This is a genomic window from Novosphingobium sp. 9U (assembly GCF_902506425.1).
GTDB lineage: Bacteria > Pseudomonadota > Alphaproteobacteria > Sphingomonadales > Sphingomonadaceae > Novosphingobium.
The window spans coordinates 334,006-387,592 of the sequence record NZ_LR732504.1; the positions used below are offsets into that span (position 1 = coordinate 334,006).

Below are 53,587 nucleotides of genomic sequence, written 5' to 3' on the forward strand. Positions count from 1 at the left end.
CTGCCTCGTTGCGCGATCTGCTGCATGATTGCATCGGCAGCGAGGCCACCCATCAGGGTGATCGCCTGCGCGAGGCTATGGAACTGCTCGGACTTGGCGATCGCCGCACTACGGTGCAGGCCATGCTCGCCTGCGAGGCGTACGAAAGTGCGGCGATGGCCGTATTAGGACAGCGCGGGTTCCTCGTCTCGCGCGGGAGCACGGGAACATGCCTGGCCTCGGTCCAGCTTGACGATGGCGACGACATTACCGCCGAGGCGGCAACACCGGCGCTGGCGTTGCTGGCGGCGCACATTGCGGCTCTGCTGGCCGAAGCCGTCGCAGCCAAGCCAGACGCCCCGCTGCAAAGCGACGCCTCCGCTCGCCTGCATTGAGACTGTCTCCCTGCTCCTCTCCCCGCCGGGGAGAGGTAGCGCAGCTTACCGAAGGGCGGTAGCGTAGCTGGGAGAGGGCTTGATCCGTCGAGAGGGCAGAGAGCCCTCTCCAACTTCGGCTAGGCGCTTCCAGCACCAAGCCTTCGTATCCTCTCCCCGGCGGGGAGAGGACAGGTAGCATTACTCCGCTGCGACGCTTTCGCCGAACAGGCCGGGGACCATCTCGACCGCATCGTTGGCTTCGTCGCCGCGGCGAGCCTGACGGCGCGAATCGAAGTTGCTCCAGACGTCTTGCCAGTTGCCGCGGGTCGCGCCCTTGGAATACTCGGTTGCGCGCGTCTCGAAGAAGTTGGCATGCTCGACGCCGTTGAGCAGCGGCTGCAGCCAGGGCAGCGGGTGGTCCTCGATCATGTAGATCTCGGGCAGGCCCAGCTGGCCCAGGCGCCAATCGGCGATGTAGCGGATGTAGCGCTTGATCTCCTTGGCGCTCATGCCGGGCACCGGACCCTGCTCGAACGCGAGGTCGATGAAGGCATCCTCCAGCCGCACGGTCTTCTGGCAGCAGTCGATGATGTCTTCCTTCACCGCCTTGGTTAGGCAGCCGCGCTCCTTGGTGAATGTGTGGAACAGCTTGGTAATGCCTTCGCAATGGAGGCTCTCGTCGCGGACCGACCAGCTGACGATCTGGCCCATGCCCTTCATCTTGTTGAAGCGCGGGAAGTTCATCAGCATCGCGAAGCTGGCGAACAACTGCAGGCCTTCCGTGAAGCCGCCGAACATGGCGAGCGTCCGCGCGATGTCCTCATCGGTATCGACGCCGAAGGTGTGCAGGTAGTCGTGCTTGGCCTTCAGCTCCTCGTATTCCAGGAACATGCCATACTCGCTCTCGGGCATACCGATGGTGTCGAGCAGGTGGCTGTAGGCGGCGATGTGCACCGTCTCCATGTTGGAGAAGGCGGCGAGCATCATCTTGATCTCGGTCGGCTTGAAGACGCGCGCGTACTTCTCGTGGTAGCAGTCCTGCACCTCGACATCGGCCTGCGTGAAGAAGCGGAAGATCTGCGTGAGCAGGTTGCGCTCATGGTCCGAGATCTTCTGCGCCCAGTCTCGGCAATCCTCACCCAGCGGCACTTCCTCGGGCATCCAGTGGATCTGCTGCTGGCGCTTCCACATGTCGTAGGCCCAAGGATACTCGAAGGGCTTGTAGGTCTTGCGGGCTTCGAGAAGGGGCATCGCGGGTACTCCGGAAAACGATAGGCGGCGTGAAGGCGCTGTCACGCGGCCGGCGGTGCATCACCGCGGCGTTTGCCTAGAGATAAGCATTTCGGAGCAAATTGGGAGGGGGTCCGGAGGGCACTCGCGGCTTGTCCACAGGCGCGTCGGCAGCACATTTAGCGTGCCGGGGCTATGACATACCCTAGAGATTGTGCCTCAAGAACCTTCGCGAACATCACGCAGGCACTTGCGCTCGGCCTTCCCCCGCGAGTCGCACCAGCATGGATGTTCGTCACATGTTCCTGACGATCGAGAAGTCTTTTTTCGGCACCTGATCGGTACGATTGAAGAATCGATCGAGGTCGGCCCCGCTCGCGGCCTTGCGGCTGAGCGTCGCGACGTCGGTGAAAGCGGCGTCGGCACGCTCGTTGGCGCGCTGCACGGCAGGGCGAGCCGCAATCCGCTCGCGCCACTCCAACAGATGCGGGTGTTCGCGTGTGTCGAAGCCGTGGCGTTCGAGGTAGTAGGTCCAGGGCTGCGTGGCGATGTCCACGATCGAGTACTGCCCACCCGCCAGCCACTCCTGGCGCGCAAGCCGATCGTCGAGATCGCGATAGAGCTTGGCCGCGATCGCGCCGTAGCGGCCGTGTGCATAAGGCTCGCTGCCCGGCGGGACGAGATTGAAGTGGGTGAACTGGCCCAGCATCGGACCGACATTGGCCATCTGGATCATCAGCCACTGCATGACTTCGGCACGCGCGGGCTGCTGCTCGGGCAAGAACCGCCCCTCGCGCTCCGCCAGCCAGTGCAGGATTGCGCCCGACTCGGCCAGCGGCATGCCCAGCCGCGGGTCCTCCAGCACCGGGACTTTGCCTAGCGGACTGAGCGCCAGGAACGCCGGGTCGAACTGCTCCTGCGCGAACACCGCGACGTGCCGCAGCTCGTAGGCGAGATCGAGCTCCTCCAGCATGATCACCACCTTGATCACGTTGGGGCTGCCCATGCCGTGCAGGACGAGAGTTTCGCTCATGACGCCACCGCCGGTGTCGCCGGCAGGACGAAGGTGATGACGCGCGCGGTCGCCTCCGTGTCGTTGCGCCAGCCATGGACCACGCCGCGCACGACGCCCACGTCACCGGCCCGCAGGACCACCTCGCCCGTCTGCAGCACCAGCACGACGTCGCCCTCGATCACGTAGAAGTGATCGGCTGTATCGGTAAAGTGAATGCCGGGATCGTCGCGGCCCAGCCCCGGACCGTACTCGGCCACCATCATCGAATAAGCCGGATCGGCCATCTGCTCGAAGCGGAACGGCGCAGTCGTGTTTTCGAGCGGCGCATGGCTGTCCGCCTTCGCGCCAAGCGCTCCGGACCATAGCTGGGTGATCTGCATGTTGCCGAGGCCCAGTGCGGCAACGAAGCCGTCTGCGACGATCGCGCTGCGCCCCTCCGCGTCCAGCCCCGCAACGATCCTTCGACACCCTGACGTGTTCGGCTGTTGCGCCATCGTTCCGCCCTCTTCCCTTCCGGTCGCAAGCCGCTCGACCGACCGGCGCCGCACACAATGGAGCCGCCGTCGGGGGAACCGTGCGCATGCGCCGGACATTTGTTTCGCAAGAGCCGCACAAGGCGCGGCGCCCTCACGAGTGGAGTATTCCCGTGACGCAGCAGCAAAGGCAATCCCAGTTTTCGTCTTCATCGCAGGACCGATCCAGCGGCAATGCGCAGGATGCGTCACTCTCCCGTCCCGAAAAACCGGACGCCACTTCGCCCTACGAGGGACCGGGTGACGATCAGCCGGCGCAGAAGCGGCCGGCGCAAGTGGCCGATCCGGATGGTCCGGAGGCGATGGAGCATCCCTACTTCTCCGAGGCGCAGTCGACCCTGGGCGCCTTCGAGCCAACCGAAAGGCCGGGCGATCCTTTCGCGCAGCCCGAGGACGCGCAAGGCGGCCTCGCCCGTCCGACCGAGCAGAGCGACAGCGCAGCCGACGTCGCGCAGGAAGGCCAGTCCTTTGCCACTGCCGCAGGCACGCTCTACGAAGGCATGACGGTGGTCGACAGCTATGGCCACACGATCGGCCTGGTCTCGAGCGTCGATGGCGAGCGCATGCGCCTCGCCTCCAGCGATCCGCACGACGATGGCGTGGCCTTCCTGCCAGTCAGCCTGATCGACGGGATCGACGGCAATCGCGTGCTGCTGGCGGGCCGAGGCGACGCTTCGTTCGGCCTCGCCGCGCAGAACTGACGGAGCCGCCCGCCGTCCATATGGATCGGCGGGCGCTTCGCCTCAGCGCCAGAACCAGCGAGGCCTCAGGGCCCGCGAGCGGCGATTACGCCACATCTGGATGTAGAGCCACAGGCCCGAGAACGCGAAGAACAGCAAGGCGAGGCCCGACAGCACCGAGATCGCGGTGCCGAGCGGGCCGAAGCTTTCGCCCGAATGCAAGTGGTGGAACGTGCCGACAAGCCCGCGCATGCCGCCATTCGGCCGCGGCGGCATGCAGTGCCAGCGTTCGGGGCAGGTGAAACCGGGTGGCGGCGTGGCAGCTGCTGCCTCCGCTGCCGGAGCAGACGAAGGCCACAGCACCGCGACCTGGCTGAGCACCCCGGTCACCGCGATCCAGATCAGGAAGATGCCGAAGAAAACAGAGAGCCAGCGGTGCCACTTGCGCATTCGTCATGGGTCCTCGTTGCCGATGTCGACGGCTAACAAGCAGCACCGCAGCTCTGTTTCAATCGTCCTGTTGTCGCAATTGGTAATCGATCACGCGTCAGCCGGGTCGGCGACGATCACGCCCAAGGGTGTCTGCTGGTGCTGCACCACGTCCCATTCCTCATGGGCAAGGCGGCGCAAGGTGCTGGTGCACACGGCGTGATAGCTCTTCTCCGCGCGCTTGGCCTGGACGCGATAGGCGATCACGATCAGGCCCTCCTGCGGACGACTGACCTGCGTGTCGAGGAACTCTACCTCGTCCCACTTGGGTGTGTCCTGAACTGCCTTGGTCGCCTGCTCTCCGCCAAAGACGTATGGCTCTGCCGGCAGCGCCATCAAGCAATCGTCGCTGACCCGTTCGCTGTAGACCTCGTCGCCGCCGGTCCACAGCTCCTTTTCGTAACGCCAGATCCGTTCGTCTTCCATGGGGTCTCTCCGCGTGCGAGGTTGGTGCGTCCGGACAGAACGTGCCGCGTGTGGCAAACGGTTCCCTGCCCCGGAGGCCATGCCGCCAAGCGTTTCGCAGATGCGGCAAGCCCATGGAACGGGTGGGTGAGCCGAACCGTTCTTCCGATGTAGTTGGCAACAACGAAAAGGAGTTCCAGCGATGTTCGAGAAACTCCGCATCAAAGAGCACATGGAAGTGGCAGACAATGCCGGTCAGCACGTCGGGATCGTCGACGAAGTCGTGGACGACCGGATCAAGCTGACCAAGACGGATAGTGCCGACAGCGCACATCACTTCATCGCGATCGATCAGGTCGATCGGATCGACGACAATCGTATCTACCTTAAGCAGGGCACCCCCATCCCCCTGGGTGTCGGTTCGGCCTGAGCCACCGGATCGTTCCTCTGTAGACGTCACCGAGTTTCCTCGCGGCGGTTCCTCCCCCTCCCTGCCGCCGCGCGATGGCCCCGGTATCCTCACGGATGCCGGGGTTTTCGCATTCGCTCGCTCGCGGCCATTGTCCGTCAACTATGTTATTGCTGCAGGAGCGATATGATACACAAAGGCGCGTAAATTTCTTGCCTTGAGCGTGCGCGTCTTTACCGATCAGTCCACGAGTAAGAGTCTCAGGGACGGTGAAGATGGGTGGGGTCACACGCAAGGTCTGGATCACGCTGGCGTGCTTGCTGCCGGTGCTGGGCACGGCATCGTGCAACAAGCCCGCGCAGACGATCGAGACCGCCATGGTCGCCGATCCGGATGAGTGGCCCAGCTGGGGCCGCAACGGGTTGGAGACGCACTACAGCCCCGTCGACGAGATCACGACCGACAACGTTAGCGACCTGAAGCTTGCCTGGCACTACGATCTGGAGCCCGGGTTCTCCGCCTCGACCCCGCTGATGGCGGAGGGCAAGGTCTTCATCACCACCGGGCATTCGCATATCCGCGCCTTCGATGCGGTCACCGGCAAGCCGCTGTGGGAGTACGATGGCGGGACGCGCGAGCGCGCCAAGTCGGCGCTGCAGATGTCATGGGGCAGCAAGGGCATCGCCTACGATGCCGGCAAGGTGTTCCTGGTCACCACCGACGGGTACGTCGTGGCGCTGGACGCGAAGACCGGCAAGGAAGCCTGGAAGGTTTACGACTACCCCGACCAGGCCCCGCGCAACTCGAACGGTGCGCCGCGCGTGTACGGCGGCAAGGTGATCGTCGGCTACGGCGGCGCCGATATCAGCCCGGCGCGCGGCTTCGTCACCGCGTACGACGCAGCCACCGGTAAGCGCGCCTGGCGCTTCTACACCACGCCCGGCGACGAGGTGACCCCGATCAACGCCCACGCCGAAGAGATCATGCGCAAAACCTGGCCGAGTGGATGGAAGAACCCGGACGGCACCCAGCGCGGCGGCGGCGGTTCGGCCTGGAACGCGTTCAGCTACGACCCTGAGCTGCACCTGGTCTATCTCGGCATCGGCAACGGCTATCCCTACAACCAGACGCTGCGCAGTCCGGGTGGCGGCGACAACCTGTTCCTCTCCTCGATCGTTGCGGTCGACGTGAACACCGGCGCATACAAGTGGCACTACCAGCTGTGCCCCGCCGAGCAGTGGGACTGCACCGCCACTACAGACATGACGCTCGCCGCGATCAAGATCGATGGCAAGGACCGCAAGGTCCTGATGCAGGCGCCCAAGAACGGGTTCTTCTACGTCATCGACCGGGCCACCGGCCAATTCATCTCGGCCGAAAAGATCGCCAAGGTGACCTGGGCCGACCACATCGACAAGAAGACCGGCCGCCCGGTCGAGAACCCCGGCATCCGCTACAACGGCAAGCCCGGCTTGTTCGAGCTGTGGCCTGGGCCGACCGGCGCGCACTCGTGGATGCCGCAGGCCTACAGCCCGCAGACCGGCCTCGTCTACATCCCTGTGCAGGAGCTGCCCGCCCTGATCGGCGAAGGCCAGAAAGGCGGCGGTGAACTAGCGGCCGGCATGGGCGTGACCATGATCCCCGAGGTCGAGCTGCCCGGCGGGCACAAGAGCTACCTCAAAGCCTGGAACCCGGCAACGCAGAGCGAGGCCTGGAAGGTCGAGCTGCCGGGCACCTGGCCGGGCGGTGTCATGGCGACGGCCGGAGGGCTGGTCTTCCAGGGCCAGATCGATGGCAAGTTCGTCGCCCGCGATGCCAGGACCGGCAAGGAGCTGTGGTCCTACAAGGCGCAGAGCCCCATCGTCGGCGCGCCGATCTCCTATCGGGTGAACGGCAAGCAGTACGTCACGGTGATCACCGGTGCCGGTGGCCAGGGCGCGGGCATGCAGACGCTGGGGAACCAGGCGTACCGCACCGACTATCGCTTCCCCCGCCACGTGCTGACGTTCGCGATCGGCGGCACGGACTCGCTCCCGGCGTTCACGCCGCCGGTGCTGACGCCGCCGGCGGATCCGGACTACAAGCCCGATCCCAAGCGCACCCAGGTCGGCTTCATGCTGTTCGCGGGCCGCGCCTGCCTCGTCTGCCACGGCTGGAACGCGGTCGGCGGCGGCGCGGCGCCCGACTTACGCTACTCGCCGGCGATCACCGACGCGGCGACCTTCCGCACGATCGTCAAGGAAGGCGGGTTGAAGCTCAACGGCATGCCGCCCTTCCCGCAGTTCACCGACACGGAGCTGGAGGACTTGCGCTTCTACCTGCGCACCCGCGCGCAGCAGGCCCCGGGCGAGCAGAAGGCCTACATGGACCGGCTGAAGGCCGCCAAGGCCAGCAACGCCAAGCCACAGGACTTCGCGGGGAAGTGGAACATCGTGATTCAGTCACCCGTGGGTCCTCAAAAGGCGGTGATGGACCTGAAGGTGCAAGGCAACGTCGTGACCGGCAAGGTGACGGCGGAGCAAGGCTCGGTCGATGTCGCCGGCGCCTTCGCCAACGGCCGCGCCAAGTTCAAGGGCAAGGCCAGCATGCCGATGCCGATCACCATCGAGTACGACGTGACGGTGAAGGACGGCGAACTGACCGGCGAGAACACCAATGGCCCGTTCGGCACCTTCCCGGTAAGCGGCACGCGCTAAATAGACCAAACTGGCCCTCTCCCCAATTGGGGAGAGGGCCAACCACACAATGAACGTTTCAGCGGCGCCAGAACGCCAGGCGATCGCGGACCTTGCGCCAGTGGAACACCGCGAACCCGCTTCCGAATACGCCGCCCGCCATCAGCAGCAGCTTGGCAATCGCACCAACCGTGCCGGTGAGCGCACCGATGGTGACTCCCCAGAACAGCTGCGACAGAATGGCGACCAGGGTTCCCATCCCCGCAACATCGCGGACGGGCCCTGAACAATCAAGGCGTTATGCTGCGATCGGCAGGTCCTGGCGGGTCTGTCGCTGGTTCTCACGTAGGGCGGCATAGCCGGCCAGCGCCGCCGAACCGAGCAGCGACAACGCGTCCTCGGCAAAGGCCACCGGCGCATCGCGACCGATCGCCTTGGCCAAGGCCGCCCGGGCCTTGTAGCTGATGTAGGCGCCCGCCAGCGCACCGGCCGCGCCGATGCCGGCCGCCAGCAAGGCACGTCCGGGTCGAGCCGCCGCCGCGCCCGACAAGGCGCCACCGATGGCACGCCCGGCCAGCGCCGAGGGGGCGATGCGCGCCGGGATGCCGGGCTGCTTGTCGGCGATGTACTCGCCGATCGCCGCCGCGCTCATGATCGCGCCGGTCCACTTGGAAGCCAGGAACGAGAGCGGCGTGCCTGCTAGGCCGAGCCCACTGCTGGCGGCGGCGACCGTCACCGCGGCCGGCGGAGTGAAGGTGCGCTGGCCGTTGGCAAGGCCGAGGAACAGCGGGACCGACACGTCCTCCATCGTCACGCCAGAGCGTTCGCCCTTGCTGTCGAGCACGGCGATAGGCGGACGACGACGTAGGCCCTTGCGGACGGCTTCGGTAACGAGGCCGAATACCGCATGCGAGGCCAGGCCATAGAGGTGCGTGCGCAAGGTATAGCGCAGCGGCTGGCGCGCGAAGCCGGCGAGCGGCACGGCGATCTGGTCGATCAAGGTGGCGCAGGCAAGACCGAACGCCAGGCCGCGCCAGCGCGTCACGCCCGGCGCCGTTTCGGCAAGCGCGCCGTAAGCCGCACCCGCGAGCGTGCCGGTGACGTAATGGACGGCCTGCCCGCCCGCTTGGCGGTCCGCCCGCCGGAGCCGCGCCGCACCTGCAAGACGCGCCGCGCTGAGCGCAGCCTGCTCGGTTGCCGGCGGCTTCGATCCCGAGGGCTGGAACAGAGCGGCGGAATAGGTCTGGAACACTTCCATGACCGCAGCCCCCGCCAGTCCGGCAAGCGCGCCCGCCGCGGCGCCATCGGCGATCTCCACGGCCGTATCGACCGCCGGCCGCGGTTGCGTGAGGGTCTCGCCGGTGCTGGTCTCAAGAAGCATGCGCAGTCGTCCTGTCCTGTTATGCCGGAGGGGCATTCAGGAGAGGAGCGTTCGGGAACAGCGGCGAGTTCCCGCGGATCGCCGCACAGGCCATAAGGGCAAGCGCGTGACTGGCTCGTTCTTGAGACTTGATACGTCGGAGCGCCGCAGATCCGCAACGCTCCGATCGCACGTTCAAGTCCCGTCGGTGTTCACGCTGACGATGCCGGGACGCTCGGCGCCCATGCCGGAGAAACCGATCGAGTAGCCGCCATCCACGGGCAGGATCGTGCCGGTGACATAGGCGGACTCGTCACTGGCGAAGAACAGCGCGGCATTGGCGATGTCCTGTGCCAGGCCCCAGCGGCCCATCGGAATGCCGGCGAGCGTCGGGAAGTCGGCAGGCGGGCGGTCGTGGGTCTTGGATGCCTCCACCAGGCCGGTCCACATCGTGCCGGGCGCGATGGCGTTCACGCGGATGTTCTTGTCCGAATAGTCGAGCGCGGCGGTCTTGGTCAGCTGGTTCACGCCGGCCTTGGCCGCGCCGTAGACGCTATGGTGCTTCCACCCGACCACGCCAGAGGCCGAAGTGGTGTTCACGATCGAGCCGCCGCCGGTCTTGAGCATTGAGAGAATGCCGTACTTCATGCCCAAGAACGCGCCGCGGATGTTGGTTGCATGGACCTTGTCCCAGATCTCGACGGTTTGGTCGGCCAGCGGCGCCATCGGGCCGCCGAAGCCGGCGTTGTTGCACAGCACGTCGAGCTTGCCGAACGTCTCTTCGGCCTTGGCGATCATCGCCTGGACGTCCGCCTCGTTCGAGACGTCGCAGCGGATGCCCACCGCGCCGTTGCCGACAGCGGCGGCGACCTCGTCCTGCTTGCCTGAGATATCGGCGAGCACCAGCTTCGCACCGTGCGCGCTGAACAGCTGCGCCATTGCCTTGCCCATGCCAGAACCTGCGCCGGTGATCACGGCGACTTTGCCTTCCAGCCTTCCGGCCATTGGTCTTCTCCCTTGTTGCGTTTCTAAGCCGACGTATCGATCGTGGGACGGACCGAAATCTCCGAGATGTTGGTCCGGCGCGGCATGGCCATCATGAAGACGATGGTCTCACCAATGTCGCGCGGCTTGACCGCCCCTTCCTTGCTGACGTGCGCGGCGATCGCCGTGCGCCAGTTCGGGTCCTTGATGCCGCCGGCGACTTCGGTCTCGGTGGCGCCGGGCATCAGCGTGGCGACGCGGATGTTCTTGCCGCCCAGTTCTTGGCGCATGCCGTCGGTCATCATGTTCACGGCATGCTTGCTGGCCGAGTAGGCGCTGGTCATCGGCCCGCCCTTGCGCCCCGCAAGCGAGGAAATCGTGACAATGTCGCCGATACCCTGCGCCAGCATGTGCGGCACCGCCTCGGCGCTGGTGTAGACCGTGCCCATCAGGTTGATGTCAATTACCTGGCGGTAGGTCTCGGTGTCGCAGTTCTCGATGCCGCCCGCCTGCATCACGCCGGCCGAGTTGATCAGGATGTCGATGCGCCCGAACGCCGCCACCGTCTGCGCGATGGCGTTGCGGGCATCGGCCTCAACCGCCATGTCACCCGGGATCGCCAAGGCCTTGCCGCCCAGCGCCTCGATCTGCTCGACCAGCCCGGCCAGCCGCTCGGCCCGGCGCGCGGACATCGCGACGGTCGCCCCTGCCTCGGCCAGGCACAGCGCAGTCGCCTCGCCGATCCCGGAGCTGGCGCCGGTGACGAGCGCGACTTTGCCTTCGAGCAGCTTCGACATAGGTGGTGGCATCCTCTCCGTTTCGGGTCCGCCGATCGGCGGCCTCTATAAAGTATCCAATCGATGGCCTGACCGATGATCGCTGTCAATGCTGAACAGGTGTTCAGCGGGTAGGCGGTCACCTTCGGCTAAGTCGCAAACGGAGCCTGGCAGGCCTCGATAGGCTCAGCCTAGGCAGCGTTGAGCCAGCGTGCGTTTGCATCTTGTGCATTAGCCACGACGTTCATCCGAACACCGCCGGAGCTGAGCTTGTCGAAGCCAGCCAGCTGGCCTTTGCCCAACCGCCACTCCATCGCCTACCGAAACCTGTATACCATTACGCAATCGCCAGCACGCTGCGGTGGATGAAGCGCACCAAGTCCGCCTGCCCCCGAGCGCCCGTCTTGGCGTAGATCCGCTTGGAATAGGTGCGGGCCGACTCGACCGTCAGCCCCAGTTCGCCCGCCGCCTCGGTAATCGACATCCCCCGGCTGAGGGCCAGCGCCAACCGTGCCTCGCTCGGCGCCAAATCGAACAGCTGACCGAGCTGGTCGCAACGATCGGCCGAGGACCAGTTGTCGGCATGCACGTAGGCGACGATCGCGGGCGCGGCCTGCATCGTCCCCATGCGTTGCGCCGAGGCGACCAGCAGCAGGTCGAGCCACGGCTCGCGGCTGAGGACGATCGCGCGCGGGCGGGCCTGCGGGTTGCCCAGCAAGTCGGCGACGGCCGCCACGATCTCCTTGCGCAACTCCGCGCCTTTGGCGGTGAGGCGCCCGTCCTTGCCCCGTGCCAACGTTGCGCTGGCGGCGAGCAGTTCGGCCGCGCTGTAGTCGGCATCGAGGATGCGCCCTTCGGCATCGAGCGTGACCCAGCCAAAGTTCATGCGCCGGATCGCTTCGGTGGCGACGGCCGCCACCATGCGCTCGCGCTCCAGCGCGACGTGCGCGCGCATCGCCGCGCGCAGGAAGGGCGCCAGGTCCTGCAGCAGCCCGTCGACCTCTGGCGGGAAATCACCGGTGTGGCGGGAAATGGTGATCCAACCGCTGACCCCACCCGGCTCGGCGACCCGGATCATGCGCATGTGGTTCATGCCACTGGGCTCGAGCAGCTGGTCGAGGTAATCGCGATGCGCCGGATCGTCGAACTGGAGCAGCTCTGGCAGCGGATACGATCGGCCCTCGACCATGTCATGGTAAGGCATCGGATCACGGCGATAGAGCTCCTCGCGATAGCGGCGGGAGACGGGCGGCGGTGACGGTTCGCCCGCATAGAGGTGGATCACCCGCGCCTCGGGCGTGCCGAACGGCAGCGGGCGAAACACCAGGCTGGCATAGTCTGCTGCCGTGCGTGCCTTCAGCTGCTGGAGGAACACCGTCCACGGCGGACGCTCGACCACGCCCGCGATCAGCGGCTCGACAAGGGCGGCGGCGTCCTCTCCGGAAAGCATGTTCTATCCCCAAATGGGAATTCTCGTTCCCCGGGGCCTAGCCCACAACCGCGGCGCAGACAATCGTGCCCGTGAAGAGGTACAAATGCTGGAGAGGATGCCGCCCATGCCCTTGGACATGCCCGTCCAGCCCGCCGCTTTCCTGCGCACCACGCTGCCGCTCGGGATAGACATGGTGGGCGAGTACGACTCGGGTCGCTACCATTCGATCTGGTTGCCAGACCATATGGTCAGCTTCTGGCCGGACTCGATCTGGACGCCCGAGTTCACCGAGCTGGCCACGATCAGCCCCAGCCCACACCGCCACCTGGACGGCATGGCAGTGACCGCCGCCGCCGCGGTACTGACCACGAACACCCCGCTCGCCACGACCGTGATCGACACCGTACGCCGGCATCCCTCTCTGCTGGCGCAGTCGGCGTTGACGATCAGTCACCTCTCCAAGGGCCGCTTCATCCTCGGCCTTGGCTCGGGCGAGCTGGAGAACACGGTGCCTTATGGCTTCGACTTCAGGAAGCCGGTCAGCCGCTTCGAGGAGTCGATCAAGGTCATCAAGCTGCTGTGGCACTCGAACGGCCCGGTCGACTTCGAGGGCGAGTTCTACAAGCTGGAGCACGCCCGGCTCGACACCGAACTCTACGAGGGCAAAGCACCCGAGATCTGGACCGGCGCGGCGGGCCCGCGCATGCTGGGCATCACCGGGCGCGAGGCGGACGGCTGGTGGCCGGCCGGCTCCTACACGCCCGAGGATTTCGCCGCCAAGCTCAAGGTGATCCTCGACGCAGGCGACGCGGTGGGGCGCGACATGAGCCATTTTACCCCGGCGCTCACGCAGATCTGCCTGATTGGCGAGGACGACGAGATCGACGAGATGCTGCGCCAGCCGATGGTGAAGTCGATCATCGCCATGCTGAATGCGAAGGACGTGGCGCAGTTCGGCTACGAGCACCCGATGGGCCCGGACTGGCACGGCATCATGGACTTCGACCCGCACGTGCTCACCCGTGAGCGGATGATCCAGTTTTGCGAGGACCTGGATACGCAAATGATCCGCGACATCTTCCCGGTCGGCACACCCAAGCAAGTCGCCGCCAAGATCAAGGGCTTCATCGATGCCGGCGTGCGCGTCTACAAGCTGATGGAGTACGGCGGCATGGGCGGCCTGCGCTTCAGCGCCAACTCGGCCGCCAAAGTGCGCGAGACCGAGGACGAGATCCAGAAGCTGGTGCCGGCGTGATGGCGACGGTGGCCGATGGGCAACTCGATGCCGAGGCGCTGCTGGCGCGAGCCGAGGCGGAGACCGGCCTGTCCGACTGGGCGGACGAGACCTTCCCCGAGCGCTTCGGCTTGGCAGTTGCGCACATCAACACGATCCCGATGGATGAAGCCGGGCGGGAGGCGGCTTCCGAGAACATCCACTGGCTGCTCACCGACCGGCTCAACTTCTTCCAGGACCGCAAGGACTACCCGCTCGCCGACGAAGTGATCGAGCGGCCGATGTTCGCCACCGGTGAGCCGCGCTCGGGCACCACCTTGATGCACGCGCTGATGAGCGTCGATCCCGATGCGCGGGCGCTGCGCTTCTGGGAGGTCATGCATCCCTCACCTCCGCCAGGCACGGTGACCGGCACCGATCCGCGCCGCGCGCAATCCGACGCCGAGTGGGTCGAGATCAACACCAAGATGGCCAAGTGGCTCCACAGCCACCCCTACAACGACATGCTGGGCGATGGCCTGCCCGAGGATGAGCGCACCTGGGGCTTCGACTTCCGCGTCATGACGCCGACCGGCTGGTGGCGGGTGCCAATGCAGAACCTCTCGCTCGGGCTGCCGAGCGAACCGGTGGCGCAGTACCGCATCCATAAGGCGATGCTCCAGGCGTTCCAGTATCGGCGACGCAAGAAGCATTGGGTGCTCAAGGGCTTTCACACCATGCGTCTACAGGCGTTCTTTGACGCCTACCCAGACGCGACGCTGGTCTGGCTACACCGCGATCCCGTCATGGTGGCGGCCAGCTCGACGATGATGATGTCCGACATCATGGAAGGGATCGTCGGCCCGATCGACCTGGTCAAGGAAGCGAAGATGCACCTGGAGCGGGTGCGCATGTCTAACAAGGTCACCATGAGCGATCCCCTAGTGGACAATCCGCGCATCCACCACGTGCTCTACCATGACTTCGTGCGCGATCCGGTCAGCACCGTTCGGGGCTATTACGAGTTCGCCGGTCGTGAGTTCACGCCCCAGGCCGAAGCGGCGATGCGCGACTATCTGGCCAACAACAAGGGCGATCGGCACGGCAAGTTCCACTACTCGACGCAAGTGCTGGTGGATGCCGGCTACGACATCGACGCGCTGAACGACGAGTTCCGCCCCTTCCGCGAGCGCTTCGGCGTGCCGATCGAGGTGCGGCGGTGATGTCTTCCCCGAGAGGGGGAGGGAGAGGGGAACCGCCCGAAGGGTGGTGGAGGGGACTCGCGTCCTCACGTGACCTCCGGGGATGGCGAGAGTCCCCTCCACCACCAACTTCGCTGGCGGTCCCCCTCCCCGTCTTGGGGAGGACATAAGTGCACCCGCGCGTCAGCCTCCACGAAGTCGCCTTTCTTGCCGAGGGCACCCGCGCCTTTGCCGAGCACGCCGCAAGCCTTGGTGTGCGCAAGCTCACTCTCGCCACTGGCCCGCTGCTCTCGCTCGGGGTGCCAGCCATCGCGCAGATCCTCGCCGACACCGGCACCTGCGCCACTGCGCTGAACCACGTCTTTGCCGTCCACCCCGACCTGCCGCGCGACCACGGCGAGGCCGCCCAACACCTAACCGCCGCGATCGATGCGGCTGCCCACCTCGGCGCAGACCGCATTTATCTCATCTCTGGCGGACGGGGCTCGCTCTCCTGGGAAGCCGCCGCGACGCGCTTCGCCGAACTGATCGCTCCTTGCGTCGAGCACGGCCGGCAGCGCGGCGTCACCCTGCTGGTCGAGAACGCCTCCGCGCTCAACGTCGATATCCACCTCGCCCACACCCTGACCGATGCCATCCGCCTGGCCGAGATCGCCGGCATCGGCGTGTGCATCGAACTGCACGCCTGCTGGATGGAAGGCGCGCTCGAAGCCAACCTCGCATGCGCCATGCCGCTGACTGGCTTCGTGCAAGTGAGCGACTACGTGCTGGGCGATCGCGTCTCGCCCTGCCGCGCGGTGCCTGGCGACGGCGCCATTCCGCTGGAACGCCTGCTCGGCACGATCCTCGATCTAGGCTATCAGGGGCTGTTCGACCTCGAATTGGTCGGCCCTCGCATCGCCGCGGAAGGTCCGCAAGACGCTACCGCGCGTGCGGCGCACTACTTGTCCGACCTGCTGACACGATTGGGAGCATAGCCATGGCCTATGGCGACGGAGCCGCCGATGCCGACCTCAGCGCCGCCTGGGCTCGTTTTTGCGATCGGCTGAAGGACGCCGGCGCCTACGCCTTCAAGGACGCCAACCCGCCCGCACCGATCCACCGCGCCGACGCGTTCCGCTTCCTGACGCAGAACCTGGGCCAGGCCTTCGATCTGGCGCTGGAGACACGCGATCCGGCATTCCCACAGGTTCATTACTTTACCACGCCGACGATGAAGCTGGGCGGCGACGTGTCCGACTTCACCTATCGCCAGGCCTGGATCTCTGGCGAGCACACGTACCGCCTGATCGGCCGTCGCGGCACAGCGCGCTGGCTCAACATCACGGTGCAGGGTCCAAAGCCCGAGCGTATCCCCGGCACCGACCACCCGCCGCTGCACGAGCCCTTCGGCGATGTCCCCGAGCGCAACATCCTCGGCTCGCAGCTGGAGACCGACGCCGATGGCCGCTTCGAGCTGATCATCGGCGGCGACGAGCGTTCCGGCAACTGGCTCCCCACCACGCCCGGTAGCCGCAAGTTGTTCATCCGCGAGGCTTTCGATGCCTGGGGTGAAACGCCCACGCCGTTGACCATCGAGCGCATCGGCATGGCCGAGCCGCGTCCCCTCGCCACCCCCGAACAGATGATCGAGGCGTTCGACTGGGCGGGCGATTTCGTGACCGGCCTGATGCGCGACTGGCCCGAGCACTCGTGGATGACCTCGGGCGGCGTATGCGATCCCCACCAGCTCAACCAATTCCCCGCCGACAAGTCCGCCGACACTGTCGACGATGCCAAGCGCGGGCGAATGGCCGCACACATGATCTGGCGGCTCCAGCCCGACGAGGCGCTGATCGTCGAGATGGATTGGCACGACGGCTTCTGGATCTTCGGCATGGGCGGGCCGTTCGTTGGCTCAATGGACTTCCTCCATCGCCCAACGAGCTACACACCGGCGCGCACCAAAGTGGATGCCGACGGCGTGGTGCGTTTCGTGCTGAGCCACGACGATCCTGGCGTGCACAATTGGCTCGACACGCAAGGGTTCTCCGACGGCAACCTGACGTACCGCAACCTGATGAGCCGCAACCCCGCGACATTCCGGACCCGGCTGGTCCAGCGCGCCGCGTTGATGGAGCACCTGCCTAGCGACACCGTGACCGTCACGCCAGAGGAGCGCGCCATGATGCTCCTCCAGCGTTATCGCGCCATCAAGCTGCGTTTCGGCATCTAGCGTGCCTCTTCGCAAAGTCGCTTGCACAGACCGCCTGGCGCCGGTAAATGCGCCGCCTGCCCCCGGCCTAGCCGAGGCATGCCGCTTTAGCTCAGTTGGTAGAGCACATCATTCGTAATGATGGGGTCACGTGTTCGAGTCACGTAAGCGGCACCACTACTCTTTCAGCTGGCGAGACTTGGGCGCTGCGGCGCCTTGCGCGATCATTGAGCGAGCGGCCGAAAGATGACCACCATGACCGCCGACCAGCTTGCGAACTTCATCGTCGAGAGCATCGACCGCCATGGCCTGCGCGGGCTGATCTATGAGGCCGATGGCATGACCGACGTCGTCGTCCACGGCAAAGTGAACATGCTTGCCGTGGCCGAGGATGTGATTGCTGCGCTGGGCGCTGAAGCGAGCGCCGGACGCTAGTCGCCGGCCGCTAGCCGCTGGTGTTCGCGCGCGGCTTCGGCGGTCTTGTCACGCGGAGGAATGGCATTGCTGCGCACGATCTCGGCCCGGTTGTCGACCGCGCTGATCAAGCGCGCGCGCTCCAGGTTGCCGGGCGTGCTGACGATCCACACCGGACCGTTTGCGATGTTCTCCAGCCCCTCGCGCGCGACGGTCTCGGGCGGCTCCGCGAGGTCCACCGGCATGCCCAGCCGCGCCATCGCGGGCGTGGCGGTAAAGCCGATGTTGAGGTGCAGCACGTCGACGCCGAGCGGCGCGCACTCGGCCCACAATGCTTCGGAGAAGATGCGGCTGAACGCCTTCGCGCCGGTGTAAGTGGCGAGCGTGGGCGAGCCCAGATAGCTGCTGAGCGAGCCGCCCAGGATGATCCCGCCGCGCCCGCGCTTCACCATCAGCGCACCGTAGTGACGCGCGAAGTTGGCCTGGCCCAGCACGGTGATCGCCAAGACCGAGCCGGTGACCTCCTCTGGTAGCTCGACGAACAAGCCGCGCGTGTTGTTGGCGCCTGCATTATAGACCAGCAGTCCGACTTCGATGTCGTCGGTCACGCCACGCACCTGCGCGAGCACGTCAGGCTGTGCAAGGTCGGCGGAGAGGACGCGGACCTCGGCGCCTTGGCCGCGCAATTCGGCCGCCAGTTCATCAAGCGGGCCCTGCTTGCGCGCGACCAGTACCAGCTTGAACCCGTCCGCGGCCAGCAACTGGGCAAAGGCGGCGCCGACCCCTTCGGAACCGCCGATGATCAGGGCCCATGGGCCGTACTTTTGCAGATCCATCGTCCTCTCCCTTTTTATTGTGTCAGTCGAGCGGGATGCCCAACCCCTCCAGCTCGCGCTCTGCCCAGAACAGGCGGCCGGTGTACTCCCACGGGTTCTCGCAAGCCGCGAAGTAGACCATCATGCGCGCGGGCACGGTCATCGGCACGGCGACACTGTCGTCGAGGCCGCGCTCCTTGACGCGAATGGCGACCAGTTCGGTCGCGACCAGGCCCGGGTGAAGCCCGATCACCGCGATGTTGCGCGCGTGCAGTTCGGGAGCCATGGCGTTGCCGAAGCGATCGAGCGCGCGCTTGCTCGAGTAGTAGCCCGGAACCGCCAGGCTGAAGCCGCCGACCGCGCCCAGCTTGGGCAACTCCTCGGGCTTGCGGAAGACTTCGCCGCTACCGGTCGAGAGGTTGATGATCCGCCCGCCGCCACGCGCCTCCATGATCGGCACGACCAGCTGGGTCAGCGTGAACGGCGCGTGGACGTTGACGGCGAATTGATAGAGCCACTCCTCGCGGGTGAGCTCCAGAAACGGCTTGCCCCAGATCTCCCCCGTGGTGGCGGCCGCGTTGTTGACCAGCACGTCAACACCGCCGAAGCGCTGCACCGCTGCATCGACCAGCGCGCGCAGGTCCGCCTCCTCCGCCAGGTCCGTGGCGACGGCAATCGCCTCACCACCCTGTGCCTCGATCGTCGCCAAGGTCTCGCCGATCGTGCCGGGCAGCGCCGCGTCGACCTCCACCGTGCGTGCGGCGAGCACCACCTTGGCGCCTCGCTTAGCGAAGTCGAGCGCCGCCTGCTTGCCCATGCCGCGGCTGGCGCCAGTGATGATCACGACCTTGCCTTCGAGGCTGAGTTCACGCTGCCGTTCTGTCGGAATGGACGGATAGTCCTGGCCGGCGCTGCCGCTGTGCGCGAACGCGACGTTGTCTGACACCTTGCTCATCTCGATCTCGCTTGTTCCATTATTGGAATAGTAGTTGTTGATTGTGGAATGATGTGCCAGTGCGATGGACGAGTCAACGCCGCCGCGGCGATGCCTGGAGCTGCCCTTGCCCGATCCGTCGAACCCCACCGCACGCGTGATGGACGTGCTGAAGTTCCTCGCCGCCCACCCGACAGAGACCTTCACGCTGGCGGAGATCGCGCGCCATGTGGGCCTGAGCAACGGATCGGCGCATCGGCTGCTGACGACGATGGCGGCGGGCCAGTTCCTCTCGCGCAACGAAAAGCACCGGACTTACTCGCTCGGCATCGCACTGGTCGCCATCGGACAAGCGGCAATCGCCAAGCACCAGGGCATCGAGATCGCGCGGCGCGAACTGGCGCGGCTGGCGGTCGATCTGCGGGCGCAGTGCAGCGCCAACTGCGTGGCGGAAGGCGACATCGTCGTGTTGGTGAAGGAGGGCAGTGCGCAGTCGCACCTGGGACTGACGCGCGTGGGCGAGCGGCGTCCGCTGGTTCCGCCGGTCGGTCTCTGCCACATCGCCTGGGGCTCAAATGCGCTGATCGAGGATTACTTGGGCAAGGCCGAACCGTTCATGGCCGCCCCCTTGCGCGATCACCTGCGCGCGGCGTTGCCGCTGATCCGTGAGCGCGGCTATGCGATCTGCGCTAACGGACCCGGCGCCGCCGCCAGCCGGCAGGCGCTCGTCATGGCGAGCGACCAGGTGCGCGACGCTGCCTATTGGGCGCGCGTGCACGCGTTGGTAGGCGAATTGTCCGCCGACGAGATCCAGCTGATCGATTTCGCCGCCGCAGAGGGCCCCGGCATCAGCTACATCGCCGCGCCGGTGTTCTCGCCCGCGGCCACGGTCGCCTTCCAGCTGGTCGCCACCGGCTTTCCGACCGACATGAACGTGCGAGAGATCGAAGCCTGCGCACGACGGCTATGCGCCACGGCGGCGATCGTGACGGCCGAGATGCACGGGCGCGTGCCGGCTGTCTAAAGCTGCGGCACCGGCTGCATGGGGTCGAGCGGCAGGCGGATCTCGGCGCGGTAGCCATCGTTGGACGGCCCCACTGCCAAGGCGGCACGCTCGGCGAAACGGATCGCCAGGCGCTGGCGAATGATGTGCAGGCCGATACCCTGGCGTCCCTCGCCGCTGCGCCCGCCCGCATTGCAGGTCGTCGAGTTGAAGACGCTGAGCACCAGGTCGCCTCCGTCCGCCTGCACATCCACGACGACGCGGGACGCACCGCGGCTGCGTGCCACGCCGTGCTTGATGGCGTTCTCCACCAGTGGCTGGAGGATGAAGTTGGGCACCGGCACTTGCGCGACCGCGGGGTCCATCTGCACCGAGACGTGCAGGTTATCGCCAAAGCGCGCGCTTTCGATGCCTAAGTACGCGCGGATGACCTCGATCTCCTGCGCGACGGGGACGTCCGCCATCGGATCGGTGCCCAGCGAACCGCGCAGGAATTCGCAAAGGCGCATGATCATCTCCTCGGCCTCGTCCTTGCGGTCGATCAGGACCAGGCTGGAGATCGAGTTAAGCGCATTGAACATGAAGTGCGGGTTGAGCTGCAGGCGCAGCGCCGCGGCTTCGGAGCGGGCGGCTGCGGCCTCGGCGGCGGCAGCGCGTGCGGCGGCTGCATGTGCCGCGCCGCGCACGTGCATCGCCCAGAGCAGCGTCAGCGAGAGACAGAACGTCCACAAGTAGAGGATGCCGACGGTGAAGAGTCGCTGCAGGTTGATGTTGAGCGTCCAGACCTGCCACTCGGGGATGAAGGTAAGCGAGACCCAGCGCAGCCAGTAGAGGTCGAACGCGGCCTGTACGGCGGTCGCCAGCAACAGCGCCACGGCTTGCGGCGGCCAGCGCAACAGCGGCGATTGGCGGCGCAGCCGGGCGCGCAAGTGGTGCAATGCCAGGGTCTGCGAAACACCGAGCGCGAACAACGGGACGGAGGCGAGCAGGTTCAGCCCCGGCACCGAACGGCCCAGCAGGTACGCGATGATATCGACCAGCAGGTAGCCGAAGCCCCAGACGACCAGGACCGGCCCGATGACGGTACGTTGAAATGGCGTGTGCGCGGCCGCTGCCTCCTCGCCGCTCATCGGATGATCTTCTTGGGCTGGCATCCCAGCAGGCGACCTTCCGGATCGTACTGCGCCCATCGCGCGGCCATGCCGCTTTTCAGCATGGCGCAGCTGAGATCGACGCCCCTGCCGTTGCGGCACAGCGCGCCGACGCGCCCGAAGGAGGTCGGCCCGTAGGACACGCACTCGAGCCGTCCGGCCGCGAGACGCGACAGTTCGGCCTTAGCGGCCTGGCCGCTGGCATCGGGACACAGATCGAACTGATGGCACGTATCGTCCATCTCGCGCGCCTCGATCCCGCGCAGGCGGATCAGCACCGGCTGACCGTCCTGGTCGACCTCGGAGCAGGCAATCGGACCATCGCCGTCAAAGACGCTGAGCACGCTGCAGCGAAAGCGCTCACCCGCCGCGGTATCGACGCGGACCGGCGCCATGTCGCGCACGACATTGAACAGAATAAAGGCGACCGCGCCGATGATGATCGCGGCGATCACGGCGCCCATGCCGCCAGGACTGCTCGCCGTCCCGGCGCTCCCTGTTGCAGACACGCCGATCACCCCACCTGTCGCGCTACTTCCGATCGCAAGGCGTATACATGCGCGCGGGCTGCGCATCTATAGCGATCGAGACGAGGTCAGCAGAGTGACTTAAGCGCTGCTGTTCCAGCGGGTTTTTCTCAGACGTTCTGCGCAAATCAGCGCGCGCGGGGCGGTCCCTTGCGGTGCGGCTTGCCCGGTCCGCCGCTGCGAGGTCCACCATCGCGCGCGGGACCGCTGCGATACTGCCGGGCATTGTGCTTGGCGCTCTGGCGCGGGGTATCGGCCGGACCGCCTTCAGCCTGCTCGATCCGCACGCCGCTCTCGTCGGAGCCATCGGCTCCGGCCGTGCGGGCGACGGCGGCGGCGAACTTGCCTGCCGTGGCGCGCGGGATCTGGAACCAGGTCTCGGTCGCGGCGATGCGGATCGCGCCGATCTCACCCTTAGTGACGTGGCCGCGGCGGCAGATCAGCGGCAGCACCCACCGCGGATCGGCGTTCTGACGGCGTCCGATGTCCATGCGGAACCAGACCACATCCTCGAAGCCGGGGCGGTGCTTGTCGACTTGCGCCGCCTTGCGTGCTTCGGGCGTACCCTCGATCAGCTCCTCGGGGCTGGGCAGCGAGGCACGGTGTGCGCGCACCAGAGCGGCGGCGATGTCCTCGGGGCTACGCTCCGCCAGCAGACGGGCGCCGAGTTCGCGGTCCTCCTCGTCGAACTCGACAGGCGCCAGCAGGGCTTCCAGCGTGCGCTCGCGGTCCTTGGTGCGGATATCCTCCGGCGTCGGCGCAGAAATCCACTCAGCCTGCACACGTGCGTCGCGCAGCATGCCCTCGACACGGCGGCGGCGCGGGTAAGGCACGATCAGCACCGCGGTGCCCTTCTTGCCCGCGCGCCCGGTACGGCCGGAGCGGTGCTGTAGCGTCTCGGCGTCGCGTGGCAACTCGACATGGATCACCAGGCTGAGCGTCGGCAAGTCGATGCCGCGCGCGGCAACGTCGGTGGCGACGCAGACGCGCGCGCGACGATCGCGCAGCGCCTGGAGCGCGGCGTTGCGTTCGTTCTGGCTGTGCTCGCCCGACAGTGCGACGGCTTCGAACCCGCGCTCGACCAGGCTGGCGTGCAGGTGGCGCACGTTGTCGCGCGTGGCGCAGAACAGCATCGCCGTGTCCGCCTCGTGCAGGCGCAGCAGGTTGATCGCGGCATGCTCGATGTCGGACGGCGAGACGGTGACGGCCTGGTAGGCGATGTCGCCGTGCCCGCGCTCTTCGCCCACGGTGGAGATGCGCAGCGCATCGCGCTGATAGCGCTTGGCGAGCGCCGCGATCGGCTTGGGCATCGTCGCCGAGAACAGCAGCGTGCGCCGCTCGTCCGGCGTGCCGTCGAGGATCTGTTCCAGGTCCTCGCGGAAGCCCATGTCGAGCATCTCGTCCGCCTCGTCGAGGACTGCGACGCGCAGGGCCGAGAGGTCGAGCGCGCCGCGCTCCAGGTGATCGCGCAGGCGTCCCGGCGTGCCGACGACGATGTGCGCGCCATGCGATAGTGCGCGGCGTTCCTTGCTCGGATCCATGCCGCCGACGCAGAAGGCGATGCGCGCGTTGGCGGCGGCATAGAGCCAGCTGAGCTCGCGGCTGACCTGCAGCGCCAGCTCGCGCGTGGGCGCGATGATCAGCGCCAGCGGCAATCCGGGCGCCGGCAGCGTGCCATCCCCAGTCTCATTGGCAGCGAACAGCTGCGCCGCCATGCCGAGCCCGAAGGCCACGGTCTTGCCCGAACCGGTCTGGGCCGAGACAATAAGGTCGCGCCCTTCCGCCTCCGGTTCGAGCACGGCGCTCTGGACGGGAGTCAGCGCGGAATAACCGCGCGCGGCGAGCGCTTCGGAAAGAAGCGGGGGAACGGATTGTGGTGTCATGAAGTGGGGCTACATGGGCCTCTCCGCGCCCGGACACAAGGCCCGAGGCGGTTTGGTCACGCAACCGCGCCGCTTCAGCCGCCCAGTTTGGACAGGATAAAGGCCAGCAGGAAGCCCGCCACGGTGATCAGGCCCGAGAACTCGTGCGTCTCTTCAGTCGCTTCCGGGATCATGGTGTCGACCAGCATTGCCAGGATCGCACCCGCGGCGATTGCAGTGGTAGCGGCGATCACGTCCGGGCTCGCGCCGGCCAGCGCGACGTTGCCGATCAGCGCGGCAAGGCCCGATAGCACGGCAATGCCGCCCCAGACGCCGAAGATGTAGGCCGGCCCTCGGCCCGCCTGCTTCATGCCCGCCGCGCTCGACAGGCCTTCGGGCACGTTGGAGAGGAACACCGCGGCGACCGTCACCAGGCTGACCCCGCCGCCTTGCAGCAGGCTGACGCCGATCACCACCGACTCCGGGATGCCGTCCAGCAAGGCGCCGATGGCGATGGCGAGACCGGAACCGCTGTCGGCCGACGGCTGGCTCTGGTCCGGGTTGGAGCCCGAGCGTTTGCGATGGCGGGCGCCCGCGCGCGACACCACGACGTTGGCGAGGGTATAGGCGAGAGCGCCGCCGACGAAGCCCAGTGCAGTCGAATCGAACCCGCCGCGCCGGTACGCCTCGTCCATGAGGTCGAACGCGACGGCAGAGATCAGCACGCCCGAGCCGATCGCCATGACGGCAGCGATCAGCCGTTGCGGCAAGCGCACCCAGTACGCGACGCCTGCGCCCAGCAAAAGCGCCGAGCCACCGACCAACCCCCAGAAACCTGCCTGCAACGCCAGAGACATGATCGCGTAACCGCCGCGGCGGCAGATGGCTCCCGGCTCAGGGGTTACATGATCTCAGGCCGGTTTGCTGCCAGCCGGATCATGCGCCGCGGCGAACCGGTCGATCTCGCCCGGCGCCAGTTCCAGCCGCTGCGCCACGGTGCCGATGTCGATGTCCTCTGCCCGGAAGCGCGCGAGCAGCTTGCGCAACACGTTGCTGCGCGCGCCATAGGCATCGCGGGGGGAGGCGACGTGCGCGAAGCAGTTGAACAGGATACGCCCGTCGGTGATCGCATCGACGAAGGCCTTGGGTGCCGGATCGTCGAGCACGGCGGGTTCCTGCTCGAACAGCTCGGTGACGATGGCGATCACGCGCTCGGCGTCGATTTCGAGCGGGACCGAGAACTGGATCTGAAAGCGGCCGAGCGGATTTGCGAGCGTCTTGTTCAGCACCGACTTGGTGATCAGCTCGGAGTTGGGGACGATGAGCGTAGAATGGTCGGCCAGGGTGATCTCGGTCGATCGCACCGAGATGCGCTTCACGTCGCCTTCGTCGGTGCCGACACGGACCAGGTCGCCGATCTTGATCGGGCGCTCGGCCAGCAGGATGAGCCCCGAGACGAAGTTCTGGGTGATCGCCTGCAAGCCAAAGCCGATGCCGACCGACAAGGCCGAGAGCAGCAGCGCGATCCGCTCCACGCCGATACCCAGCGAGGCCAGCGCCCAGATGATGGCAAGCGCGATGCCGACATAGCGCGCCACCAGGCTGACCGAGTTGCGGCCCGATCCGTCGAGGTCGGTGGCGGGCAGGTAGCGGTTGTCGAGCCAGGACATGAAGGCGCGCACAACGCCGAGCCCGATCGCGAGCACCAGGATCGAGCGCACGATCGCGCCTGGCGAGATCTCGATCCCGCCGACCGCGATGCCTTGCGACAGCGTGCCGAGCCGGCCGAACAGGCTGGTCAGCCCGCCGCCGCCGCCGAACGGCGAGAGCAGCAGGCCGAGCGCGATCAGCACCAGCACCAGCCGCAGCGCGAACGAGAGCAGGACGCCGAACTGGTCGACCAGGCTGGGCCTGAGGCCCACGCTGCGCACCAGCGTGTTGCCCAAGCGGCTGTTGCGGCTGAACAGGGTGGTGGCGACATCGTCGGCGCCGTTCAGCAGCAAGTAGAGCGCCGAGCCCGTCAGTACGATCCAGATGATCAGCCGCGCGACGAACAGGCTGAGCGCGACATAGCCGATCGCCAGGCCGACCAGCGCCACGGCAACGAGCAGCCAGGCAAGCAGCACCAGCGCGCCAAGGCCGGTGCCGCTGGCAGGCGCATCCGCCGCTTCCTCGCGCTCCGCCCGTTGCGCGCGCAGGCGGCCGAGCACGCGCAGGAAGGTGGCGATCCAGAACACGTGGAGCAGCGCTTCCACCACTTCGGCCGCAACCCACGCCGCCTGACTGGCGCCGACCGCATGATTGAAGGCGTCGACCAGGATGCTGAGAAAGGCGATGATCGCCAGCGGCCAGGCGAGCGGGCGCAGCCGCGTCGCGGTCTCGTCCGAGACCGGGAGCACTCGCCACGAGGGCTGTTGACGCATCAGCACCGCCCCGGCGACCGCGACGGTGAAGGCGGCGAAACCGCTGGCTAGCACCAGCCCGTCGAGCAGTCCGTCCCAGCGGCCAGGCAGCACCTGCGACCAGCGCAGCCCCTGGACGAAGGCGACAGCGGCCAGCGTCGGCAGGATCGTGCCGACCAGCAGGCGCCACAAGGCAAAGCCGGAGCGGCGGATGCGGTGGCCGGGCGCCGTGCCGATCAGGTAGCGCTGGCCCAGCTCGCGCAACTTGATCCGAGCCGGGAACAGCAGCACCGCCGCCACCAGCGCGCCCAGCACCATCGTCCAGGGCACACCTTGGCGCCAGCGATCGAAGCCTTGCGTCACGCCCTGGTTCACGAAGCGGTCGACGCGCCGCACATCGCGCGGCAGGGCGGAGACCACAGCGCTCCAGAAATCGGGCGTCAGCGGCGAATGAGCACGGGTCGACAGGGTCTCGTTCAGCTGCTCGGCCCGGCTGCGGTCGATCTCGTCGATCAGCTGCTGCGCCTCGACATCGACCAGCCGCCCGCGCTTGATCGCGGCATCGATAGCGGCGCGGTTCTGCGCCAGCCGCTGGCGCTCGCGCTGGATCTCGGGTGCTTCGGTGGTGCCCTGCGCAATCGGGCCAAGACCCTCGATACGAGCATCGATGCTGTCGAGCTGCTGCTGCAGGTTGCTGGAGGACGCGCGCACCGCCTGCTGCGCGGCGAGTGCCTTGGCGCGCAAGTCGTCGTGCTGGTCGACGTCCGCGCCGGCATCGAGCGCCCGATCGACGGCGCGCACTTCGCCCTCGGCCTGGGTGATCTGCGCGGCGGTCTGGACCAGCGTCTGCGTCTGAGCTTGCGATTGCGCCAGCGCGGGCGAAGCCAGCGCATGGGCCAGTGCTGCGACCAGCAGGGCAACGGCAACTCGGATGCCGGGGCGAAGGCGAAGGCCGAGGCAGAAAGGGGGCAGGCTGGACATCGGTGGCTTCATGTAGATCGCGCGAGCAGCGCTGCAACCTCGATCAGCGCTCACGTTTCTGCAGGTAGAGGTAGCGCGGATCGAACTCGGCCTCGCGCCAGAGCGCTTCCTTGTCGAGCACATCGACCCGCCCACGCCGCAGCTCGACCACCCCGGCCTCACGCAGTTCGCGCACCGTGCGATTGACGTGGACGTTGGTGAGCCCGGTGCATTCGCTGATCTCAACCTGGGTCAGCGGGAACGCGAAGCCGGTCTCGTCCGCGAGGCCGACGAGCTCCAGGCGCAGCTGCAGTTCGCTCAGCAGCATGGCAACGCGGCCCCGTGCCTTGCGCCGGCCCAGCGAAAGCTCCCATTCGCGGTGTATGGCGGCATCGAGATTGGTGTTGAACCAGTAGATGCGCGTGAGCGCGGGGAACTGTTCGGTCACGCGCCGCAGCCCCTCGTGCGGGAAGTGCGCCACCTTGGCCGGCGTCAGGGTCATGATATCGTGGTCGAGGTACTTGAGCGTGAAGCTGTGCAGGTCGACGAAATCGCCCGGCACGTGGATCTGGGTGATCTGGCGCCGGCCGTTGGTGAGGTCCTTGTAGCGGCAGATGAAGCCTTCCAGCAGCAAGGTGCTGTGAGTCTGCTCGACATAGGCGGGCACCACGACCTTGTCGGCGGGATGATCGCGCGTCTCGGAGATGAGCCCGCGTATCGCCTGCTCGTGCTCCGCTGTCAGCGTTGCGCGCGCGCGCAGCTTCATGAAATGGCGTTCCAACATCGTGCTCTCTTCCGGCTGGCGCGGATCAGGTCGCATGTATGGCGCAATATCCCGCTGGATCGGAGCCGGGTAGGCGACGCGTGGATCGAAGCCGGGATCGGTGGGCGAACGGTTGGCCATAGCGGCCGAACAATCCCGAAAACGATCCTGAGTTCCGAATGCGGACCACATCGCCCGACACGTCTCCCAGGCAAACTGACGCATGTTAAGCCAAGCGTCCAGCATTACCGCGGAAGCGCACACCCCGCCGGCTCCCAATCGCATCCCAATACGTGCGCGGACGACAAGTCACTCACTATTTTTTCATCAACTTAACGTGGGTAAATCAGCCCACCGTCTGAAATGCGCCACATAGCGCGCTCTGGGGTTTTCTGAGGGTACTTGATGAAGTCCGGTTTGGGCAAAGAGCCGTTACGCCGTTTCCGGAGGCACGAGCATCTCGCATTGGCTGGTGAAGCACAGGACAGGGTCTACCGCCTCGATGAAGGCTGGGCCTGTCGCTACATGTTGCTGCCGGACGGTCGCCGGCAGATCACCGCCCTCTACCTTCCCGGCGATTTCTGCGAGCCGCAGTGGGTCCTCGCCGGCCGCGCCGAGCTGCCGATCGTCGCGCTCACCGATGTAATCGCCACCGAGATTCCACTCGGTTCGATTGGCGGCGACAGCGACGAAGGCGTGTCGGAGCTGACCGAGGCGCTGATGACGAACTTCAATCGCCAGAGCGACTGGATCGTTAGTCTGGGCCGCCGGTCCGCCAGCGGCCGCATCGCAGCGCTGTTCGCCGAGATCTACAATCGCCTGCAGCGCAATGGCCGGGTCCGGCAGCCTTGCACCATTCCGTTGACGCAGCAGGACATCGCCGATGTGTGGGCTTGACGCCGGTGCACGTGAACCGCGTGGTGTCGGAGATGCGTCGGCAGGGCCTCGTGCAGTTCAGCGGCAAGACGATCATCGTCCCTCGCCCCGACGAGATCGCCGGACAGCACGACGGGCTGGGCCTACCAGGCTAGGGTTCAGCAACGCCCAGCAAAGCTAGGGAACCGGGCACGATGGCGGACGGTTCTTCGCTGCGATGAGGGGCAAGGCGGACTCGCTGTGAAGATCGCGACCTACAACGTGAACGGCGTGAACGGCCGCCTCCCCGTGCTGCTGCGCTGGCTGGAGACGTCCGCGCCCGATGTGGTCGTGCTGCAGGAGTTGAAGGCGCCGGACGCCAAGTTCCCGGCCGAGGCAATCGCCGGTGCCGGTTACCAGGCAGTGTGGCATGGGCAGAAGAGCTGGAACGGCGTCGCCATCCTCAGCCGGGTGGGCGAGATACACGAGACGCGCCGCGGGTTGCCGAACGACCCGGACGCGTCGCAGAGCCGCTACATCGAAGCGGCAGTCAACGGCGTGCTGGTCGGCGGGCTTTACCTGCCCAACGGTAATCCTCGGCCCGGCCCCAAGTTCGACTACAAGCTGGCATGGTTCGAGGCACTGATCGCGCATGCGGGCGAGTTGCTCGCGTCAGGTCTGCCTGTCCTGCTGGCGGGCGACTTCAACGTCATGCCGACGGACCTCGACGTCTATAAGCCCGAGCGCTGGACCGACGATGCCCTGTTCGCGCCCGAAGTGCGTGCCGCTTATGCTCGCCTGGTCGATCAGGGCTGGACCGATGCCCTGCGTGAGCGGCACCCGGGTGAGACGATCTACACCTTCTGGGACTATTTCCGGAACGCATACGGGCGCGATGCAGGCCTGAGGATCGACCACCTGCTGCTCAGCCCGGCACTCGCGGGCCGGCTTAAGGACGCACAAGTCGACAAGGACGTGCGCGGCTGGGAAAAGACCAGCGACCATGCGCCGGTGTGGATCGAATTGGGGGATTGATCTCGGCGTTCCCAAATGGTGTCGCCGCCTTTTCCTTCGTCATCCTCGTGAAGGCGAGGTTTTCATGACTTTGCGCGCTACGCCAAACTCCTGAACGTCACCGACCAGCGCGGCTGCTCCATCGGCACGATGCTGTGCTCCCAGCCATGCCGCACCTCACCCGACAGATGGTAGATCGAGCGCGGCGGCAGCGGCAGGGCAACGCGCTGGAAACCGCCGGGCTTGCGCCGCCGCAGCCGCATGCTGGCCTCGGCGCCCAGCGAGACACCCACGACATGCTCGAACACCGGGCGGTCCTTGTGCCAGCCAATCCCGGCGCCCGGATCGTAGCGGATCAGCAGCGCCTGCACGAGCGTGTCCGGCGCGAGCCGTGCGAACTTGCCCGCACGTTCGCGCAACGGCAGCAGCCAGTCCGGGATCGGCGCAGCCTGGGCGAAGCGGCCGTCCTCGAAATCGTAGGACCAGCCGAACGAGTGCGTCAGGCGCTTGCCCTCCCAACCTTGAAAACGGAAAGGCGCCAGCGCCTCGGCATCGATGCGGGCGATCAGTTCTGATTCTTCATCGGCATTGATCAGATCGACTGCGCTCGATAGCCCGGGCACCAGAGGAAGGTCGAACAAGCCGAACAGGTCAGCCATAACCTGCTCCCTCCCCGTTTGTGTGTTTGACCTGCTCACGTGCCCGATATGGACACGCCCGCACCGTCTCGCCACCGCGCTTGCCCGGCCCCCTTGCGCTCGGCTATCAGCGGGCTTTGCCCCCCAAGCGAAAGGCTTGATCCTTGATCTTCCTCACCCTGTTCGAGATCGTCGGCTATATCATCTCGGTCATCGTGATGCTGGTGATCGTCCAGTTCGTGCTGAGCCTGCTGATCTCGTTCAACGTGGTCAACATCCACAACGACTTCGTTGCCGCCGTGTGGAAGGCGGTGAACGCGCTCCTCGAGCCGCTTTTCCGCCCCATCCGGCGCATCATGCCCAACACCGGTGCGATCGACTTCTCGCCGCTGGTGCTGATCGTCGGGCTCGAGATCCTGCGCATTATCCTCAAGAACCTGGCCATGGCCTCGGTCTCGGGCGCGCTGTGAGCGAGACCGTTCTGGAGAACTCGGCCGTGAACAGGCGCATCGACGGCAAGGCCTTCGCCGAAAGCCTGCGCCTGCGCGTCGCCGATGCCGCTGCCGGCTTTGAAAGCGCAACCGGGCGCAAGGCCGGCCTCGCCGTGGTGCTGGTCGGCGAGGATCCGGCCAGTCAGGTCTACGTGCGCTCGAAGGGCAAGCAGACCCTGGCCAGCGGCATGGAAAGCTTCGAGCATAAGCTGCCTGCCGACACGTCCGAAGCGGACCTGCTGGCGCTGGTCGCGCGGCTGAACGCCGACCAGGCGGTCGACGGTATCCTCGTGCAGCTACCCCTGCCCGCGCACATCGACGAGCAGAAGGTGATCGCCGCGATCAGCCCCGACAAGGACGTCGACGGTTTCCACGTCATCAATGCCGGGCGCCTCGCGGTCGGCCAGCCCGGCTTCGTGCCCTGCACGCCGCTCGGCTGCCTGATGCTGCTGAAGGACCGGCTGGGCTCGCTCTCCGGCCTCGACGCAGTGGTAATCGGGCGCTCCAACATCGTCGGCAAGCCGATGGCACAACTGCTGCTGGGTGAGAGTTGCACTGTCACGGTGGCACATAGCCGCACCAGGGATCTGCCCGAAGTCGTGCGCCGCGCCGACATCGTCGTCGCCGCCGTGGGCAGGGCCGAGATGGTCAAGGCCGACTGGATCAAGCCCGGCGCGACCGTGATCGACGTCGGCATCAATCGCGTGCCCGCGGCAGAGGAGGGCAAGACCCGCCTGGTCGGCGACGTGGATTATGCCGGCGTATCGCAAGTCGCAGGAGCGATCACGCCGGTGCCGGGCGGCGTCGGCCCGATGACCATCGCGGTGCTGCTGCGCAACACGCTGGTCGCTGCGCATCGCAATGCCGGGATCCCGCTCGCCGCGGACGCTCTGTGAGGATGCGGGCGCTCGTCCCTGCGGCGCTGATCGCGGGAGGGCTGATCGCCGGCGGCCTGATCTCGGCCGCCTCTGCCCGGCCCGAGCGCCCGCAGATGCGTTTCGCCAGCCCGGCCAAGGCCATCGCGGCGGAGATCGCGTTTGCCCAGCTCGCCCAGCGCAAGGGGCAGTGGACCGCGTTTCGCGAAACCGCCACCGAGGACGCAGTGATGTTCGTACCGCAGGCGGTGATCGCACGCGATTGGCTCAAGCGGCAGAAGAACCCGCCGGCCTCGGTCGCCTGGCAGCCTTACCAGACCTGGCTCAGCTGCGACGGGACGCTCGCGGTCAACATGGGGCCTTGGCAGCGGCCGGATGGTTCGCAAGGCTACTTCACCACCGTGTGGCAGCGACAGAAGAAGGGCGAATACAAGTGGGTCATGGACCAGGGCGATGTGCTGGCAACGCCGCTGGCCGCGCCCGAGATGATCGCCTCTAGCGTCGCCGCGTGTGACCGCAAGCAGGCCCGCCCGCCTGCTGGTGCGATTGCGCCCGGCGGAACGATCGCCCCCGCCCCAACATTTCCCGCCGGCACGCGCGGCGGATGGAGCGAGGATCGCACGCTCAGCTGGGCTGTCACCGTCGCGGCCGATTGCAGCCGCGCGCTGACTGTCAGCCTGTACCGCGGGGCGGGTAAGCCGCTAGAAACCGTGCTGGAAAAGCGCGTTGCCGCCCTGCAGCCTGCCGCAGTGTGTCCGCTCGCATGATCGGCGGCGATCTCATGGGGCTGTTCGTCTCGGCCTTTGTCACGCTGTTCGTGGTAATCGATCCGCCGGGCTGCGCACCGATCTTCGCCGGGCTGACCAGCGGCGCCAGCCACGTCCAAGCGCGAGCCATGGCGGTGCGCGCCTGCTTCATCGCTGCGTGCATCCTGTTCGTCTTCGCGCTGTTCGGTGAAAAGCTGCTCGCCTCGCTGCACATCGAGTTGAACTCGTTCCGCATAGCGGGCGGCATCATGCTGTTCCTGATCGCGCTGGAGATGGTCTTCGAGAAGCGCACCGAGCGCCGCAACCAGCGCGCCGAGAAGGTCCGCGCGCATGGCGAGGAGACGCCCGAAATCCCGGATGTCTCCGTATTTCCGATGGCGATGCCGATGCTGGCAGGCCCGGGCTCCATCGCCACCACCATGCTGCTGATGAGCCGTGCGCAAGGCACCGAGGCGACGCTGGTGATCCTGGCTGCATTGTCCGCGGTTCTGCTCTGCGCGCTGGTGGCGCTGATCGCAGCGCTGCCGCTGATGCGGCTGGTGGGCGATCAGGTGGAAGCGGTCATCTCGCGCCTGCTGGGCGTGCTGCTCGCAGCACTGGCGGCGCAGTACGTGATCGATGGCTTGCGCGAGGCGATGGCAGTGTGACGTCGTCCGGGGTCAAGCCCGGGACGACGGAGTTCGGCCGATCTACTGCAACGTGACCCCATCCTCGTCGCCACCCTCAGGTCGGCGGCCGAAGAACTGCATCAGCTGCACCAGCAACTCGCACCGCTCCGACACGCCGTTCGCCTCCAGCAGCGCCTGCTTGGCAGCCGGATCGAAGGGAGCGATCTGCGAGACGCCGTTGATCAGCGACTGGTCGTCCAGCCGCGAGACCTGGTCCCAGTCGACGCTGTAGCCCTGCGCATCGGCGAAGCGGCGCGCCTCGCGCTCGAAGCTGGCGCGTTCGACGGCAGCGAGAGACTGGTTCTCCGCATCGAACAGCATTTCGGCCTCGACCTGGCGGAACGGCGTGGAGACCTCCAGCTCGCGCAGGATGCGGAAGCGGGACTGGCCTTCCAGGATGATGTTGTAGCGCCCATCCTCCATCGCCTCGACTTCGCCGATGCGGCCCAGGCACCCGATCTCGAACAGCGGCGAACCTTCGACGGGCCGCTGCGGCTGGACCATCCCGATCAGCCGGTCGCGCACCAGCGAGTCACCGACCAGAGCACGGTAGCGCGGCTCGAAGATGTGCAACGGCAGCTGCAATCCGGGGTAGAGGATCGCGCCAGGCAGGGGAAAGATCGAGACTCGCGCCACCCGCTCAGCCGAACAGGATCGTGGAGAGCTTGCGGCGCGTGGCGGCGACCCACGGGTCTTCCAGGCCGATCGCCTCGAACATCTGCAGCAGCTTGGCCTTGGCCGCGCCTTCGCTCCACTCGCGATCGGCGCGGATCATCGCCAGCAGCGTCTCGGCCGCCTCTTCCCGCTCGCCGGCAGCGAAGGCCGCGCCCGCAAAGGCCAGCTGCGCATCCATGTCGGCGGGACGCTCAGCCGCAGCAGCGCGCAGCGCCGCCAGTTCGCTGTCATCGGGACGATCCTTGGCCAGCTCCAGGGCCGCGCGGGCACGCTCGATCTGCGGGTCGGCTGCCAGCTGCGGATCGAGCTGCGCCAGCAGCGCCTCGGCCTCATCAAGATGACCGGCGAGGATCAGGGCACGCAGCAGGCCGGCATTGGCATCGGCACTTTCGGGCGCCATGTCGATGATCTGTGCGAAGATGCCGGCCGCACGTTCCCCATCTCCGCTTGCGAGAACCTCCTCGCCCATCGCCAGCAACGGCGCGAGATCGGGTGCGGGTTCATCGCCGGCCTGCACCGGCAGCTTGGCAAGCAGCTGGTCGAGCAGGCCCTTGAGCTGCGATTCGGTACGTGCGTTGGTTAGGTCGGCGACCGGCTGCCCCTGAAACAGGGCATAAACGGTCGGGATCGAGCGGACCTGGAATTGCGAGGCAATGAACTGGTCTTCGTCGACGTTGACCTTGGCCAGGATCACGCCCTTGTCGGCGTATTCGGCGGCGACCTTCTCCAGCACCGGCGTCAGCGCCTTGCACGGGCCGCACCACTCGGCCCAGAAGTCGAGGATGACCAGCTTCGTCATGGACGGTTCGGCCACGTTCTGGCGGAACCGGTCCACGGCTTTCTGCTCTTCGAGGTTGAGGCCCATGCTCGCCAAAGTTCCGTGCTCCCGCAGAGATCCGTTCGGCGCCCTAGATCGCGATCCGGGCTGCCTTTGTGAAGGGCGAATGCGCGCCGCAAGCCAGCGTTCCACGCAATCTTGGCAAGCCATGCTTTTTTGCCTTGCGGCCTGAGATAACCGTTGCTAGTTGCGCGCCTCACCCCGGCCCACCGCCAGTTCGGCAGCGGGCCGCGATCGTTCGAGCGGGCGTAGCTCAGGGGTAGAGCACAACCTTGCCAAGGTTGGGGTCGAGGGTTCGAATCCCTTCGCCCGCTCCAGCGGATCGCACTTCGGTGATCCCCATCGATGAAATGAGCGCTGTCGGCCGCTTGACTTTTCGCGACTGCGAAGATTGATTCAGCTCATCGCGCCGCCACTTCCTCTTGCCTCAGAGGCGGGATCAAGGCCAGCGGTGCTGCATTTGCGAGACGTACGAAGCCGCCAACTTGCGAGAGCATCTCTTGAACGCCGTTGTCCCGTCCCGTCACTTTGCCCATGCCCACCATTGGGGCATCAAGGCCGCGCTTGCAGAACTGCCGCTGTCCAGCAATCCATACCGCACGCCCAAGGATCGGGCGGCATGGGTGGCCGGTTATCACCAGGCCAGCGCGCCCGCACTGATCATCAATCGATAGGATTGTCCCGGCGGCTCGTGGGGCCGAGCCGGCTTACTGCTGCACGATGGAACTGCGCTCGATCCGCCAGACCAGCTGAAGCTCGCTCGCACCCGGCACGTCGTTCGCTCGGCGCAGCACGATCGTGCCGCGACGCGAATCGCGCCCATCCTGGAAGTCGATGGTGACGGGCGCCTCATAGTAGAGCGATCCTGCGGCCGTGCCCGCGTCGCCCCGGCCGACGGCGATCTTGGGACCCGCCGCACCGCCGAACTCCGCTTCCAGCTTCTCCGGCGTCATCAGCGCGTCGAGCGACCAGGCCTTGGCTGCCGAGCCCCAATCGCCGACCCGCACCGCGTTGGTATAGAAGCGCAGCAACCGCTCCGGGTCACGCCGCTCCTGCAGCGCGCCCATGTCGAGCCCGGCGGCGATACCCGCCTCGGTGCCATCCGAAGCGTCGGCACTGGGCTGCGCTTCGGTCTCCGTCGGCACTACGCTCTCGCTGGCCGCAGGATCGGCAGGCGCGGCAGTCTCGCCCCCCTTGCACGCGGAAAGAGTGGCAAGCGATCCGGCAAGGAGGATCGGCAGCAGTCTAGCAGCTCGGCTTGGCATGATGTCGCATCGGCCCTTCGCTTCGGGGTTCCTCCCCACGGAACGCATTCAGCCCGCGCGGATGAGCGTGCCGGCGCCTTCCTGTGTGAATATTTCGAGCAACATGGCGTGTGAGACACGCCCGTCAAGCACGACGGCAGCCTCGCAGCCCGCTTCCACTGCCATGAGGCAGGTTTCGAGCTTGGGGATCATGCCCCCCGAGATCGTGCCGTCTTCCTGCAGCCGCGCGACATCGGCGGGGCGAAGGTCGGTCAGCAGCTCTCCCTGCTTGTCGAGCACGCCGGCTACGTCGGTGAGGAGGAACAGCCGCGAGGCCCCGAGCGCCGCCGCGATGGCGCCGGCCATCGTATCGGCGTTGATGTTGTAGGTTTGCCCGTCCGCGCCCGCGGCGATCGGCGCGATCACCGGGATCATGCCGACGGCCGAGATCGTCTCGATCACGCTCGTGTCGATCATGTCGGGTTCACCCACGAAGCCGAGATCGATTGCCTTCTCTATGTTGCTGTCCGGGTCCTTGGCGGTGCGCTGCACCTTGCGCGCGGTAACCATGCCGCCGTCCTTGCCCGACAGGCCCATCGCCCGGCCGCCCGCTTGCGTGACCCAGCCGACGATCTCCTTGTTGATGTTGCCGCACAGGACCATCTCGGCGACCTGCGCGGTCTTCGCGTCGGTGACGCGCAAGCCGTCGATGAACTGCGATTCGACGCCCATCGTCTTCAGCATGGCGCCGATCTGCGGCCCGCCGCCATGGACCACCACCGGATTGATCCCCACGGCTTTCAGCAGCGCGACATCCTCGGCAAAGTCGCGAGCGAGTTCGGGATCGCCCATCGCGTGGCCGCCATACTTCACCACGAACGTGCGCCCGGCGTAGCGTTGCATATAGGGCAGCGCATCGACGAGCGTGGCGGCCTTTGCGAGCAGGGCGGGATCGTGGGGCTGTGTCATGGCGCGCGGCTTAGGGGGATGGGATGCGGAATTGAAGAGGCTTTGTCCGTCAGGTCAGCCGGCTGGCTTCGCCGGCCGGCTTCTCGTCACGAGCGATCCAAGCGTCGCCCCAGCTGCACGAACAGCCAGATGAACGGCGGCACCATGATGGTCGAGAGCACCAGCTTGGAGATGATCTGCCCCTCCATGATCGCACCCACCGGCATCGGCTGGCCGCTAGCGTCGACGGTGCCGTAGAATGAGATCGTGATGAAGATCACGGTATCGACCACCTGGCTGAGCAGGCTGGCGATCCAGGCGCGCACGATCAGCAGCTTGCCGCTTCCGCCCGCCAGCTTGGAGAACAGGTAGACGTTGAGCGTCTGCGAAATGCCGTACGAGCACAGGCCGGCGAACTGCATTCGCGCACCTTGGCCGAGCAGCCGCGCATAGGCCTCCTGGTCGCCCCAGAATGGTGCCGGCGGCACAACGTGGATCACGAGGGAAAGCAGCACCATGGACACGATGAGCGGGATGAAACCGAACCGCACTAACCGGTTGGCCGTCGCCTGCCCGTAGAGTTCACTGATCGCGCTCGACATTACGACGAGGAGCAGAAAGGCGAAGATGCCGCTCTCCACCGCCAAGTCGCCGAGCACGGGCCAGTGGCCGAGCGAGGCCAGCTTGGTGCCAAGCACACCGGCGAGCACGACCAGGCCGCCATAAAGCAGCGAAAAGACGAACAGGGCGCGGGGGATGATGACGGTGCGAGGGTTGGACTGCATCGGCGGTGGTGTAACGGGCGACGAGCTTTCGGGATAGAGGGTGGTTTGTGCTCCCTGCCCCTCTATTACCGACGCGGCAGCAGTGCGGGGCAAGGCGCCTCCTCGCCGAATTTTCGGCGAAGAGAAACCGCTAGCTCTCCGCCCGCCGCCCGCCTAGTTTCGCCCACAAGTTCAAACACCGAACCAGGAATCCGCGCTTGATGCATGTTGCCTATAGCCTCTTTGGCATCGGACTTATCATGCTTGCCGCGTTCCTGCTCTCGACCGACCGCCGCGCCATCCGCTTACGCGTGGTGGGCGCGGCCTTTGCGTTGCAGGCGGGGTTCGCGGCGCTGGTGCTCTATGTGCCGTTCGGGCGCACCGTGCTGGGCGGCGCGGCAAGCGGTGTGGAGAGCCTGCTCGGCTATGCGCATGCCGGCGTCGAATTCCTGTTCGGCAACCTGGCGAGCCCGGAAGTGGGCGGCACCAGCTTCGCCATAGCGGCGCTGCCGGTGATCATCTTCTTCGCCTCGCTGATCTCGATCCTCTATTACTTGCGGATCATGCCGCTGGTGATCCGCTGGATCGGCGGCGGGCTGGAGAAGATCACCGGGATCAGCAAGATCGAGAGCCTTTCAGCGGCTTCCAATATCTTCGTCGGCCAGAGCGAATCGCCCTTGGTGGTGCGTCCCTACCTCGCCGGCCTGACGCCTTCGCAGCTGTTCTGCCTGATGACCGTGGGCTTGGCCGGCGTCGCCGGCACGATCCTGGCGGCCTATGCCAGCATGGGCATCCGCATCGATTACCTGGTCGCGGCGGCGTTCATGTCCGCGCCAGGGGGCATCTTCATGGCCAAGATGATCATGCCCGATCCGCGACCGAGCGACGTGGCGCAGGCCGATGCGCTGGTGGACCACGACAACCCGCCCGCCGGCATGGCCGCGGCCGCGCTCAACCGCGCCGACGTGACGCATCAGCCCGGCGTTCACGAAGTGGACGCGCAGAGCGACATCCCGGTCGAAGTGCCTCACGACGAAGAGCGCCCCGCCAACATCATCATGGCCGCAGCCCAAGGCGCGCAGACCGGCGTCGGGCTGGCGGTGGCGGTCGGCGCGATGGTGCTGGCGTTCGTGGCACTGATCGCACTCGCCAACGGGCTCGTCGGCTGGATCGCCAGCCTTTTCGGCGCCAGCGGCGTGACCTTCCAGCTGCTGCTCGGCTACATCTTCGCGCCGGTGTTCTACCTGCTGGCGACGCCCGACTGGCACGAGGCGCTGCAGGCCGGCGGGCTGTTCGGCACCAAGATCGTGCTCAATGAATTCGTCGCCTTCATCGAACTCGGCAAGGACACCGGCCTGTCCCCCCGCACCGTCGGCGTGGTGACCTTCGCGCTGTGCGGCTTTGCCAACTTCTCCTCGATCGCGATCCAGATGGCGGTGACGGGAGGCCTCGCCCCCAACCAGCGTCCGGTCATCGCGCGCCTGGGCATGCGGGCGCTGGCGGCAGGCAGCCTGTCCAATCTGATGAGTGCGGCGCTGGCCGGACTGTTCCTGGGACTGGGCTGAAGAACGGCGTTGTCCCCGACCTCGACCCGGGACGACGCTGGCCGGCAAGTCAGCCGGCGCTGATCTCTTTCTGCACGAAGGCAAGGTAGGCCTTCATCCAGCCGGCCAGGAACTCGCGCGAGCGTTCATGGATGGTGTGATCCTCGGCGATGAGGTCGTCCTTCCACTGGATGTAGGCCTCGGGCTGGTCGAGCACCGGCATGTCGAGGTAGGCCAGCACCATGCGCAAGTGCGACTGGCCGATCGCGGTGCCGATCGGCCCGGGCGAGGTGCCGATGACGCCCGCCGGCTTGCCCTTCCAGACGCTCTGGCCCCACGGCCGTGAGCCGTGGTCGATCGCGTTCTTCAGCACGCCGGGGATCGAGCGGTTGTATTCGGGCATGGCGAAAAGCACGGCATCGCAGCTCTTCACCAGCTCGCGCAGGGCGACCACGCTGGCGGGCGAGTCCTCGTCCTGGTCCTGACTGTAGAGCGGTAGCACGCCGATGTCGGCGAACACGAATTCGTGCCCCTGCGCCTCGGGCAAGTGGATCAGCGCGTGGGCAAGGCGCTGGTTGAACGATCCCTTGCGCAGCGAACCGACGAGGACGCAGATCTTGTGCGACATAGCATTCTCCGAGCGGGCAACGTGCGATGCGGCACAAACCCGCGGCGTGTGCCTGCGTTCCTTCCTGCCTACGTGTCGCGTTCAGTGTAGCGAGATCACACCGTCCACGGCGCGCCACTCGCTCGGACCGATCAGGTGCTGATGGGCGATGCGCACGGAGTGCAAGCGCCCCTCGATCTCCCGCCGCCAGTGGTCGAGGAACTTGCGCAGTTCCGGAAAGCGCGGTGCCAGATCGTACTGCTGAAAGGCGAACAGCTGCAGGAGCCTGGGATGGTCGGGCAGATAGTAGTGCACCTCGATCGTGGTGAGGCCGTAGCCTTCGAGCTGCATCAGGAAGTCGCTTCGCGCCATGTCCCTCCTTTCGCACCGCGCCGTGTTCGCGGTGCAGCGTCATGAGGATGCCACAAGCGCGATGACGGTCAAGCGGGTCGGACTTCAGGGTCGGCGGGGCACCGGCGGGCGGTGGTAACTGACGTCGTTGCGGTCGCGGCTGGCCTGGCACGGCGCCTCGGGCTTGTAGGCGGTAGAGGGATGTGGCGCGATCTCGGCGCGAGGCACGTCATATGTGCCCTCGACCAGCGTGACCCGGTTGGCGATGCGCCACTCACCCCCGCGCTTCTGAAGGTGATCGACGTAGCGCCCGGTCGACATGAAGTGCGGCCCTTCCGCCGCAACTCCGGAGAAATGGTAGTAGGTCTCGCAGTAGGCGTCACCACCCTGGAGATCGCAGACGTGGTTGAGGACGGCGTGCTGGGTGGCCTCGAACATCAGCGTCGTGCCGTCCGCCCAGGTGACGAACGCGTCCGGCGTGCCGACGAAATGGCCGTGATCCTCGATCGCATCGTCCCAGTAGCACGAGCGGGCGAGCTCGTTGTCCAGCCGGTCGAGCCCGCGCGCGTAGCGCAGCAGGACCTGGTGGATCTCGTGGCGGTCGATCAGTTCGGCCAGCTTGTTTTCGTTCATGGGCCCTCTCCTCTGCCGGGAGGTCTGCCTTGACCGATCCTCCCCTGCAAGGGGAGGTCGCAGTCCGCAGGACTGACGGAGGGGTGTCCACGCTAGCGAAGTGCGCGGCCGAGAGGGTTACACCTCTCCACCACCGCCTTCGGCGGCGGTCCCCTTCCCCTTGCAGGGGATCTCTTCAGATCAAGCCCGCACCGCCGTCGGGTTGGTCTCGCAGGCGTCGTTGGCCTTGTTTCCTCCGTGACCCAGCAGCGCGATCGCCAGGAAGCCGGCGATCACCAGCGCGACGAAGCCGATGGTGACGAGGCCCAGGTACTTGTCGATGAACTTCTTGATCGGCGCGCCGAACAGGCGGAACAGCACGCCCACGATCATGAAGCTGATCGAGCGCGAGATCACGCTCGCGCCGATGAAGATCAGCAGGGGCATGCCGATGAAGCCGGCGGTTATGGTGATCAGCTTGAACGGGATCGGCGTCGCGCCCTTCACGATGATGATCTCGGCGCCGTACTCGCGCAAGTAGCACGCCGCCTTGGGGAAGCTCTCCGCAAGACCGAGTGCGTGCAGCAGCGCCTGGCCAAATGCCTCGTAGGCCAACGCGCCGATCGCATAGCCGAGCAGCCCGCCAACCACCGATCCCAGCGTAGCGATCGCGGCGAAGCGGATCGCTTTCTTCGGCTCGGCCAGGCACATCAAACCCAGCAGTGGATGCGGCGGCACTGGAAAGAAGCTCGCCTCCATGAAGGCGAAGGCAGCCAACCACCAGGCGGCGTGCGGGTGCGAGGCCTTGGCCAAGGTCCAGTCGTACAGGCGGCGCAGCATGGTCGATGTCCCCGATCACCGCAGTCATGCGGTCCCCTGCCATCGTGCCTAGCAGCAAACCTAGGCGACGCAAGCAGCATAACCAATATGGCACTTTGTTCTTGACATCGGCAGGCGCTTTGGGTACATAAAAGGAACACCGCAGCGAGCCGATCGATCGGCCTCCCTCCGCCAAGCCAGGAAACAAGACCCATGCAGGACACGCAAGTGCCGGCGCCCAGCCGTGCGCCCGACACGGCCGATGAGAACGCCTGGCGCGCCGTGTTCCTGGCGCACCTGGCTGCCAGTTCGAACGTCGCCGCCTCGGCCCACGAGGCGAAGGTCTCGCCCACCAAGGTCTATGACGCGCGCCGCCGCGACCCCGGCTTCTACCGCGCCTGGCAGGAAGCCTTGTGCGAGGGCTACGAGCACCTGGAGATGGCACTGGTCCAACGCCTGCGCGATGGCGAGATCAAGCCGGCCAGCGGCGCAAAACGCGGCACCCGCGTGTTCGACAATGCCACCGCGCTGCGCCTCCTGGTGGCGCATAGGGACTCGGTCGTGCGCCAGCAGGCCTTGCGCGATGTCGAGGACACCGGCGCCATTCTGGAGCGCATCAACTTGCGCCTCGATCGCCTGCGCACGGCGCGGCTTCCTGCACCCGAGACGAAGGACGGCACCGATGGCTAACTCTGCGCGTCTGCAAGCTCTGCTCGACATGGACCCTGAGGAACGCCGCGCCGCGCTGGCCCGGATGTCTGAGGAGGAGCGCAAGGAATTCAGCTGGCACTGGGAGCTCTGGGCTCGCACCGAGCAGCTTGCGCCCCAGGGTGACTGGCGCACCTGGCTGATCATGGCCGGGCGCGGGTTCGGCAAGACCCGCGCCGGCGCCGAGTGGGTACGCGCGGTCGCCGAGAACGATCCGGAGGCGCGCATCGCCCTCGTCGCCGCATCGCTGCCCGAAGCGCGAGCGGTTATGGTCGAGGGCGAGAGCGGCTTGCTGGCAGTCTGCCCGCCACGCCGCCGGCCGCTTTACGAGCCGTCGCTGCGGCGGGTCACCTGGCCCAACGGTGCGCAGGCGCTGCTGTTCTCCGCCGGTGAGCCGGAGTCCTTGCGCGGCCCCCAGCACAGCCACGCTTGCGGCGCAGGCACAAAAGGAAGTCTTCCACAACGAAGCACTGGCGCGGATCGACGCACTGATGCATGCTGCCGTCGAGGGCGAGATCAGCGAGCCGCCGACCATCGCCCCGGACGGACAATCATGGCTGGTAACCGCCGACGCGATTGGCGAGTGGACGGGCCATGACCATGCAATTGCCATGCGCCAGGCAGGCCAGTGGCTCTTCGCGACGCCCGCTACCGGGATGCGCGTCTACGACCGTGCGAGCGGCCAATTCGCCGTATTTTCTAGCGGCTGGCAAAAAGCTGACGCCATTGTGGAACCATCAGGAGGTTTGATGGTTGATAGCGAGGCTCGGGCCGCTATCGGAGCGCTGCTCTTGGCTCTCCGGGCGTCTGGTCTTCTACCCTCTGCCTGACGGCAGGTATAACTGACAGGGGTCGATTGTGTTGTTCGCTCAGCGGTATAGCCTTTGCGAACGGCTCTCGATGTATGGTGGCGTGACGTTATTGCAACAGTCACGGTCACTGTGCGCTTGCGCAGTGTCTACGGAGGGGGTAGATGCTCAATTACTCGGTGGCTCCAAATCTCTGAATAGGGGAATAATATGAGGAAACTCGTTATTGGCTTGGCGCTGGCTTCTACGGCCATCGCCACGCCTTCGTTCGCGCGCGACGACGCGTGGTACATCGAAGGTGACTTCGGTGCAGTTCTTGTCGAAGATTCCAGCTTCGACATCGCGGGCATCAACAACGCCGCGTCGCTCGACCACAAGTACGGCTATGATGGCGGCGTCGCGATCGGCTACGACTTCGGTCCGTTCCGTCTCGAAACCGAAGGCAGCTACCGTCGCGCCAAGGCTGACGAGTACACGACCGGAGCCGGTACGTTTGACGTTCGCGGCCACGCCAGCGCTCTGTCGTTCATGGTCAACGGCCTGCTCGACTTCGGTGCCGATGACGGCATCCAGGGCTTCGTCGGCGGCGGTGTCGGCGTTGCTCGCGTTCACCAGGACATCATCCTGACCACGACGCCGGTCGACGACAACGACACCGGCTTCGCATGGCAGGCACTGGCAGGCGTTCGCGCTCCGATCACCGATCGGATCGATCTCGGCCTGAAGTACCGCTTCTTCAACGCGGATAACGTCAACCTGGTCGGTACCAACGGTGCGTCGTTCGACACGCGCTTCCGTTCGCACTCGCTGTTGGGCACGATCGGCTACAACTTCGGCGGTGCCGAAGCTGCTCCGCCGCCGCCGGCTCCGGTCTGCAACAAGGGTCCGTACATCGTGTTCTTCGACTGGGATAAGTCGGACATCACGCCTGAGGCTGCGACGATCCTCGACAGCGCCGTCAGCGCTTATGCAAACTGCGAGAGCGTGCCGATCATGCTGGCCGGTTACACCGACCGTTCGGGTTCGACCCAGTACAACCAGGGTCTGTCCGAGCGTCGTAACGCCTCGGTGCGTTCGTACCTCACCAGCCACGGCATTGCCGACGGTTCGATCTCGAGCCAGGCCTTCGGTGAAAGCAACCCGCGCGTCCCGACTGCGGACGGTGTTCGCGAGCTGCAGAACCGTCGCGTCGAGATCACTTACGGTCCGGGTTCGGGCATGTAAGCGACCGGCAACGGTACAAAGATCGGGGGTCGGAGCAATCCGGCCCCTTTTCTTTTGCCTGCTGTAAAGGCTGACCTTCAGCCAAGTCGCCTACGGTGTTGTCGCTCCGGAGTGCTCTCCGCGCGGACAGGCGGAGCACATCCCAAGCGCAATGCCGAGGACGTCGATCCGCGCAATTGGATCAGCAAGCGTCCAGCTTCCTAGCCTCTTCTTCATCATTCCCGCAAAGGCGGGGATCCATCTCCAGAGGTTTCCTGTCAGGCAGCTCCAAGAACGGCCCTCTCCCTCCGCGAAAACGATGAAGGGTGCCCTTGCCTTCGATAAGGAGGACGAAGACGATAGCGGTAGCCCAACATCGTTGGCGCTGATCCCTTAGAGTTGCCGCAGCTTCAGGCCGCGTAAGCCGTTCGGTCGGTGACACCGGCGTCGGCAAAGCCAGCCTTGCGCAAACGGCAGCTGTCACACAGCCCGCAGGCCAAGCCTTCAGACGTCGGATCGTAGCACGACCAGCTCATCGCCGGGTCGAGGCCGAGCCTGTCTGCTTCGGCGGCGATCTCCGCCTTGCCGAGGAACTGCAGCGGCGCGTGGATTTTGAACGGCGATCCCTCGGCGCCCGCCTTCGTCGCAAGCTCCGCCAGTTGCTGGAAGCCGGCGATGAACTCGGGCCGGCAATCGGGATAGCCGGAATAGTCCAGCGCATTGACCCCGATAAAGATGTCGCACGCGCTCAGCGCCTCGGCCCAAGCCAGGGTCAACGAGAGGAACACAAGGTTGCGAGCGGGCACGTAAGTGACGGGAATGTCATCGCCGATCCCAACCTTCGGCACTGCGATGTCGTCGGTCAGCGCCGATCCGCCAAACTGCCGCAGATCCAGCGGCAGGATAACATGGCGAGCGGCCCCGATCGCCTCGGCTATAACCCGCGCCGCGTCGATCTCACGCCGGTGGCGCTGGTTGTAATCAATTGTCAGCGCGTGAACCTGGTACCCCGCTTCGCGAGCAAGACCGGCGACGACCATCGAGTCGAGGCCCCCGGATAGCAGGACAACGGCCGCACGGCCGTTCGATTGGGCAATCTGTGGCATGCGCGAGCATGTAGGCGTTCAGCCCGCCTCGCGAAAGAGCCGCGCGATCAGCTCGTGCACGACCCTACTCGGCGGGCCTCAGCCGCGAACGCGAACGGCAGGCCCTGTGCAATGCCCTGCGTGTCGATCTGCACAAGGCTGTCGGACTCGCGCCGGATCTGCGTGCGACCGTAGCCATGCCCGCGACAGGTATACTGCACCGTCACCTGGCTATCGGTGTCCTCGACGGTGATCCGGCTGCAGTTCTGGCCCGGATGACGCAGCTGGATCAACCGCCGCGCATCGCGCAGACACATGCGGCGCGGCACCGACGCTTCATCGTGAAGGCGCAGTTCCCAATCGCCCGGTTCCAGCCGATCGAGCATGGCAAGGCCGCGCACTTGCGCGATGACCGATCCGGACGCCATCGCGCCGGCCGCGCAAAGCGCGATGGCGGCACAGGTCAGGGCGTTCTTGGCCTTCATCCTCGTCGTAGTCCTGGATAGTCGCGTCGGGTTGCTGGGAATGCCTGTCGCGCGGGCACGGTGTACCACGCGCGCAACTCTCGTCCAAGCGCCCGATTCTGTCGACGAACGGCTAGTCGCAGGCTTAGTTCTGGCTCAGATCGCCACGCGGATGATCTTGGAACAGAATGCGCAGTCGACCGGGATCGTTCCATCCGGGTCGCGCATCTCGGCGCGTTGCTCCTCGGGGAAGCGCGATAGTACCGACTGGTAGTGCTCCACCGTGCAGCGGCACCCGCGCGACAGGAGCGACAGGGGATCGACCCGTACCTCGCGCTCCTCATGGAACAGCCGGATCAGCAGATCCTCCAGCGACAGAGTCGGATCGACAAGCTCGTCGTGCCGGGTGCTGCCGGCCATGATCGCGACATGCTCCCACTCGGGATGGTCGTCCTTGGCATGCAGCCGCTCACGCCCTTCCTCGCCTTCTGGGAAGTGCTGGACCAGGAGGCCGCCGGCGACGCAGTGCGCGCCTTCGGAGCGGATCGCCACGCGCAAGAGCGTGGGCACCTGCTCCGATTGTGCGAAGTATGCCTCGCACGCGCGGGTCAGCGAGTCGCCCTCCAGCGGAACAATGCCTTGGTACCGCTCTTCACTGCTGGCGAGATCGAAGGTAATCGCGAGGTACCCCTCGCCGAAGAGAGTCTCCAGTCTTGGGCTGGTGCCCGCCGCCTTCGCCTTCTCGGGATCGTGGCTGACGTAGCCCCGCAACTCGCCCCGCAAGTAATCGCACACCAGCAGGTCGATCGCACCGCCCTGCGCCTGCGCCTGGAAGGTGAGCTGGCTGTCCTCCTCCTTCATCAGCGAGCCCATAAGCGCGGTGAGCACCAGCGCTTCGGCCAGCAAGTGCTTGATGGCCGGCGGATAATCGTGCGCCGAGAGGATCGTCTCCAGCGTCGGCCCAAGCCGCAGCACCCGGCCGCGCGCATGGCGGTCGGGGATGGTGAAGCCCAGCACCTGGTCGAACCCGACGCGCTCCGAACGGATCAGATCGTCCTCGTGGCTCACAGCTGCCCCAGGGCCCAGCGCAGGATCGACTTCTGCGCGTGAATGCGATTCTCCGCCTCGTCCCAGATCGCCGACTGCGGACCGTCGATGACCTCGGCCGTCACTTCCTCGCCGCGGTGTGCCGGCAGGCAGTGCAGGAACACAGCACCGGGAGCGGCGCGCGCCATCAGCGCCGCGTCGACCTGGTAGGGTGCCATGGCCGCCAGGTGCACATCGCCGCCGACCTGGCCCATCGAGACCCAGGTGTCGGTGACCACGACTTGCGCACCGCGGATTGCTTCGTCCACGTCCTGCGTCAGCAATACCGAGCCGCCGGCGGCCTGTGCCGCGGCGATGAAGGCGGGATCGGGCTCGTACCCTGTCGGACCGCCAACGCGCACGGTGAACTTCATCAGACCGGCTGCTTCGACCAGCGAGTTGGCGACGTTGTTGCCGTCACCCAACCAGGCGACCTGCAGCCCAGGAAGTGCAAAGCCACGCTCGATGACGGTGAGCAGGTCCGCGACGATCTGGCACGGGTGCGACAGATCGGTGAGCCCGTTGATCACCGGCACGTCGGCATAGTGCGCCAGTTCCTCAATCTTGGCGTGATCGTCGGTGCGGATCATGATCGCATCGACCATGCGGCTGAGCACGCGCGCGGTATCCGCCACGGTCTCGCCACGGCCGAGCTGGGTGCTGCCCGATTCCATAATGAGCGCACTGCCGCCGAGCTGGCGCATGGCCATGTCGAAGGAGACGCGAGTGCGCGTCGAGTTCTTCTCGAAGATCATCGCCAGCACATGGCCGGCGAGCGGCGCGTCCGCATCGGGGCGGCCCTTGGCCCAGCCCTGGCGCGCAGCCTTGCGGTCGAGCGCGTCGTTGAGCATCGCGGCGACGGCATCGCCGCCGGCATCGGTCAGGCCGATGAAATGCCGCGGATTGCTGGCGGGCCCGCTCATGCCGCTTCTGCCGGCTGGTAGCTGGCGGCGGCGGCCGAAAGCTTTTCCATGAACTCTTCGATGTGGCTGTCATCGATGACGAGTGGGGGCACCACGCGCACCACGTTCTCACCGGCCGAGACGGTGAGCAGACCGTGATTGTCCCGCATATGCGCCACGAACGCACGCGGTTCGATCTTCATCTTGAGACCGATGAACAGCCCGCGGCCGCGGACCGAATCGAACAGCTCGGGATAGTTGCCCAGAAACTGCTCGATGCGCGCGCGGAGGCGATCGCCCTTGGCCCGTACGCCAGCGAGGAATTCCTCCTCGGCGATCACGTCGAGCACCGCTTCCGCCGCGGCCATCGCAAGCGGGTTGCCGCCGTAGGTGGACCCGTGCGTGCCGGCGCCCATGCCGCGCGCCGCCTTCTCGGTTGCCAGACAGGCGCCGAGAGGAAAGCCACCGCCGATGCCCTTGGCCGTCGCCATGATGTCTGGCGCGATGCCAAACTGCTCGTAAGCATAGAACGTACCAGAGCGGCCGACGCCGCTTTGCACTTCGTCCAAGATCAGCATCAGCTCGTGCTCGTCGCACAGCGCGCGCAGGCCCTGGAGGAAGGCAGCGTCGGCGATGCGAATGCCGCCTTCACCCTGGATCGGCTCGACCAAGAAGCCGGCCGTGTGCGGGCCTATCGAAGCCTTGGCGGCTTCGAGATCGTTGAACTCGACATAGCGGAAGCCGGGCATCAGGGGCAGGAAGCCCTTGTGCATCTTCTCCTGGCTCGATGCGCTGATCGTCGCCAGCGTGCGGCCGTGGAAGGCGTTGTTGAAGGTGATGATCTCGAACCGGTCGGAGCCCGCCGATTGGTGATAAGCGCGCGCGGTCTTGATCGCGCACTCGACCGCCTCGGCGCCCGAGTTGGTGAAGAACACGGTGTCGGCGAACGTCAGGTCGACGAGGCGCTGCGCCAGGTGCTCTCCTTGGGGGCTGCCGTAAAGGTTCGACACGTGCATTAGCGTCGCCGCCTGCTTCTGGATCGCGCCGATCAGAACTTCGTGCGAGTGGCCGAGCGCGTTCACCGCGATGCCGCTGGCGAAATCGAGGAAACGGCGGCCGTCCTCGCTGATCAGATGGCAGTGTTCGCCGCGCACGGGGCGAACGTCGCACCGGGGGTAGACAGGCATCAGCGGAGTGATCGACATGGCCGGTATCCTAGGTCTTGGGCAGTGTGGTGCTCATTTGGGAATCGCAAACGACAAATGGCGGCCCATTACGGACCGCCATCTGCGCGCATTTAGGTGTTTGCAGCCCTGCGGTCAAACGACCGCAGGTAGTGCGGGCAGGATCAACCCTGGCGCGGAACGAGGTTGACCGCCGAGTACTTGCCTCGTCGATCCACTTCGATGTCGAACTCGACGCGATCGCCTTCGTTGAGCCCGGACATGCCCGAGCGCTCCACCGCGCTGATGTGCACAAACGCGTCGGGCTGGCCATCGTCACGGGTGATGAAGCCGAAGCCCTTCATGGAGTTGAAGAACTTGACGGTGCCGGTCGCCTTGTCGCCGGTGAGCTGACGCTGCGGCGCGGAATCGCGCGGAGCCTCGTCCCGCTTCTCGACGGGGATGACGTCACCGACCACGACGAGGTCGCTGGCCGAGATCTTGCCACCACGGTCGACCAGCTGGAATTCGAGCTGCTGACCTTCGGCCAGGCCTTCCAGGCCGGCACGCTCCACCGAGCTGATGTGCACGAACACATCGTCGCCGCCTTCATCGCGCTGGATGAAGCCAAAGCCTTTGGCTGCGTTGAAGAACTTTACGACGCCCTTGCCCTGGCCGACGACCTGGGCAGGCATGCCGCGACCACCGCCGCCGCCGCCACCGAAGCCGCCGCTACGCTGACCGCCACCGAAGCCGCCGCCACCACCGCCGCCGCCAAAGCCGCCGCTGCGCGGGGCACCGCCGCCGAAGCCGCCGCCGCCGCCGCCGCCGAAGCGATCACCGCCGCCGCCGCCGCCACCGCCGAACCGGTCCTGGCCCGCGTAGAAGGGATCGAAGCCACCTTCATCTTCGCCGAACCGATCGCGCTTGTCGCGTCCCCTACCGCGACGTCCTCTGTCAAAACCCATCTCTACGAACAAACCTCGATGCGCCCCATAAGCAGTCGCCCGGCCGCGTGGACGAACCGCGCCGGGCGTCAGGGCAAGTGACCCGCAGCACGCGGCCTTTTCCTGCAATTCGCGCTTATATACGAGTCGCAAGTCCTTGGCGAACAGAAATGCGTGGGTTTTCGCTGCACTTGTCGAAATGAACCGAGGCTGTGCTAGGAGCAGGCGTCCTTTCCGCCCTTCGGGCGATGCGCAGGAGCCAAGTACCGCCATGTTTCGCAAGCTTACCGAAACCATCTATGCCAGCCCCCAGATCGGCCTTGCCGAGGTGGAGCAGGCCAAGGCGCTCGGCATCACGCTGATCGTCAACAACCGGCCAGAAGGCGAGAGCGAGGATCAGGTTGCCGGTCCCGAGATCGAAGCGGCCGCCCAGGCTGCGGGGATCGACTACGTGGCGATACCCGTCACTCACTCCGGCTTCTCGCAGCAGCAGGTGACGGCGATGGCCGATGCGCTGGAACGCACGCAAGGGCCGGTGCTTGCGTATTGCCGCTCGGGCACGCGCTCGACCCTGCTGTGGGCGCTCGCCCAGGCGAAGGCCGGGGCCGATCTCGACGACGTGGCCGCCAAGGCAGCGCAGGCCGGGTACGACGTATCGCCGGTGCGCCAGATCATGGACGTGCTCGCCGCCTCGGCACGCTGAACGTCTTCCAGATTGCCGAACGAAAAGAGGGCCGGAGCGGCTAGCTCCGGCCCTTTTCAAGTTTGTGTTCGCAGGAGGAACATCGGATGGCGGGGTCCGATAGGAGGAGAGGAGGAGTAACCGGCCCCCGCCAAGCTCTGGAAGATCAATAGTTGTAAGCCCGCTCACCATGGCTGGTGATGTCGAGGCCGGCGTTCTCGTCCTCGATCGAGGGACGCAGACCGATGGTCTTGCCGACGATGAAGTACAGGATGGCCGAGATCACGCCCGAGTAGACCAGGGTGAACAGCACTGCCTTGATCTGGATGAAGACCTGGCCGCTGATCGAGTAGGTCTCCGGCTTGAAGGCCGCCGGGAACGCGGTGTAGTCGAACACGCCCTGCCCGCCGAGGGAAGGTGCCGCAACGATGCCGGTGGCGATGGCGCCGACGATGCCGCCAATGCAGTGCACGCCGAACACGTCGAGGCTGTCGTCGTAGCCCAGCTTGATCTTCACCTTGGTGACGAAGACGTAGCAGATCGGCGAGACGATCAGACCCAGCACGATCGAGGTCATCGGCGCGCCATAGCCCGCAGCCGGGGTGATCGCGACCAGACCGGCGACGGCACCGGTGGCAGCGCCCAGCATGCTGGCCTTGCCGTGGTGGAACTGCTCGACGAGCGACCAGGCAACCGCTGCTGCGCAAGTGGCAAGCATGGTGTTGACGAAGGCGACCGCGGTCACGCCGTTGGCTTCCAGGTTGGAACCGGCGTTGAAGCCGAACCAGCCCACCCACAGCAGCGAGGCACCGATCATGGTCATGACCAGCGAGTGCGGCGGCATCGGCTCCTTGGGATAGCCATGGCGCTTGCCGATGAAGAGGCAGCCGACGAGACCCGCGATACCGGCGTTGATGTGGACCACGGTACCGCCGGCGAAGTCGAGCGCACCCCAGCCCCACAGCAGGCCATAGTCGGTCGGAGCATCGGCCAGGAAGTCCGGGCCGGCCCAGTACCACACCATGTGCGCCATCGGATAATAGACCAGGATCGACCACAGCACGACGAAGACCAGCAAGCCGCTGAACTTCACGCGCTCGGCAAAGGCGCCGACGATGAGGGCGGGCGTAATCATCGCGAAGGTCATCTGGAAGACCACGAAGACCAGTTCGGGGATGTAGACGTTGTTGGAGAACGTCGCGCCCACGGTGGTGGCATCGACGCCGATGAGGAAGGCCTTGGAGAGCCCGCCGAAGAAGTGGTTCTCACCGCCTGAAGTGAAGGCGATCGAGTAGCCGACCGAGGCCCACAGCAGGCCCGCGACCGAAACGATCATGAACACCTGCATGCAGACGCTCAGCATGTTCTTGGCGCGCACCAGGCCGCCGTAGAACAGGGCGAGGCCCGGGATCGACATCATCAGCACGAGCGCGGCGCAGATCAGCATCCAGGCGGTGTCACCCTTGTTGATCATGCCGGCGGCGGCGGTGGCGTCAGGAGCCTTGATCGGCCCGGCTGCCTGCGCCCAGGCAGCTGTGGCGACGCCGAGCGACGCGATCGTCGCACCGATGCCGCTAAGAAGCTTGCGGTTCATCATGGATACCCCCCTCAGAGCGCGGTGTCGCCGGACTCGCCGGTGCGGATGCGCACGGCCGAGGCCAGGTCGAGAACGAAGATCTTGCCATCGCCGATGGCCTCGGTGCTGGCGACCTGCTGGATCGTCTCGACGATCTTGCCCGCCAGATCGTCCGGTGCGGCGACCTCGATTTTCACCTTGGGCAGCATGTTGGTCGAGTACTCCGCACCGCGGTAGATCTCGGTCTGCCCCTTTTGCCGCCCGAAGCCCTTCACCTCGGAGACCGTCATGCCGGCGACGCCGATGGCGCCGAGGGCTTCCCGGACTTCGTCGAGCTTGAACGGCTTGATGATGGCGATGATGAACTTCATGCCTATCCCCTGTTAGCCCCCGGCCGCATGCCGGTGAGCTAGGGATAGCAAGCTGTGTGCCAATTTACTTTTCGGTAGGAAAACAGCGTGGCTGAAAAACCCAGTCGTCGCCCAGCGGAATAACTCCGCCCGATTCCTGAGCAGAGTGCTTAATTTTTAGGCAGGTTGAGCGAGGCGAACACGGGCAGATGGTCCGAGCCCACCGCCGACAACGCGCTGCGATGAACCCCGGTTCCCACGACCTCGCACCCTGCGGACACGATGATGCGATCGAGTGCTGCGACCGGGCGGCGAGAGGGGAAGCTGCGGCCGGGCGCCAGGACTTGCCATGTTCGGTCGAACTCGCGGAAGCAGCCGCCGTGGATCGCCCAGTCGTTCATGTCGCCCATCAACACGGTGGGCATCGGTTGCGTGCAGCCCGCCGCATGCGCGAGGACGCTGCGCACTTGATGGCGGCGGCGCAGGCCCGAGAGGTCGAGGTGCATGCCGACGACCCGGATGGTCTGCCCCCCGATCCGCAAGTCGGCACGGATCGCCCCCCGCGGCTCCAGCACCGGCAGCGGCACCGGCGCGGCCTCAATGAGCTCGATACTGCGTCGGATCAGCAAGGCATTGCCGTGCCAGCCCAGGCTGTCTGGCTTCATCGACAAGGGCACCGGCTTGTAGCCGGAGTGGTGGATCGCCTCGAGCGGGAGTACGCTCATCCGCCGGCCATACCGCCGGTCGACCTCCTGCAATGCGATCACGTCGGCATCGATCTCGTGCAGGATGGCAAGGATGCGATCCGGATCGCGCCGGCGGTCGAGCCCGACGGCCTTGTGAATGTTGTAGCTCGCTAAGGTGATCGGCACAGGGCTGGCGGTTCGCAAGACAGAGAGGGTGCGGCTTGGGGTCCCCACGCCGCTCGACCCCATAAAGCGCCGTCGCGGTTCCTGTTCCGCAACGGGTCGCTCGGGCAGGTCTAAAGGGCAGCGGCACGATTGTCCTGCCGGCGTGTTCCTGTGTGCGATGAGCAAGAAGCAGGATGCGCAGGACGCCGGCGAGGCCCTGCTCGATATCGATCACAAGGCACATGCCGCAGCCGAGCAGAAGCGCGG

Annotated in this window: 61 protein-coding genes, 2 tRNA genes and 1 pseudogene (2 of these 64 running past the window's edge); 27 read left to right on the forward strand and 37 right to left on the reverse strand. The window is 66.2% G+C overall.

Going from position 1 to position 53,587, the window contains the following annotated elements; translation table 11 throughout:
* Positions 1-374, forward strand: the 3' portion of a protein-coding gene (locus GV044_RS18350) for a hypothetical protein (RefSeq protein WP_236555086.1). It extends 64 nt beyond the left edge of the window; the window shows 374 of its 438 coding nt (coding positions 65-438); its start codon lies beyond the left edge, outside the window; it ends in the stop codon at positions 372-374.
* 180 nt (positions 375-554) lie between these two features.
* Here the strand turns inward: GV044_RS18350 and GV044_RS18355 are convergent, their stop codons facing one another.
* The 3 genes from GV044_RS18355 to GV044_RS18365 all read right to left on the reverse strand — a co-directional run bounded on the left by GV044_RS18355 (position 555) and on the right by GV044_RS18365 (position 3,095).
* Positions 555-1,607, reverse strand: coding sequence for a ribonucleotide-diphosphate reductase subunit beta (locus GV044_RS18355; RefSeq protein WP_159873534.1), 1,053 nt, complete (start codon positions 1,605-1,607; stop codon positions 555-557).
* 274 nt (positions 1,608-1,881) lie between these two features.
* Positions 1,882-2,619 (reverse strand): glutathione S-transferase family protein, encoded by a 738-nt coding sequence (locus GV044_RS18360; protein ID WP_159873536.1) that lies wholly within the window; start codon positions 2,617-2,619, stop codon positions 1,882-1,884.
* Positions 2,616-3,095 carry a cupin domain-containing protein gene (locus tag GV044_RS18365; protein ID WP_159873538.1) on the reverse strand — a complete coding sequence of 160 codons (480 nt, stop codon included), beginning with the start codon at positions 3,093-3,095 and terminating at the stop codon, positions 2,616-2,618. Before GV044_RS18365 ends, GV044_RS18360 begins: the two co-directional genes overlap by 4 nt.
* Positions 3,096-3,247: 152 nt before the next feature.
* Between GV044_RS18365 and GV044_RS18370 the strand changes: the two genes are divergently transcribed.
* Positions 3,248-3,835: a DUF2171 domain-containing protein gene (locus GV044_RS18370; protein WP_159873540.1), complete on the forward strand. Its 588-nt coding sequence runs from the start codon at positions 3,248-3,250 to the stop codon at positions 3,833-3,835.
* 42 nt (positions 3,836-3,877) lie between these two features.
* On the opposite strand, the gene GV044_RS18375 is transcribed toward GV044_RS18370, so the two are convergent.
* Entirely contained in the window at positions 3,878-4,264 is a 387-nt protein-coding gene (locus tag GV044_RS18375) for a PepSY domain-containing protein (protein WP_159873542.1), read from the reverse strand.
* A 90-nt stretch (positions 4,265-4,354) separates the two neighbouring features.
* The gene (locus GV044_RS18380) at positions 4,355-4,729 is read right to left on the reverse strand and encodes a DUF4440 domain-containing protein (protein WP_159873544.1); all 375 of its coding nucleotides are present in this window, start codon (positions 4,727-4,729) and stop codon (positions 4,355-4,357) included.
* Positions 4,730-4,910: 181 nt separating this feature from the next.
* Between GV044_RS18380 and GV044_RS18385 the strand changes: the two genes are divergently transcribed.
* Together GV044_RS18385 and GV044_RS18390 are read left to right on the forward strand one after the other, a co-directional pair.
* Positions 4,911-5,138 carry a DUF2171 domain-containing protein gene (locus GV044_RS18385; RefSeq protein WP_159873546.1) on the forward strand — a complete coding sequence of 76 codons (228 nt, stop codon included), beginning with the start codon at positions 4,911-4,913 and terminating at the stop codon, positions 5,136-5,138.
* A 254-nt stretch (positions 5,139-5,392) separates the two neighbouring features.
* The gene (locus GV044_RS18390) at positions 5,393-7,813 is read left to right on the forward strand and encodes a PQQ-dependent dehydrogenase, methanol/ethanol family (protein ID WP_159873548.1); all 2,421 of its coding nucleotides are present in this window, start codon (positions 5,393-5,395) and stop codon (positions 7,811-7,813) included.
* Between the two features lie 58 nt (positions 7,814-7,871).
* Here GV044_RS18390 and GV044_RS18395 read toward each other — a convergent pair whose 3' ends face one another.
* The 5 genes from GV044_RS18395 to GV044_RS18415 form a co-directional block, all read right to left on the reverse strand.
* Entirely contained in the window at positions 7,872-8,051 is a 180-nt protein-coding gene (locus GV044_RS18395; RefSeq protein WP_159873550.1) for a hypothetical protein, read from the reverse strand.
* A gap of 39 nt (positions 8,052-8,090) precedes the next feature.
* Entirely contained in the window at positions 8,091-9,173 is a 1,083-nt protein-coding gene (locus GV044_RS18400; protein WP_159873552.1) for a DUF1440 domain-containing protein, read from the reverse strand.
* A gap of 174 nt (positions 9,174-9,347) precedes the next feature.
* Positions 9,348-10,157 (reverse strand): SDR family NAD(P)-dependent oxidoreductase, encoded by an 810-nt coding sequence (locus tag GV044_RS18405; RefSeq protein WP_159873554.1) that lies wholly within the window; start codon positions 10,155-10,157, stop codon positions 9,348-9,350.
* 23 nt (positions 10,158-10,180) lie between these two features.
* Positions 10,181-10,933, reverse strand: coding sequence for an SDR family oxidoreductase (locus GV044_RS18410; protein ID WP_159873556.1), 753 nt, complete (start codon positions 10,931-10,933; stop codon positions 10,181-10,183).
* Positions 10,934-11,249: 316 nt separating this feature from the next.
* Positions 11,250-12,362 (reverse strand): helix-turn-helix transcriptional regulator, encoded by a 1,113-nt coding sequence (locus GV044_RS18415; protein WP_159873558.1) that lies wholly within the window; start codon positions 12,360-12,362, stop codon positions 11,250-11,252.
* A 106-nt stretch (positions 12,363-12,468) separates the two neighbouring features.
* On the opposite strand from GV044_RS18415, the gene GV044_RS18420 reads away from it, so the two are divergent.
* From GV044_RS18420 to GV044_RS18445, 6 genes are all read left to right on the forward strand, one after another.
* Entirely contained in the window at positions 12,469-13,599 is a 1,131-nt protein-coding gene (locus tag GV044_RS18420) for an LLM class flavin-dependent oxidoreductase (protein ID WP_236555087.1), read from the forward strand.
* Entirely contained in the window at positions 13,599-14,780 is a 1,182-nt protein-coding gene (locus tag GV044_RS18425) for a sulfotransferase (protein ID WP_159873560.1), read from the forward strand. Before GV044_RS18420 ends, GV044_RS18425 begins: the two co-directional genes overlap by 1 nt.
* Before the next feature lie 149 nt (positions 14,781-14,929).
* Positions 14,930-15,736, forward strand: coding sequence for a sugar phosphate isomerase/epimerase (locus GV044_RS18430; RefSeq protein ID WP_159873562.1), 807 nt, complete (start codon positions 14,930-14,932; stop codon positions 15,734-15,736).
* Positions 15,737-15,738: 2 nt separating this feature from the next.
* Complete coding sequence (locus tag GV044_RS18435) at positions 15,739-16,974, forward strand: DUF1214 domain-containing protein (protein WP_159873564.1); 1,236 nt, start codon at positions 15,739-15,741, stop codon at positions 16,972-16,974.
* Positions 16,975-17,054: 80 nt separating this feature from the next.
* Positions 17,055-17,130 (forward strand) — tRNA-Thr (locus GV044_RS18440).
* Between the two features lie 69 nt (positions 17,131-17,199).
* A complete protein-coding gene (locus GV044_RS18445; protein ID WP_159873566.1) occupies positions 17,200-17,388 on the forward strand; it encodes a hypothetical protein in 189 nt (62 codons plus the stop codon).
* Here GV044_RS18445 and GV044_RS18450 read toward each other — a convergent pair.
* Positions 17,385-18,203, reverse strand: coding sequence for an SDR family oxidoreductase (locus GV044_RS18450; protein WP_159873568.1), 819 nt, complete (start codon positions 18,201-18,203; stop codon positions 17,385-17,387). The genes GV044_RS18445 and GV044_RS18450 overlap by 4 nt on opposite strands.
* A gap of 22 nt (positions 18,204-18,225) precedes the next feature.
* Positions 18,226-19,137 (reverse strand): SDR family NAD(P)-dependent oxidoreductase, encoded by a 912-nt coding sequence (locus GV044_RS18455; protein ID WP_159873570.1) that lies wholly within the window; start codon positions 19,135-19,137, stop codon positions 18,226-18,228.
* A gap of 64 nt (positions 19,138-19,201) precedes the next feature.
* Here GV044_RS18455 and GV044_RS18460 point away from each other — a divergent pair, with 64 nt between their 5' ends.
* Complete coding sequence (locus GV044_RS18460) at positions 19,202-20,140, forward strand: IclR family transcriptional regulator (protein ID WP_159873572.1); 939 nt, start codon at positions 19,202-19,204, stop codon at positions 20,138-20,140.
* On the opposite strand, the gene GV044_RS18465 is transcribed toward GV044_RS18460, so the two are convergent.
* The 6 genes from GV044_RS18465 to GV044_RS18490 all read right to left on the reverse strand — a co-directional run bounded on the left by GV044_RS18465 (position 20,137) and on the right by GV044_RS18490 (position 27,925).
* Positions 20,137-21,273 carry a sensor histidine kinase gene (locus GV044_RS18465; protein ID WP_236555088.1) on the reverse strand — a complete coding sequence of 379 codons (1,137 nt, stop codon included), beginning with the start codon at positions 21,271-21,273 and terminating at the stop codon, positions 20,137-20,139. The genes GV044_RS18460 and GV044_RS18465 overlap by 4 nt on opposite strands.
* Positions 21,246-21,779: a thermonuclease family protein gene (locus tag GV044_RS18470; protein ID WP_159873576.1), complete on the reverse strand. Its 534-nt coding sequence runs from the start codon at positions 21,777-21,779 to the stop codon at positions 21,246-21,248. The genes GV044_RS18465 and GV044_RS18470 overlap by 28 nt, the downstream gene beginning before the upstream one ends.
* 146 nt (positions 21,780-21,925) lie before the next feature.
* Positions 21,926-23,680 carry a DEAD/DEAH box helicase gene (locus GV044_RS18475; protein WP_159873578.1) on the reverse strand — a complete coding sequence of 585 codons (1,755 nt, stop codon included), beginning with the start codon at positions 23,678-23,680 and terminating at the stop codon, positions 21,926-21,928.
* Positions 23,681-23,754: 74 nt separating this feature from the next.
* Complete coding sequence (locus GV044_RS18480; RefSeq protein WP_159873580.1) at positions 23,755-24,516, reverse strand: ZIP family metal transporter; 762 nt, start codon at positions 24,514-24,516, stop codon at positions 23,755-23,757.
* A 54-nt stretch (positions 24,517-24,570) separates the two neighbouring features.
* Positions 24,571-27,042: a DUF3772 domain-containing protein gene (locus tag GV044_RS18485; protein ID WP_159873582.1), complete on the reverse strand. Its 2,472-nt coding sequence runs from the start codon at positions 27,040-27,042 to the stop codon at positions 24,571-24,573.
* Between the two features lie 43 nt (positions 27,043-27,085).
* A complete protein-coding gene (locus tag GV044_RS18490) occupies positions 27,086-27,925 on the reverse strand; it encodes a Crp/Fnr family transcriptional regulator (protein WP_236555089.1) in 840 nt (279 codons plus the stop codon).
* Between the two features lie 324 nt (positions 27,926-28,249).
* Between GV044_RS18490 and GV044_RS18495 the strand changes: the two genes are divergently transcribed.
* The 3 genes from GV044_RS18495 to xth all read left to right on the forward strand — a co-directional run bounded on the left by GV044_RS18495 (position 28,250) and on the right by xth (position 29,674).
* A complete protein-coding gene (locus tag GV044_RS18495) occupies positions 28,250-28,681 on the forward strand; it encodes a Crp/Fnr family transcriptional regulator (RefSeq protein ID WP_159873584.1) in 432 nt (143 codons plus the stop codon).
* Between the two features lie 5 nt (positions 28,682-28,686).
* Positions 28,687-28,815: a helix-turn-helix domain-containing protein gene (locus GV044_RS18500; protein WP_236555100.1), complete on the forward strand. Its 129-nt coding sequence runs from the start codon at positions 28,687-28,689 to the stop codon at positions 28,813-28,815.
* 85 nt (positions 28,816-28,900) lie between these two features.
* Positions 28,901-29,674 (forward strand): exodeoxyribonuclease III, encoded by a 774-nt coding sequence (gene xth / locus GV044_RS18505; RefSeq protein ID WP_159873588.1) that lies wholly within the window; start codon positions 28,901-28,903, stop codon positions 29,672-29,674.
* A 77-nt stretch (positions 29,675-29,751) separates the two neighbouring features.
* Here the strand turns inward: xth and GV044_RS18510 are convergent, their stop codons facing one another.
* Positions 29,752-30,312: an alpha-ketoglutarate-dependent dioxygenase AlkB gene (locus tag GV044_RS18510; protein WP_159873590.1), complete on the reverse strand. Its 561-nt coding sequence runs from the start codon at positions 30,310-30,312 to the stop codon at positions 29,752-29,754.
* 143 nt (positions 30,313-30,455) lie between these two features.
* Here GV044_RS18510 and GV044_RS18515 point away from each other — a divergent pair, with 143 nt between their 5' ends.
* From GV044_RS18515 to GV044_RS18530, 4 genes are read left to right on the forward strand one after another with little or no spacing between them, the layout of a single operon-like run.
* Positions 30,456-30,761: a YggT family protein gene (locus GV044_RS18515; RefSeq protein ID WP_159873592.1), complete on the forward strand. Its 306-nt coding sequence runs from the start codon at positions 30,456-30,458 to the stop codon at positions 30,759-30,761.
* On the forward strand, positions 30,758-31,678 hold the full coding sequence (folD, locus tag GV044_RS18520; protein WP_371741649.1) for a bifunctional methylenetetrahydrofolate dehydrogenase/methenyltetrahydrofolate cyclohydrolase FolD: 921 nt from the start codon (positions 30,758-30,760) through the stop codon (positions 31,676-31,678). The genes GV044_RS18515 and folD overlap by 4 nt, the downstream gene beginning before the upstream one ends.
* 2 nt (positions 31,679-31,680) lie before the next feature.
* On the forward strand, positions 31,681-32,424 hold the full coding sequence (locus GV044_RS18525; protein WP_159873594.1) for a hypothetical protein: 744 nt from the start codon (positions 31,681-31,683) through the stop codon (positions 32,422-32,424).
* Positions 32,421-33,071: a MarC family protein gene (locus GV044_RS18530; RefSeq protein WP_159873828.1), complete on the forward strand. Its 651-nt coding sequence runs from the start codon at positions 32,421-32,423 to the stop codon at positions 33,069-33,071. Before GV044_RS18525 ends, GV044_RS18530 begins: the two co-directional genes overlap by 4 nt.
* Positions 33,072-33,113: 42 nt before the next feature.
* Here the strand turns inward: GV044_RS18530 and GV044_RS18535 are convergent, their stop codons facing one another.
* Together GV044_RS18535 and GV044_RS18540 are read right to left on the reverse strand one after the other, a co-directional pair.
* Positions 33,114-33,728 (reverse strand): LON peptidase substrate-binding domain-containing protein, encoded by a 615-nt coding sequence (locus tag GV044_RS18535; protein ID WP_159873596.1) that lies wholly within the window; start codon positions 33,726-33,728, stop codon positions 33,114-33,116.
* A gap of 4 nt (positions 33,729-33,732) precedes the next feature.
* Entirely contained in the window at positions 33,733-34,632 is a 900-nt protein-coding gene (locus GV044_RS18540; protein ID WP_159873598.1) for a tetratricopeptide repeat protein, read from the reverse strand.
* Positions 34,633-34,847: 215 nt separating this feature from the next.
* Between GV044_RS18540 and GV044_RS18545 the strand changes: the two genes are divergently transcribed.
* Both GV044_RS18545 and GV044_RS18550 read left to right on the forward strand, forming a co-directional pair.
* Positions 34,848-34,922, forward strand: a tRNA-Gly gene (locus GV044_RS18545).
* Between the two features lie 183 nt (positions 34,923-35,105).
* Positions 35,106-35,279 (forward strand): hypothetical protein, encoded by a 174-nt coding sequence (locus GV044_RS18550; protein WP_159873600.1) that lies wholly within the window; start codon positions 35,106-35,108, stop codon positions 35,277-35,279.
* Positions 35,280-35,312: 33 nt separating this feature from the next.
* On the opposite strand, the gene GV044_RS18555 is transcribed toward GV044_RS18550, so the two are convergent.
* The 3 genes from GV044_RS18555 to GV044_RS18565 form a co-directional block, all read right to left on the reverse strand.
* Positions 35,313-35,870, reverse strand: coding sequence for a hypothetical protein (locus tag GV044_RS18555; RefSeq protein WP_159873602.1), 558 nt, complete (start codon positions 35,868-35,870; stop codon positions 35,313-35,315).
* A gap of 48 nt (positions 35,871-35,918) precedes the next feature.
* Positions 35,919-36,818: an acetylglutamate kinase gene (gene argB / locus GV044_RS18560; RefSeq protein WP_159873604.1), complete on the reverse strand. Its 900-nt coding sequence runs from the start codon at positions 36,816-36,818 to the stop codon at positions 35,919-35,921.
* Between the two features lie 86 nt (positions 36,819-36,904).
* A complete protein-coding gene (locus GV044_RS18565) occupies positions 36,905-37,582 on the reverse strand; it encodes a queuosine precursor transporter (RefSeq protein WP_159873830.1) in 678 nt (225 codons plus the stop codon).
* A 200-nt stretch (positions 37,583-37,782) separates the two neighbouring features.
* On the opposite strand from GV044_RS18565, the gene GV044_RS18570 reads away from it, so the two are divergent.
* A complete protein-coding gene (locus GV044_RS18570; RefSeq protein WP_159873606.1) occupies positions 37,783-39,126 on the forward strand; it encodes a NupC/NupG family nucleoside CNT transporter in 1,344 nt (447 codons plus the stop codon).
* A 49-nt stretch (positions 39,127-39,175) separates the two neighbouring features.
* On the opposite strand, the gene GV044_RS18575 is transcribed toward GV044_RS18570, so the two are convergent.
* From GV044_RS18575 to GV044_RS18590, 4 genes are all read right to left on the reverse strand, one after another.
* On the reverse strand, positions 39,176-39,733 hold the full coding sequence (locus tag GV044_RS18575) for an NADPH-dependent FMN reductase (protein ID WP_159873608.1): 558 nt from the start codon (positions 39,731-39,733) through the stop codon (positions 39,176-39,178).
* Between the two features lie 81 nt (positions 39,734-39,814).
* Positions 39,815-40,084 carry an usg protein gene (locus GV044_RS18580; RefSeq protein WP_159873610.1) on the reverse strand — a complete coding sequence of 90 codons (270 nt, stop codon included), beginning with the start codon at positions 40,082-40,084 and terminating at the stop codon, positions 39,815-39,817.
* 84 nt (positions 40,085-40,168) lie between these two features.
* The gene (locus tag GV044_RS18585) at positions 40,169-40,696 is read right to left on the reverse strand and encodes a nuclear transport factor 2 family protein (RefSeq protein ID WP_159873612.1); all 528 of its coding nucleotides are present in this window, start codon (positions 40,694-40,696) and stop codon (positions 40,169-40,171) included.
* A gap of 180 nt (positions 40,697-40,876) precedes the next feature.
* Positions 40,877-41,515, reverse strand: coding sequence for a YqaA family protein (locus GV044_RS18590; protein WP_159873614.1), 639 nt, complete (start codon positions 41,513-41,515; stop codon positions 40,877-40,879).
* A gap of 192 nt (positions 41,516-41,707) precedes the next feature.
* On the opposite strand from GV044_RS18590, the gene GV044_RS18595 reads away from it, so the two are divergent.
* From GV044_RS18595 to GV044_RS18610, 4 genes and pseudogenes are all read left to right on the forward strand, one after another.
* Complete coding sequence (locus GV044_RS18595) at positions 41,708-42,184, forward strand: hypothetical protein (RefSeq protein WP_159873616.1); 477 nt, start codon at positions 41,708-41,710, stop codon at positions 42,182-42,184.
* 28 nt (positions 42,185-42,212) lie between these two features.
* A pseudogene (locus GV044_RS18600) lies at positions 42,213-42,632 on the forward strand (terminase large subunit domain-containing protein); the annotation flags it as partial.
* A 61-nt stretch (positions 42,633-42,693) separates the two neighbouring features.
* The gene (locus GV044_RS18605; RefSeq protein WP_159873618.1) at positions 42,694-43,032 is read left to right on the forward strand and encodes a DUF2793 domain-containing protein; all 339 of its coding nucleotides are present in this window, start codon (positions 42,694-42,696) and stop codon (positions 43,030-43,032) included.
* 189 nt (positions 43,033-43,221) lie between these two features.
* Entirely contained in the window at positions 43,222-44,235 is a 1,014-nt protein-coding gene (locus GV044_RS18610; RefSeq protein ID WP_159873620.1) for an OmpA family protein, read from the forward strand.
* 389 nt (positions 44,236-44,624) lie between these two features.
* Here the strand turns inward: GV044_RS18610 and queC are convergent, their stop codons facing one another.
* The 6 genes from queC to GV044_RS22665 all read right to left on the reverse strand — a co-directional run bounded on the left by queC (position 44,625) and on the right by GV044_RS22665 (position 49,882).
* Positions 44,625-45,320 carry a 7-cyano-7-deazaguanine synthase QueC gene (gene queC / locus GV044_RS18615; RefSeq protein WP_159873622.1) on the reverse strand — a complete coding sequence of 232 codons (696 nt, stop codon included), beginning with the start codon at positions 45,318-45,320 and terminating at the stop codon, positions 44,625-44,627.
* A 47-nt stretch (positions 45,321-45,367) separates the two neighbouring features.
* The gene (locus tag GV044_RS18620; protein ID WP_236555090.1) at positions 45,368-45,784 is read right to left on the reverse strand and encodes a DUF3617 family protein; all 417 of its coding nucleotides are present in this window, start codon (positions 45,782-45,784) and stop codon (positions 45,368-45,370) included.
* Positions 45,785-45,919: 135 nt separating this feature from the next.
* Positions 45,920-46,831 (reverse strand): Hsp33 family molecular chaperone HslO, encoded by a 912-nt coding sequence (locus GV044_RS18625; protein WP_201299151.1) that lies wholly within the window; start codon positions 46,829-46,831, stop codon positions 45,920-45,922.
* Positions 46,828-47,772: an ornithine carbamoyltransferase gene (argF, locus tag GV044_RS18630; RefSeq protein ID WP_159873624.1), complete on the reverse strand. Its 945-nt coding sequence runs from the start codon at positions 47,770-47,772 to the stop codon at positions 46,828-46,830. Before argF ends, GV044_RS18625 begins: the two co-directional genes overlap by 4 nt.
* Positions 47,769-48,956 carry an aspartate aminotransferase family protein gene (locus GV044_RS18635; RefSeq protein WP_159873626.1) on the reverse strand — a complete coding sequence of 396 codons (1,188 nt, stop codon included), beginning with the start codon at positions 48,954-48,956 and terminating at the stop codon, positions 47,769-47,771. Before GV044_RS18635 ends, argF begins: the two co-directional genes overlap by 4 nt.
* Positions 48,957-49,099: 143 nt before the next feature.
* Positions 49,100-49,882 carry a cold-shock protein gene (locus GV044_RS22665; protein ID WP_159873628.1) on the reverse strand — a complete coding sequence of 261 codons (783 nt, stop codon included), beginning with the start codon at positions 49,880-49,882 and terminating at the stop codon, positions 49,100-49,102.
* Between the two features lie 250 nt (positions 49,883-50,132).
* On the opposite strand from GV044_RS22665, the gene GV044_RS18645 reads away from it, so the two are divergent.
* A complete protein-coding gene (locus GV044_RS18645) occupies positions 50,133-50,564 on the forward strand; it encodes a TIGR01244 family sulfur transferase (RefSeq protein ID WP_159873630.1) in 432 nt (143 codons plus the stop codon).
* A 145-nt stretch (positions 50,565-50,709) separates the two neighbouring features.
* On the opposite strand, the gene GV044_RS18650 is transcribed toward GV044_RS18645, so the two are convergent.
* The 3 genes from GV044_RS18650 to GV044_RS18660 all read right to left on the reverse strand — a co-directional run bounded on the left by GV044_RS18650 (position 50,710) and on the right by GV044_RS18660 (position 53,341).
* Positions 50,710-52,140 carry an ammonium transporter gene (locus GV044_RS18650; RefSeq protein ID WP_159873632.1) on the reverse strand — a complete coding sequence of 477 codons (1,431 nt, stop codon included), beginning with the start codon at positions 52,138-52,140 and terminating at the stop codon, positions 50,710-50,712.
* Between the two features lie 11 nt (positions 52,141-52,151).
* The gene (locus tag GV044_RS18655) at positions 52,152-52,490 is read right to left on the reverse strand and encodes a P-II family nitrogen regulator (protein ID WP_159873644.1); all 339 of its coding nucleotides are present in this window, start codon (positions 52,488-52,490) and stop codon (positions 52,152-52,154) included.
* 149 nt (positions 52,491-52,639) lie between these two features.
* Positions 52,640-53,341 (reverse strand): endonuclease/exonuclease/phosphatase family protein, encoded by a 702-nt coding sequence (locus GV044_RS18660; RefSeq protein WP_159873646.1) that lies wholly within the window; start codon positions 53,339-53,341, stop codon positions 52,640-52,642.
* Between the two features lie 157 nt (positions 53,342-53,498).
* Between GV044_RS18660 and GV044_RS18665 the strand changes: the two genes are divergently transcribed.
* Positions 53,499-53,587 carry the beginning of a phosphatase PAP2 family protein gene (locus tag GV044_RS18665; RefSeq protein ID WP_159873648.1) on the forward strand. It continues 511 nt past the right edge of the window, so the window shows 89 of its 600 coding nt (coding positions 1-89); the start codon lies at positions 53,499-53,501; the stop codon falls past the right edge of the window.

What these genes read in the sequence shown, in the direction of transcription:
- GV044_RS18355 (WP_159873534.1), bottom strand. Translation starts at nt 1,607, where the DNA reads ATGCCCCTTCTCGAAGCCCGCAAGACCTACAAGCCCTTCGAGTATCCT.
- GV044_RS18360 (WP_159873536.1), bottom strand. Translation starts at nt 2,619, where the DNA reads ATGAGCGAAACTCTCGTCCTGCACGGCATGGGCAGCCCCAACGTGATC.
- GV044_RS18365 (WP_159873538.1), bottom strand. Translation starts at nt 3,095, where the DNA reads ATGGCGCAACAGCCGAACACGTCAGGGTGTCGAAGGATCGTTGCGGGG.
- GV044_RS18375 (WP_159873542.1), bottom strand. Translation starts at nt 4,264, where the DNA reads ATGCGCAAGTGGCACCGCTGGCTCTCTGTTTTCTTCGGCATCTTCCTG.
- GV044_RS18380 (WP_159873544.1), bottom strand. Translation starts at nt 4,729, where the DNA reads ATGGAAGACGAACGGATCTGGCGTTACGAAAAGGAGCTGTGGACCGGC.
- GV044_RS18385 (WP_159873546.1), top strand. Translation starts at nt 4,911, where the DNA reads ATGTTCGAGAAACTCCGCATCAAAGAGCACATGGAAGTGGCAGACAAT.
- GV044_RS18390 (WP_159873548.1), top strand. Translation starts at nt 5,393, where the DNA reads ATGGGTGGGGTCACACGCAAGGTCTGGATCACGCTGGCGTGCTTGCTG.
- GV044_RS18395 (WP_159873550.1), bottom strand. Translation starts at nt 8,051, where the DNA reads ATGGGAACCCTGGTCGCCATTCTGTCGCAGCTGTTCTGGGGAGTCACC.
- GV044_RS18400 (WP_159873552.1), bottom strand. Translation starts at nt 9,173, where the DNA reads ATGCTTCTTGAGACCAGCACCGGCGAGACCCTCACGCAACCGCGGCCG.
- GV044_RS18405 (WP_159873554.1), bottom strand. Translation starts at nt 10,157, where the DNA reads ATGGCCGGAAGGCTGGAAGGCAAAGTCGCCGTGATCACCGGCGCAGGT.
- GV044_RS18410 (WP_159873556.1), bottom strand. Translation starts at nt 10,933, where the DNA reads ATGTCGAAGCTGCTCGAAGGCAAAGTCGCGCTCGTCACCGGCGCCAGC.
- GV044_RS18415 (WP_159873558.1), bottom strand. Translation starts at nt 12,362, where the DNA reads ATGCTTTCCGGAGAGGACGCCGCCGCCCTTGTCGAGCCGCTGATCGCG.
- GV044_RS18420 (WP_236555087.1), top strand. Translation starts at nt 12,469, where the DNA reads ATGCCCTTGGACATGCCCGTCCAGCCCGCCGCTTTCCTGCGCACCACG.
- GV044_RS18425 (WP_159873560.1), top strand. Translation starts at nt 13,599, where the DNA reads ATGGCGACGGTGGCCGATGGGCAACTCGATGCCGAGGCGCTGCTGGCG.
- GV044_RS18435 (WP_159873564.1), top strand. Translation starts at nt 15,739, where the DNA reads ATGGCCTATGGCGACGGAGCCGCCGATGCCGACCTCAGCGCCGCCTGG.
- GV044_RS18445 (WP_159873566.1), top strand. Translation starts at nt 17,200, where the DNA reads ATGACCACCATGACCGCCGACCAGCTTGCGAACTTCATCGTCGAGAGC.
- GV044_RS18450 (WP_159873568.1), bottom strand. Translation starts at nt 18,203, where the DNA reads ATGGATCTGCAAAAGTACGGCCCATGGGCCCTGATCATCGGCGGTTCC.
- GV044_RS18455 (WP_159873570.1), bottom strand. Translation starts at nt 19,137, where the DNA reads ATGAGCAAGGTGTCAGACAACGTCGCGTTCGCGCACAGCGGCAGCGCC.
- GV044_RS18460 (WP_159873572.1), top strand. Translation starts at nt 19,202, where the DNA reads ATGGACGAGTCAACGCCGCCGCGGCGATGCCTGGAGCTGCCCTTGCCC.
- GV044_RS18465 (WP_236555088.1), bottom strand. Translation starts at nt 21,273, where the DNA reads ATGCCAGCCCAAGAAGATCATCCGATGAGCGGCGAGGAGGCAGCGGCC.
- GV044_RS18475 (WP_159873578.1), bottom strand. Translation starts at nt 23,680, where the DNA reads ATGACACCACAATCCGTTCCCCCGCTTCTTTCCGAAGCGCTCGCCGCG.
- GV044_RS18480 (WP_159873580.1), bottom strand. Translation starts at nt 24,516, where the DNA reads ATGTCTCTGGCGTTGCAGGCAGGTTTCTGGGGGTTGGTCGGTGGCTCG.
- GV044_RS18485 (WP_159873582.1), bottom strand. Translation starts at nt 27,042, where the DNA reads ATGTCCAGCCTGCCCCCTTTCTGCCTCGGCCTTCGCCTTCGCCCCGGC.
- GV044_RS18490 (WP_236555089.1), bottom strand. Translation starts at nt 27,925, where the DNA reads ATGGCCAACCGTTCGCCCACCGATCCCGGCTTCGATCCACGCGTCGCC.
- GV044_RS18510 (WP_159873590.1), bottom strand. Translation starts at nt 30,312, where the DNA reads ATGGCTGACCTGTTCGGCTTGTTCGACCTTCCTCTGGTGCCCGGGCTA.
- GV044_RS18525 (WP_159873594.1), top strand. Translation starts at nt 31,681, where the DNA reads ATGCGGGCGCTCGTCCCTGCGGCGCTGATCGCGGGAGGGCTGATCGCC.
- GV044_RS18530 (WP_159873828.1), top strand. Translation starts at nt 32,421, where the DNA reads ATGATCGGCGGCGATCTCATGGGGCTGTTCGTCTCGGCCTTTGTCACG.
- GV044_RS18540 (WP_159873598.1), bottom strand. Translation starts at nt 34,632, where the DNA reads ATGGGCCTCAACCTCGAAGAGCAGAAAGCCGTGGACCGGTTCCGCCAG.
- GV044_RS18555 (WP_159873602.1), bottom strand. Translation starts at nt 35,870, where the DNA reads ATGCCAAGCCGAGCTGCTAGACTGCTGCCGATCCTCCTTGCCGGATCG.
- argB (WP_159873604.1), bottom strand. Translation starts at nt 36,818, where the DNA reads ATGACACAGCCCCACGATCCCGCCCTGCTCGCAAAGGCCGCCACGCTC.
- GV044_RS18565 (WP_159873830.1), bottom strand. Translation starts at nt 37,582, where the DNA reads ATGCAGTCCAACCCTCGCACCGTCATCATCCCCCGCGCCCTGTTCGTC.
- GV044_RS18570 (WP_159873606.1), top strand. Translation starts at nt 37,783, where the DNA reads ATGCATGTTGCCTATAGCCTCTTTGGCATCGGACTTATCATGCTTGCC.
- GV044_RS18575 (WP_159873608.1), bottom strand. Translation starts at nt 39,733, where the DNA reads ATGTCGCACAAGATCTGCGTCCTCGTCGGTTCGCTGCGCAAGGGATCG.
- GV044_RS18580 (WP_159873610.1), bottom strand. Translation starts at nt 40,084, where the DNA reads ATGGCGCGAAGCGACTTCCTGATGCAGCTCGAAGGCTACGGCCTCACC.
- GV044_RS18585 (WP_159873612.1), bottom strand. Translation starts at nt 40,696, where the DNA reads ATGAACGAAAACAAGCTGGCCGAACTGATCGACCGCCACGAGATCCAC.
- GV044_RS18590 (WP_159873614.1), bottom strand. Translation starts at nt 41,515, where the DNA reads ATGCTGCGCCGCCTGTACGACTGGACCTTGGCCAAGGCCTCGCACCCG.
- GV044_RS18595 (WP_159873616.1), top strand. Translation starts at nt 41,708, where the DNA reads ATGCAGGACACGCAAGTGCCGGCGCCCAGCCGTGCGCCCGACACGGCC.
- GV044_RS18605 (WP_159873618.1), top strand. Translation starts at nt 42,694, where the DNA reads ATGCATGCTGCCGTCGAGGGCGAGATCAGCGAGCCGCCGACCATCGCC.
- GV044_RS18610 (WP_159873620.1), top strand. Translation starts at nt 43,222, where the DNA reads ATGAGGAAACTCGTTATTGGCTTGGCGCTGGCTTCTACGGCCATCGCC.
- queC (WP_159873622.1), bottom strand. Translation starts at nt 45,320, where the DNA reads ATGCCACAGATTGCCCAATCGAACGGCCGTGCGGCCGTTGTCCTGCTA.
- GV044_RS18620 (WP_236555090.1), bottom strand. Translation starts at nt 45,784, where the DNA reads ATGAAGGCCAAGAACGCCCTGACCTGTGCCGCCATCGCGCTTTGCGCG.
- argF (WP_159873624.1), bottom strand. Translation starts at nt 47,772, where the DNA reads ATGAGCGGGCCCGCCAGCAATCCGCGGCATTTCATCGGCCTGACCGAT.
- GV044_RS18635 (WP_159873626.1), bottom strand. Translation starts at nt 48,956, where the DNA reads ATGTCGATCACTCCGCTGATGCCTGTCTACCCCCGGTGCGACGTTCGC.
- GV044_RS22665 (WP_159873628.1), bottom strand. Translation starts at nt 49,882, where the DNA reads ATGGGTTTTGACAGAGGACGTCGCGGTAGGGGACGCGACAAGCGCGAT.
- GV044_RS18645 (WP_159873630.1), top strand. Translation starts at nt 50,133, where the DNA reads ATGTTTCGCAAGCTTACCGAAACCATCTATGCCAGCCCCCAGATCGGC.
- GV044_RS18650 (WP_159873632.1), bottom strand. Translation starts at nt 52,140, where the DNA reads ATGATGAACCGCAAGCTTCTTAGCGGCATCGGTGCGACGATCGCGTCG.
- GV044_RS18655 (WP_159873644.1), bottom strand. Translation starts at nt 52,490, where the DNA reads ATGAAGTTCATCATCGCCATCATCAAGCCGTTCAAGCTCGACGAAGTC.